The organism is Brevundimonas sp. (assembly GCF_003248455.1).
Classification (GTDB): Bacteria; Pseudomonadota; Alphaproteobacteria; order Caulobacterales; family Caulobacteraceae; genus Brevundimonas.
Genome location: NZ_QFNM01000027.1, coordinates 1 through 40,982, shown reverse-complemented (window position 1 = coordinate 40,982; position 40,982 = coordinate 1). Strand labels below are relative to the sequence as shown.

The following is a 40,982-nucleotide window of genomic DNA, read 5'->3' as shown; positions in this document are numbered from 1 at the left end:
GACGAACCGTTCGAGATCGGCTTCAACGCCCGCTATCTGCTGGACGTCGCCGGCCAGATCACCGGCGAAAACGCCGCCTTCCGCTTCGCCGACCCGGCCAGCCCGACCCTGGTCCTCGATCCGGGCGATCCGGGCGTGCAGTACGTGCTGATGCCGCTGCGTGTCTGACAGCCATGAGCATGGCGGAACGGTGATCAGAAAAGCGAGGTGGAGGATTTGGACTCCCCTCGCGATCTCATTCTTGGGCCTTGGCGCCTACATCGGTATTTTCGCTTGGCTTTCCAGCCTTGAAGGCCGCGAAGAGCTCCTGCGCGCCTTGACGGGTTCCATTTCCGACGCGGTCATAGCCGCTGCGCCCGGTTTGGTATTGCTCGCCTTATGCGGCGAAGCGATACGATCCCTATTCTGGGGAGATTATATCGTCCCCAATGAGCGCGGCCTCCACTTTCGGATCAACGGCCGGAAGCATTTGCTTCTTTGGAAACGGGTGAGCAAGTTCCGTGTCGAAACACCCGTGATGGGGCAAGAAGGCGTAGTCGGATGGGACTACAGCGGCGATGTCCATACCGAAAGACGCGTAAAGAGTTCAGCCGCGACGACGATGGACGGCGATTTCGGCCGAGGCTGGCAAGGTGGGCCGGACGCCCTTTGCATCGCGCTAGAGGCTTGGAGATCTCGCTATTCCCGCACCTTCGTCTTCCCAGAAGAGGGAGGCGTGCCCCCTTCCAACATTCGTCAAGACGGACCAGACCTTCCGTCATCTTTGATAGTGCTTGCAGACACACGAAAGGCGGTTGGCCCTCTGATAGGGATTTGGTGCTGCTTCTTCGCGCTGTTCGCCTTTCCAATCTGGATCACGGCGCTAGCGAGTCCGAGCGGGCAGGCGCTGACGGTGTGGACGAGTGTGGCAGGCAACTGGTCGTTCTGGCTGGTCGCTCTATTGTATGCCGCAATGGCGCTCTGGTTGGGCTATGTGGGCTATCTTCTGACGCGACGCTCTATTCTAAAGCCGACCATTGTGTTGGTCCCATCAGGCTTCACTATCAGTGATGAAGCGGGGGTCCGATTCATCCGTTGGAAAGATGTCGAGGCCTTCGGAATCGCTCAAGACTCGAACAACAATCGCGAGCATGTCGGCTGGCGCTATCGACCCAGCGTGGCCGATGTCGAAAGTTGGCAAAAGCCATCGCTCGACATGGATGCGTCGCTAGGCATGGGATGGCAAGGTTCCGTGCGCGACCTTCGCGATACGTTTGACGAATGGCTTCGTCGGTACGGCGCCGGCTGAGCGGACAGATTTGATACAGTCTCTAATCCTCACGGACTTCCGCTCCTATGCGAGCACGCGGCTGGAGATGACCTCCGGGCCGGTGCTGCTGCATGGCCCGAACGGGGCGGGAAAGACCAATCTCTTGGAGGCCATCAGCCTCTTGACCCCCGGCAAGGGGCTGCGCGGCGCCACCGCAGCCGAAATGGGCCGGCGCGAGCCCGGCGAGGCAGTGGGCCGCGCCTGGGCCGTCATGGTCGAACTGGACGACGAGACGCGGCTGGGCACGGGCGTCCAGACGGCGGGGGCGGCGCGGCGCATCGTGCGGATCGACGGCGAGACGGCGCCGCCGGGGCGGCTGCTGGATTATCTGCGTCCCGTCTGGGTGACGCCCGAACAGGACCGGCTGTTTTCCGACGCCCGGGCCGAGCGGCTGAAATTCTTCGACCGGCTGGTCTTCGCCGCCGATCCCGATCACGCCGCCAGCGTCTCCATCTATGAAAAGGCCCTGCGCGAACGGCTGCGTCTCCTGAACGATGCGCAGGACGGGCGCGAGGCGGACCCCGTATGGCTCGACGCGCTGGAGCTTCGCCTGGGCGAGGCGGGCGCCCGCGCCGCCCTCGCCCGCGTCGCCGCCCTGCACGCCCTCCAGGCCGCCATCGACGCCCGCAGAGATCGCCCCTTCCCCCAGGCCGATCTGGGTCTGGACGGCGCCGCCGAACAGATGGCCGAAGCGGGCGCCGAGGAAGACGAGATCGCCGCCGCCATCCGCGAGGGTCTGTCCAAGGCCCGCGCCCGCGACGGCGCCGCCGGCCGCTCCCTGTTCGGACCGCACCGCACCGACCTGACGGCCGTGCACCGCGAGAAACGGCGACCCGCCGCCGAGGGCTCGTCGGGCGAGCAGAAGGCCCTGGTCCTGAACCTGATCCTGGCCCAGATCGCCCGCCTGTCGCACCAGGCCGCGCCGCCCGTCCTGTTGCTGGACGAGGCTCCCGCCCACCTGGACGAAACCCGGCGCGCGGCCTTGTTCGACGAGATCGCGGCCCTGAACCTGCAGGCCTTCATGACGGGCACCGAGCGCGACCTGTTCGCCGGTCTGAAAGGCCGCGCCCAGTTCGTCCGCGTCGCGGGCGGAACCTTGGAAAGCGACTAGGTTTCGACGCGGAAATCCTCGCTTTTTCGTCGAAATTTCCTATATGTTGGCGGCTTCGACGCGGTGCGATCCCGTGGTCGATTCGAGCGCCCAGCGCGGCCTCTTCTCCCCGTCCCGGTCGGGACTTCTGAGCCAACGATTTCATGACCGATCCGATTGCCGACCAGCCCGAATACGGCGCCGATTCCATCAAGGTTCTCAAGGGCCTGGACGCCGTGCGCAAACGCCCCGGCATGTACATAGGCGACACCGACGACGGTTCCGGCCTGCACCACATGGTCTATGAGGTGGTGGACAACGCCATCGACGAGGCCCTGGCCGGCCATGCCGACCTGGTCCAGGTCATCCTGAACGCCGACGGCTCTGTCACCGTGACCGACAATGGGCGCGGCATTCCCACCGGCATCCACGAGGGCGAAGGCGTCTCGGCGGCCGAGGTGATCATGACCCAGTTGCACGCGGGCGGTAAGTTCGACCAGAACTCCTACAAGGTCTCCGGCGGCCTGCACGGCGTGGGCGTGTCCGTGGTCAACGCCCTGTCCGACTGGCTGCAGCTGAAGATCTATCGCGACGGCAAGGCGCACCAGATGCGCTTCGAGCGCGGCGACACGGTCAAGTCTCTGGAAGTCACCGGCGACGCCCCGATCCGCGAGACCGGCGACAAGGCGGGCCAGCCGCTGAGCGGCACGGAAGTCACCTTCTTCCCCTCGCTGACGACCTTCAGCCACATCGACTTCGACTTCAAGACGCTGGAACACCGCCTGCGGGAACTGGCCTTCCTGAACTCGGGCGTGGTCATCCGGCTGGCCGACCTGCGCGGGGCCGAGCCGGTCGATGTCACCCTGCATTACGAGGGCGGGGTCGAGGCCTTCGTGCGTCACCTGGACAAGTCCAAACAGCCGCTCCTGAAAGACGTCATCGTCATTCGCGGCAAGAAGGAGGGGATCGAGCTGGATCTCGCCCTGTGGTGGAACGACAGCTACCACGAGACCATGCTGTGCTTCACCAACAACATCCCTCAAAGGGATGGCGGCACCCACCTGTCGGCCTTCCGCGCCAGCCTGACCCGCGTCATGGGCGGCTATATCGAAAGCTCGGGCGCCGGCAAGAAGGAGAAGGTTTCGGTGTCTGGCGAGGACGCCCGCGAAGGCCTGACCTGCGTCCTGTCGGTCAAGGTGCCGGATCCCAAATTCAGCTCGCAGACCAAGGACAAACTGGTCTCGTCCGAAGTGCGTCCGGCCGTCGAGGCCCTGTGCTCCGAAGGCCTGTCGACCTGGTTCGAGGAACACCCGGTCGAGGCCAAACAGGTCGTGGCCAAGATCATCGAGGCGGCCTCGGCCCGTGAGGCCGCGCGCAAGGCCCGCGACCTGACCCGCCGCAAGTCCGCGCTGGAGATCTCGAGCCTGCCGGGCAAGCTGGCCGACTGCCAGGAACGCGATCCCGCCAAATCCGAACTGTTCATCGTCGAGGGCGACTCGGCCGGCGGCTCGGCCAAACAGGCGCGCAACCGCGAGAACCAGGCCGTCCTGCCCCTGCGCGGCAAGATCCTGAACGTCGAGCGCGCCCGCTTCGACCGGATGCTGTCGTCGGACCTGATCGGCACCCTGATCCTGGCGCTGGGCACCGGCATCGGCCGCGACGACTTCAACGCCGACAAGCTGCGCTATCACAAGATCATCCTGATGGCGGACGCCGACGTCGACGGCGCCCACATCCGCACCCTGCTCTTGACCTTCTTCTATCGCCAGATGCCGGAGCTGATTGAGCGCGGGCACGTCTATATCGCCCAGCCGCCCCTCTATAAGGTCTCCAAGGGCAAGCAGAGCCGCTACCTCAAGGATCAGGCCGAGATGGACGCCTATCTGATCGAGGAAGGCTCGTCCGAGGCGGAGCTGGACCTGTCCACCGGCGAGCGGCGCATGGCCCTGGACCTTCAGGCGCTGGTGCGCGAGGCCAAGGCGTTCAAGGCGGGCGTGGATCGCCTCAGCCAGCGCGCCCCGGCCTTCGCCATCGAACAATCGGCCCTGGCCGGCCTGTTCGCCGACGACGCTGACCTGGCGGCCGGCTCGATCGCGGCGGCTGCGCGTCTGAACCTCTATGCCGAGGAAGGCGACGGCGAATGGGCCGGCGCGCCGGGCGAACAGGGCGCCGTGGTCTTCACCCGCACCCGCCGCGCGGTGCAGGAGACCATCGTCCTGGAAGAGACCCTGATCCGCTCGCTGGACGCCCGTCGCCTGGCCGAACGCGCCGCCGCCTTCGACGGCGTCTTCGCCGCCCCGGCCGTCTATCGCCGCAAGGACAAGTCCACCGACATCCGCGGGCCGCTGGACCTGCTGAACGCCGTGCTGGACGCCGGCAAGAAGGGGCTGGCCATCCAGCGTTACAAGGGTCTGGGCGAGATGAACCCGGAACAGCTGTGGGAGACGACGCTGGACGTCAACGCCCGCACCCTGCTGCAGGTCTCGGTCGAGCACGAGGAGGACGCCAACGACCTGTTCGCCAAGCTCATGGGCGACGTGGTCGAACCCCGCCGCGAGTTCATCCAGGACAACGCCCTGGACGCCGCCGTCGACGTCTGAACCCCGAAAGGGCGCGGCCTATTGGCCGCGTCCGGCCGCGATGAAGGCCTGGATGGTGGGGAAGCGGGCGGCCTGAGGGCGCAGGTCTTCGCAGGCGAAGGACTTGATGGCGCCATAGACGCCGCCGGCCGGCGTCGCCTCCCATGGCGTGTCCTCCGAATAGCGTTCGGTCTCCGCACCGTCGGCGCCATAGGCGACGGTCGCGCCCGAGCGGGACTGGCCGTCCGAACAGCGCACCATCACCTCTTCGGTTTCGTGGCTGAGGTCCGCCGCGTCGCCGCGCGCATGGACCCGCGCCATCCTGGTGGTCACGACGCCGTCCACAGGCGTCAGGGCGTCGATATCGAGCAGATAGACGGTGGCGTCGCTGCGCGAGAAGGCCGCCCAACTTTCCGCCCTCGCCGCCGACGCCAGCCCCAGCGCCGCACAAGCGGCCGCCGACACGACAGCCGCGATCTTCTTGGTCCTGATCATCCTCTTCCCTCCCCAGGCAAGGCGATCATTTCATACCTGGACGCGGCGAATTTCAATCGCCGTCACGCAGGTTTCCAGCGGGCGTATCAGGGCCGGTCGCGCGACGGCAGGGCGGCGATGTCTTCCGCCGTCAGCTTGCGGGCGACGCGGACACGGCATGGCTCGGGCCCGATCGCGGGGCTGCGCAGGCGCGCCTGGTCGCCGACGCACAGCCGGCTGGTCCCGGCCATGGGCTCCAGGGCGATGGACAGGGCGCTGGGCAGATCGCGGCAGACGGTCGCGTCGATCTTGAACACCTCCGTCGCGGATGTGCGGACATAGAGAGTCTGCTCGTTCGGGGCGCTGAAGTTTCGAACCAGATTGGGCTGGAAACAGGGATTGGCGGTCGTTTGGGCGATGGCGGGCGTCGGATCGGCCCCGGCGGGGGCGCACGCGGCCAGAGCCAGGGCCGGGGCCACAACCACGGCCGAAAAAAGGACAAGACGCAGCATGGTGTTCTCCTGACGACAGCCCCGCCTCAACCCTCTCGCCGGGGCGCGTCGGGCGCAAGCGAATTCGCCAGGACGGCGGAGCGCCGTGGCGAGACGCGGCCGGCCAGATCGCGCGGCAGGGGCGAGGGTCGGTTCAGGATCAGGGCCGCCAGATGCTCGCCCAACAGGGGCGCGACGCAAAAGCCGCGCGACCCCAGGCCGCCCAGGATATAAAGGCCGTCGTCCAGCGCCCCAGCCAGGGGCAGCCGGTCGGGCGTCGTGGCGCGGATGGCGGCCCGGCTGTGCTTCACCTTCGCCGAAGCGACGCGATCGGCCAACGCCGGCAGGCGCGCGCGCAGGGTTTCGAGGTTGCGCACGCTGTCGGCGGGCCGGGGCGTCACATCCACTTGGCCCCGATCATGGGTCGCGCCATACAGCAGGCCCGCGCCGGTGGGGGCGACATAGCCGCCCCACGCCACGGCCCGCACCGCCCCTCCGTCCTCGACCCAGTCAGCCTGGCCGCGCACCGGCGACAGGCGCGGCGCGGCGGCGTGTTTCGCCAGCAGTTCGGCGGCGCCCCAGCCGGCGGCCACGACCACTGCATCGACCTCGGCCAGGACGGCGCCGGCCTGATCCAACAACCGCCAACCGCCTTCCGCACGCGCCAGAACCACGACCTGCGGCGAGTGGACCTCGGCGCCCGCCAGCCAGTCGGTCAGTATGGCGGCGGGGCGGACGGCGCAGGCGTCGACCATCCTCAACCCGTCCTCCCCGACCGGCTCGCCGGCCAGGGCGTCGGCGGCCTCGACCGTCTGCACCGCCATGGCGCCGGCGGGCCAGATCGGCTGGGCGGCGATTTTTTCGAAGCGCGCCCGGTCGCGCGGCGCCTGGGGCAGTTGCAGCACCCCCTCGCCCACGACGGCGCCCGGCGTTCGGGCGTAGAGGGCGCGGGCGCGCGCCAGCGCCTGAGCGTGAAGCGCGGCGACGCCCATATCGCCGGCGTCCAGGCGCGGCGTGACCAGACCGGCGGGAAAGCCCGAGCCTCCGGCGCCCGGCCGGTCCGCTTCGAACACCGTCGCCCGGACACCTTGCGCCTTCAGGGCGCGAACGACGGACGCGCCGGCGACGCCCGCGCCGACCACGGCGACGCGGGGAAGGACCTCGGGTTCGGGGGCGCTGGACAGGCGGGCTTCCAGCCGCTCGCGCTTGCGGCCGTGGCCGGGGCGCTTGTCCACGACGAAGCCGCGCTCGGCCAGGGCGCGCCGCACCGCCCCCGCAACGGTGAAGGTGGCCAGCCGCGCGCCGGGCGCCGAGCGGGCGGCGATCCGGTCCATCACCTCCGGCGACCACATTCCGGGGTTCAGGGCCGGGGAAAACCCGTCCAGGAACCAGGCGTCGGCGGCGCCCGACCACTGTTCCAACGCCCGGGCCGCATCGCCGACGGCCAAGTCGACGACCGCCTTGAACCCCGGCAGGTCGATCCGGTGAAAACCAGGCGTCGGCGCCGGCCAGGCCTGGAGCAGCCCCGAGGCGGCGTCGGCCAGTTCCGGCCAGTTCGCCAGGGCGCGCCCGGCTTCCGCCGCCGTCATAGGAAAACCCTCGACGGAGAAGACGTGCAGCCGTCCGTCCGCCGGACCGGTGCGTCGCCACAGGTCCAGCAGCGCCGCGATGTTCAGTCCGGTGCCGAAGCCTAGTTCCGCCACGGTGAAGGCGGCGCGTCCTCGCCAGGCGTCCGGCAGGCCGCAGCCGTCCAGAAACACCGCCCGCGTCTCGGCCAGGCCGTCGTCGCGCGAGAAATAGACGTCGCCGAACCGACCCGATCGCGGCTCTCCGTCTTCGGTCCAGGTCAGTTGGGGCGAAACGTCGTGGGGGCTCATCCGCAGGGCCTTAGCATCTTCGCCGTCCGGACGAAAAAGGCCGTGCTTAACCCTGGGTGTCGGTCTTCCCTTCCGGCGTCAGCGGCGTCCCAGCTTCTGGCGACAGATGCCGATAGGACAGTCCGAAGCAAGGCCCGCCGACGCGGGAAGCGAAGACGGCCACGGGTCGGATCAGTGACCCGACGGCGCGGGGGTAGGCTGCGGCGTGGTCGGCGTCGCGCCCTCGACCGGCGGAGTGGGAGCCGGGGCGGCGGCGGCGTCGTTCTGGATGGCCTGGTTGGCGGCGGCCTCGGCGTCGCGGGCGGCCTGATCGACCGTCAAGGCCGCTTCCTCGGCGCTGCCGGCGGCCTCGACCGCGTCGCTGGCGGGCGCCTCGGCCTTGTCTTCCGGCGCCTTGCTGCAGGCCGCGACGGCCACGAAGGCGGCTGAGGCGACGACGAGGGCGGACATACGCATGAGGGGTCTCCGAATAGGTTCGCGAGGCGGCGCGCCTCTGGCCCGCCGGACGATAGGACCGCGCCCCCGACGGGGGCAAGCCGGGATCGGCGCTGCGTCGATCCGGCTCAGTCGGCGGTGATGTTGTTCAGCGCCTCTTCCATCTCGCCGAACGAGGGCTGGGCGGTGGAGGGAATGTCGCCCCGGCCGATTTCGACCGAAATCTGGGCCGCGTTGCCGTGCAGGTGAGCCACCAGCACCGACTGGATGATCTTATAATAGGCGGCTTCCTCGTCGATGATCGCCTTCAGGCGCGCGGCGAACGGGCCGACCAGCCCATAGGCCAGGAAGACGCCCAGGAAGGTGCCGACCAGGGCGCCGCCGATCATGCCGCCCAGAATCTCGGGCGGCTCGGTGATGGAGCCCATCGTCTTCACGATGCCCAGAACGGCGGCGACGATGCCCAGGGCCGGCAGGCCGTCGGCCAGGTTCTGCAGGGCGTGGGCGGGCTCGAGATGCTCGTGATGGTGCTTTTCCAGCTGCTTTTCCATCGCATCCTCGACCTGGTGCGGATCCTCCAGGTTCATCGTCATCATCCGCAAGGTGTCGCAGATGAAGTCGACGGCGAAATGGTCCTTCAGCACCTTGGGGTATTTCTGGAAAATCGGGGAGTCCTTGGGCTTTTCGATATGGCTTTCCAGCGCCACCACGCCCTTGGACTTCATCGTCTTGGTTAGTTGGAACAGCAGGCTGAGCAGGTCCTTATAGTCCTGCTTCTTCCATTTCGGCCCCGCGAACGCCTTGCCGAAGCCCGCCAGAGACGACTTGATGACCGGCAGGGAGTTGGAAATCAGAAAGGCCGCGACGCCGGCGCCGCCGATGGCCATCAACTCATGCGGCAGGGCATGGGCGATGACCCCGAACTTTCCGCCCGCCAGGATATAGCTGCCGAACACCATGCCGAAGAGCATGACGATGCCGATGATCTGGAACATTGGGGCGGACGATCCTGACGCGAGAGGTCGGGATCATCCCCATTAATCATTAAGACCGCGTTTCGCGAACAGCTTCGGGCGACCGAAAACCAGTGATCAGAGACGCCCCTCGCCCTTCAGGATCGCCGTGCGCGCCGCCGCCGTCAGCTTCTGATAGCCGGACTTGCCGCCACGCACATAAAGCGCCGCTCCGGTCTTTTCGGGATCGAAGCCGTCGGCGACCAGATCGGCCTTTCGGTATTTGAAGGTGCCGGTCGTTTCCGCCGCCTTGATCAACCGCAGGAAGACGGGCTGGGCGTAGGCGGGCAGCTTGGCCTCGACATGGTCGGAGAAGGCCTGGGCGTCGAACTTGCCCTCGACCACCAGGGCGGCCATCCCCGCCTTGCCGTCCTGGGCCGGAACCGGCACGCCATAGACGATGGCCTCGGTCACGCCCGGCGCATCCATCAGCACCTGTTCCACCTCGGAGGTCGAGACGTTCTCGCCCTTCCAGCGGAAGGTGTCGCCCATCCGGTCCACGAAGTAGAAATAGCCCTCGGCGTCCTGTTTCATCAGGTCGCCGGTGCGGAACCAGCGGTCGCCCTTCTTGAAGACGTCGGTCAGGATTTTCTTCTGGGACGCGGCCTTGTCGGCATAGCCCGAGAAGTCGTGGCGGATGTCGTTGCCGATCTCGCCGATGGCCTCGCCCACCTCGCCGATGCGCGCCAGACGGCAGAGGCCGTCAGGGCCGCGAATGGGCTGTTCGGTCTCGAGGTCGAACTGAACCAGGCGAATGTTGATCTGCTTCTTCAGATAGCTGGGCACCCGGCCGATGGCGCCCTGCTTGCCGTCGAAGTTGAACAGGGAGACGTTGCCTTCGGTCGAGCCGTAGAATTCCAGAATTTCGGGGATACGGAATCGAGACTGGAAATCGGGCCAGACGTCGGCGCGCAGGCCGTTGCCGAAGGCCAGCCGCAGCTTGTGCTTGGTCTCGTCCTCGACCGAGGGGCTGTTCACCAGATACCGGCAAAGTTCGCCGATATAGACGAACATGGTGGCCCCCGACGACCGCACGTCGGGCCAGAAGCTGGTGGCCGAGAATTTCTTGCGGATGACCAGCCGCGCCCCGTTCAGCAGGGCCGCCCCCACGCCGACCAGGCCGCCGGTCGAGTGGTAGAGCGGCAGGACGTTGAAGATCCGATCCTCGGGCGTCGAGCGCGTGGCCCCGGCGAAGGCGCGCATATAGGTGCGGGCGCGCGAATGGGGGATGCGCGCGGCCTTGGGCAGGCCCGTCGTGCCGGAGGTGTAGATATAGAGCGCCGTATCCCGGTTGGTCATGCCCTCGCGCGCCGTCTTGGACGGGCGCACCGAGGAGCCGCCACGCACCGGCTTGTCCAAACCGCGCCGGTCGCTGGTCTCCAGATCGTCCGGCAATCCCAGCACCCAGAGGGCCAGGTTGTGGTCGACCATAGGCCGCGCCTCCTCGATCTGGCGCCAGCAATCCTCGTCGGCGACGACGTTGAAGGCGTTGGAGATGGCCAGACAGTGCGCCAGGCCCTGGCCGTTCAGATTGGTGTTGATCAGGGCCGTGGCGATGCCGACCTTGGAAAAGCCGATCCAGGCCGCCAGATATTCGATCCGGTTCGTCATCATCAGGGCGATGGTGTCGCTGCGGCGCAGGCCCCGGTTCTTGGCCCAGTGGCCGAAGCGGTTGGCCATGGCGTCCAGGTCGCGATAGGTCAGGGTGCGCTGACCGTCGTCGATGGCGATGTTGTCGGGGAATTTGTCGACCGCCTCCTCGAAGTCGTCGCAAACCAGGACATCGCTATCCAGCTGGATCGGCTTGATGCGCTTGAGCAGGCGGAACAGGCCGCGCGCGAACCGGACATCCCGACGGATATTCGCTACAAACCCCATACGCGCCGCAACTCCCATTATTCGTTATCCGCCCTATCCGGTGATGGACGATGGCGGGGCGTGCGGTCAACAGCCCGGTCCGCAAGGGCGCTGCGAACCCAGCCGATTGCCGCCAGCCGTGATCCATTTGTGCGGTTGACGCCGGGGAAATCCAGAGGCGCGCCGTGCTTTTTATCGCCGCAATTGGTCGATGCCCGATGCGGCGAGGCGCGCTCCCCCTGTCTCCGCCCAGCGAAAATGCGCGGATGTTCCGCTAGCGGTTCGGGCGCGACGGCTGAAATTCTCACAGCCGGCGACAGTATCCATCGCTTGTCCCGTGCGGCGCCTTGGCGTTGTCAGATGGCGTTCGACGGAGACGCCCGGTGACGACCGCCACCCTGACCAGAAACCGCATCGCCCTGCCCGCCCCCACGCGCCTGACGCATCTTCAGCGGCTGGAGGCCGAAAGCATCCACATCCTGCGCGAGGTGGCGGCCGAGGCCGAGCGCCCGGTCATGCTGTATTCGGTCGGCAAGGATTCGGCCGTGATGGTGCATCTGGCCAGGAAGGCCTTCTATCCGTCCCGGCCGCCCTTCCCGCTGCTGCACGTCGATACGACGTGGAAGTTCCGCGCCATGTACGCGATGCGCGAACGGGCGGCGGCCGATCTGGGCGTCGAACTTCTGGTGCATCGGAACCCCGAGGCCGTGGCGCGTGGGATCAACCCGTTCGACCACGGCTCGGCCCTGCATACCGACCTGTGGAAGACCGAGGGGCTGAAACAGGCCCTGTCCCTGCACGGCTTCGACGCGGCCTTCGGCGGCGCCCGGCGCGACGAGGAGAAGTCGCGGGCGAAGGAGCGGATATTCTCCTTCCGCACCGCCCAGCATCGCTGGGACCCGAAGAACCAGCGCCCCGAGCTCTGGCGGCTCTACAACACCCGCAAGCGACCGGACGAGAGCATCCGCGTCTTCCCCATCTCCAACTGGACCGAGTTGGACGTCTGGCAATACATCCATTTGGAGAACATCCCCATCGTGCCGCTCTATCTGGCCGCCAAGCGCCCCGTGGTCGAACGCGACGGCGCCCTGATCATGGTGGACGACGAGCGGTTCCGGCTGCGTCCCGGCGAGACGCCCCAGATGAAGTCCGTCCGCTTCCGCACCCTGGGCTGCTACCCCCTGACCGGGGCGGTCGAGAGCACGGCTTCGACCCTGCCCGAAGTGATCCAGGAAATGCTGTTGACCACCACCTCCGAGCGCCAGGGCCGGGTGATCGACCACGACCAGTCCGCCTCGATGGAGAGGAAGAAGCAGGACGGTTATTTCTAATGTCTGCCCCGACCTACGAAGCTTCCGACCTGATCGCCCGCGACATCGACGCCTATCTGGACGCTCACCGGCGCAAGAGCCTGCTGCGCTTCATCACCTGCGGCAGCGTGGACGACGGCAAGTCGACCCTGATCGGCCGGCTGCTCTACGATTCCAAGATGATCTTCGAGGATCAGATGGCGGCGCTGGAGGCGGACAGCCGCCGCGTCGGCACCCAGGGCGGCGACATCGACTTCGCCCTGCTGGTCGACGGCCTGGCCGCCGAGCGGGAACAGGGCATCACCATCGACGTGGCCTATCGCTTCTTCTCGACCGACCGGCGCAAATTCATCGTCGCCGACACGCCGGGGCACGAGCAGTACACCCGCAACATGGTGACGGGCGCCTCGACCGCCGACGCCGCCGTCATCCTGATCGACGCCCGGCGCGGCGTGCTGCCCCAGACGCGGCGGCACGCCTATCTGGTCAGCCTGCTGGGCATCCGCCACGTGATCCTGGCGGTCAACAAGATGGACCTGATGGGCTGGTCGCAGGCGGCGTTCGACGTCATCGTCGCCGATTTTCGCGCCTTCGCCGGCCAGATCGGCCTGGCGCGGTTCGACGCCATCCCCCTGTCGGCCCTGCGCGGCGACAACATCACCGAGGCCAGCCCCCGCTCGCCCTGGTACGCCGGCCCGTCGCTGATGGGCCTGCTGGAAACGCTGGAGGTCGGCGACGATCTCCAGGCCGACCCGTTCCGCCTGCCGGTGCAATGGGTCAACCGGCCCGATCTCGACTTCCGCGGCTTTGCCGGCCAGATCTCCGCCGGAACCGTGCGGCCGGGCGATCCGGTGCGCGTCCTGCCGTCCGGAAAGACCTCGACGGTGGCCCGCATCGTCACCGCCGACGGCGACCTGGCCCAGGCCGTCGCCGGCCAGTCGATCACCCTGACCCTGGCCGACGAGATCGACGTCTCGCGCGGCGATGTCCTGGCCTCGGCCGACGCCCCGCCCGAAGCGGCCGACCAGTTCGAGGCGACGATGGTCTGGATGGACGACGAGCCCCTGCTGCCCGGCCGGCCCTATCTGCTGAAACTGGGGGCGAAGCTGGTCGGGGCGACCATCACCGAGCCCAAGCACAAGGTGAACGTCAACACCCTGGAACAGCAGCCGGCCAAGCGATTGGAGCTGAACGAGATCGGGGTCTGCAACCTGTCGCTGGACGTCCCCGTCGCCTTCGCCCCATACAGTCAGAACAAGGATCTGGGCGGCTTCATCCTGATCGACCGGATCTCGAACCGGACGGTGGGCGCGGGCCTGCTGAACTTCGCCCTGCGCCGCGCCCACAACATCCACTGGCAGGCCCTGTCGGTGGACAAGGCCGCGCGCGCCGCGATCAAGAACCAGCGCGGGCGGGTCGTCTGGCTGACGGGCCTGTCCGGCGCCGGCAAGTCGACCATCGCCGACCTGGTCGAGAAGCGCCTGCACGCCGACGGCCGCCACACCTATCTGCTGGACGGCGACAATGTCCGCCACGGCCTGAACCGCGACCTGGGCTTTACGGAAGAGGACCGGGTCGAGAACATCCGCCGCGTGGCCGAGGTGTCGAAACTGATGGTCGACGCCGGCCTGATCGTCCTGGTCAGCTTCATCTCGCCCTTCCGCGCCGAACGCCGGATGGCCCGCGACCTGTTGGACGAGGGCGAGTTCGTCGAGGTCCACGTCGACACCCCTCTGGCGGTCGCCGAGGCCCGCGACGTCAAGGGGCTGTATAGGAAGGCCCGCGCCGGCGAACTGAAGAATTTCACCGGCGTCGACAGCCCCTACGAGCCGCCGGAAAGCCCCGAGATCGTGGTCGACACCACCACCATGTCGGCGGAACAGGCGGCCGAGCGGATCGTCGCCTGGCTGAACGGCCGTTTCTGGAACGAGGACTTCAGCATCTGACGCAGGCCGTCGCAGTCTTCGCGCGGGAACCTTGGCTGTTTGCGGCGGGCTTCGGACCGATGTCCCTTCCGATCCAACGGGGCCTGTCCGCCGGATCGCCCCGCCTCACCGGACCTGGAGCGGGCAGCGGGAATCGAACCCGCACGAAAAGCTTGGGAAGCTTTCAGGCTACCACTACATCATGCCCGCGATGGCCTGGACGGGGTCTAGCTCATGGCCGATCCGGGCTCAAGGCCGGCGTGGCCGCCGCAGCGTTCTCGCGCGCATAGCGCTGGGCGATCAGAGTGCAGGCGAACAGCTGAATCTGGTGGAACAGCATGATCGGCAGGACGATCAGCGGCACGGCGTGACCGGCGAACAGGATGCCGGCCATCGGTATGCCGGTCGCCATGCTTTTCTTGGAACCGCAGAACAGGACGACGATCCGGTCCGGTTTTTCGAATCGCAACAGCCGCCCGGCCGCCAGCGTCAGGCTCAGCACCACGGCCAGAAGGGCGATGTTCAGCCCGATCACCTTGCCCAGGTCGGCCGGCGCGACTTGGGACCAGACGCCGGCGACCACGCCCTCGCTGAAGGCCGCATAGACGATCAGCAGGATCGAGCCGCGATCCACCAGGCCGGTCAGCCTGGCGCGGCGGCCCAGCCAATCCTTGAGCAGCGGACGGCACATCTGTCCCACGGCGAAGGGCGCCAGGATCTGCAGGCCGATGTCCAGGATGGATTGCAGATGAATCCCGCCCCCTGCGCCCCCGATCATCAGGCCGACCAAAAGCGGCGTGACGATCACGCCCAAAAGGTTCGACAGGCTGGCGCTGGTCAGGGCGCCCGCCACATTGCCGCCGGCGATGGAGGTGAAGGCGATGGACGACTGCACCGTGGACGGCAGCAGGCATAGATACAGCATTCCGGTCAGCAGGTCCGGCTGCAGCGATCCGCGCATCAGGAAGACCAGGCCCAGCCCCAATAGCGGAAACAGGACGAAAGTGCTGAGCAGGACCGCGCCCTGGAGTCGCCAGTGCATCAGGCCCGCACCGACGGCCGCCGGCGACATCCGCGCGCCATACAGGAAGAACAGCAGGGCGATGGCCGCCGTGACCACCCCCTCCATCACTTCGGCCGCCTGTCCGCGCGCCGGCAGGATCGCCGCCAGCGCCACCATGCCGACCAGGGCCAGAAGATAGCGGTCGATCGGCAGGCGGCTCAAAAAACGAAGCATGGAGGACTCAAGACTGCGGCGGCGAACCCCACGATAGGGCGCGCCGCCGCCGCTTGGGAACCCGGCTCGGGATCAGGCTCCGGCCCGGTTCCTGACCAGATCGTCCACCACCGACGGATCGGCCAGGGTCGAGGTGTCGCCCAGCGAGCCGATTTCGTTTTCGGCGATCTTGCGCAGGATGCGGCGCATGATCTTGCCCGAGCGGGTCTTGGGCAGGCCCGGCGCCCACTGGATCACGTCGGGCGCGGCGATGGGGCCGATTTCCTGGCGCACATGGGCGATCAGTTCGCGCCGCAGGTCCTCGGTGATCTCAACGCCCTTCCTGAGGGTGACATAGGCGTAGATGCCCTGGCCCTTGATGTCGTGGGGATAGCCGACGACCGCCGCTTCGGAGACGATGTCGTGCAGCACCAGGGCGCTTTCGATCTCGGCGGTGCCCATGCGGTGGCCCGAGACGTTGATGACGTCGTCCACCCTCCCGGTGATCCAGTAATAGCCGTCCTCGTCCCGACGGCAGCCGTCGCCGGTGAAGTAGCGGCCCGGATAGGTCGAGAAATAGGTGTCGAAAAACCGCTGGTCGTCGCCATAGACGGTCCGCATCTGGCCCGGCCAGCTGTCGGTGATGCACAGATTGCCCGACACGGCGCCCTCCAGAGGCTGGCCCTCGGCGTCCACGATCTGAAGCTCGACGCCCGGCAGGGGCAGGGTCGCGGATCCGGGCTTCAGGTCGGTGGCGCCAGGCAGCGGCGTGATCAGATGGCCGCCCGTCTCGGTCTGCCACCAAGTATCCACGATGGGGCAGCGGCCGTCGCCGACCACCTCGTGATACCAGCGCCAGGCTTCGGGGTTGATCGGCTCGCCCACCGTGCCCAGCAGGCGCAGCGAGGCGCGCGAGGCCGCCTTCACGGGGCCGTCCCCCTCGCGCATCAGGGCGCGCAGCGCCGTCGGCGCGGTGTAGAAGATTTCCACCTTGTGCTTGTCCACCACCTGCCAGAACCGGCCGGCGTCGGGATAGTTGGGCACGCCCTCGAACATCAGGCTGGTCGCCGCGTTCGCCAGCGGCCCATAGACCATATAGGAATGGCCCGTGACCCAGCCGACGTCGGCGGTGCACCAGAACACCTCGCCGGGTCGATAGTCGAAGACGATCTCGTGGGTCCAGGCGGCCCAGAACAGATAGCCGCCCGTGGTGTGCAGCACGCCCTTGGGCTTTCCGGTCGAACCGGAGGTGTAGAGGATGAACAGCGGGTCCTCGGCGTTCATCGGCTCGGGCGGACAGTCCGCGCTGACCTTGGCCGCCTCCAGACCATAGTCGAAGTCGCGGCCCTCGGTCATCGGCACGTCGCGGCCGGTGCGGCGTACGACCAGGACGGCATCCACCTTCACCTTCTTCAGCGCCTCGTCGACATTGGCCTTCAGCGGCACATGCTTGCCGCCGCGCAGGCCCTCGTCGGCGGTGATGATCAGGTTGGAGCCGCAGTCCTCGATCCGGCCGCACAAGCTGTCGGGCGAAAAGCCGCCGAACACCACCGAATGCACCGCCCCGATGCGCGCGCAGGCCAGCATGGCGTAGGCGGCCTCGGGGATCATGGGCAGATACAGGGTGATCCGGTCGCCCTTCTTGGCCCCGTGCGCCTTCAGCACATTGGCCATGCGGCAGACTTCGGCATGCAGCTCGCCATAGGTGATGCGGCGGCTGTCGCCCGGGTCGTCGCCTTCCCAGATGATCGCCGTCTCGTCCTTCCTGTGGGGCAGGTGACGGTCGATGCAGTTGGCCGAGACGTTCAGGACGCCGTCCTCGAACCAGCGGATGCGGAAATCCTCCTTCTTGAAGGAGACGTCCTTGATCCTGGTCGGGGGCGTGATCCAGTCCAGACGCCTGGCCTGTTCGGCCCAGAAGGCGTCCGGGGTCTCGCGTGCGGCGATCCGCGCGGCCCCATAGGCCTCCCGGTTCATATGGGCCTTGGCGGCCCAGTCGGCGGGGACGGGATAGAGGTCGAGATCAGGCACGAAAGGCGTCTCCGGCGGAAATCAGAATCCGTATTTGGCGAACAGGATCAGGCGGGTCAGGTCGCCGCTGGCGCCGGTCTCGATCTCGCGGTCCGCAAACATCAGTTCGGCGCCCACGTCGAACGCCGTGACGGGCGACCAGATCAGATTGGCGTGGATGCTTTGCGCCGAACGGTTCGCGCTCAGGCCTGTGAAGCGGGTGTCGTTGTCCACGTTCTGGCCCGACCAGATCAGGCTGGAGCGCCAGCCGGGCGCCCAGACGTGGCGATAGGCGGCGAAGCCGGCGACCACGCCGATGGCGTCCAGTTCGCCCGAGGCGTCCAGCACGGCGTCGTTGGAGAAATTCAGACCGACATAGCGGCCGATCCCCTCGCCCCCCGTCACCATCAGGCGCAGGTCGTCCTTGGACCCGACCTTGATCTTGGTCGAAGCCGACAGGCCCCAGCCGGTCGCGGTGGAATCGATATTGCTCGCCGGATTCTGATATTTCAGCTGGCGCAGCAGGCCGGCGAACTGGACATCGCCCCATGGCCTGGACACGGCGTAGCGGGCGGTGAAGTCCGGCAGGCTGTTGTCGTCGGCGACCACGCGCGTTCCGCCGCCGAACGGGGTCACGGTTGTCTCGGGATTCTCGACCGAGACCGAGAAGGGACCGCGCGTATAGCGGACCTGAACCTGACGGGCGAACACAGTGCCTTCGGCCGCGCCGATGAAGTCGGCCGATTCCGGCAGGACGGCGGTGTTCTGGAAGTTGGTCCACTCCTGACCGATCAGCCAGTTGTCGATGGTGATGAAGGCGCGGCGCAGAGCCGGATTGGCCGGGCTGGTGGTGCGCTGGTCGCCGGCGCCGGGCAGGGTCTGGAAGTCCATCTCCATCCGGGTGCCGATCTTGTGGCCCCCGACTATGCCGTCGGTGGTCAGCCAGAACCGGGTCTGGCGGGCGTTGAAGTCGGTCGCCGTATCCTCGTCGGCGCCGCCGATCGGGATCGAGCCGGGGATGTGGAATTCACGAAGCGAGTCGCCATTGGCCGGATCCCCGCCGGAATAGCGGGTGGCGTAGGCGTCGACCTTGACGAAACCGCCGAACTTGACCGTGTGATCGCCGATGCGGAAGCCTTCGCTCAGCGAGGCGGGGGCGGCGGTCTGCTGCACCGGGGCGGGGGCCGGGTTCGCCGGGCGGGTCTCCAGGCGAATGATGTCCTGGGCCTGGGCGGCCTGCTGGGTGCGGGCGGCGACGACCTCGCCCTTCAGGGCGTTCAGCTCGGCCTCCAGCTGAGCGATCCGAGCCTCCAGCGCCGCCTGGCTGGACTGGGCGGAGGCGATGTCGGGCGCGCACAGCAGGGCGGCCGAGGCGGCGCCGGCCGAAAGGACCGCCGATAGACGTGACTTGATCATGATGAAAATCCTCCCGCGCCCGTCTTATCGCGTGCGTCCCTATGAAAACCTTTCCGCCTGGGGGTCCGGCTGACCATTGGCCATTCGTCTAATTTCGACCAAAGTCGAACCGCGGCATGATAGGGCTGATGTGGCCGCCTAGACGCCGCGCGGGAAATCCCAAGGGAAGGACGCCTATGGATCGCATCGTCGTCGCCGACGACCATCCGCTGTTCCGCGCCGCCCTGCGTTCGGCGGTCGACAAGGCCGCGCCGGGGGCCGAGGTGATCGAATGCGCCAGCCTGGGCGAGGCGCGGGCCGCCTTGCAGGCGGGGCCGACGGACCTGCTGCTGCTGGACCTCAAGCTGTCGGACAGCGAGGGGATGGCGGGCCTTGCCACGGTGCGGGCCGAGCATCCGGCGGCCCCGGTGGCGGTCGTGTCGGCCAGCGAGGATGCGCCGGTGGTGCGAAACGCCCTGGGTCTGGGCGCGGCCGGCTTCATCCCCAAGTCCACCGCCCTGCCGCAGATGGTTGAGGCCATCGCCGCCATCCTGGCCGGCGATACCTGGGCGCCGGACGTGCCCGAGGCCGAGGACGACGACCTGGCCGAACGCGTGGCCAGCCTGACCCCTTCGCAGCTGCGCATCCTGGAGGGGCTGAAAGCCGGGCGGCTGAACAAGCAGATCGCCTTCGACCTGGGGGTGTCCGAGGCCACCATCAAGGCGCACCTGACCAGCGTCTTCCGCAAGCTGGGCGTCCACAACCGGACCCAGGCGGTGATCCTGGCCAAGCAGATAGACCCGGCGGGATAGACCCAGTCCTTGTCGTCATACCAGGGCGTCCGAAGGGTGACGCTACACGGAGGGCGATGAACGCAGATCCAACCTAACTGGACAGAAACGCTTTCAGGGCCGCCGGCCGGATCGGCTTTGGCAACAGGACTGCGCCGACCGCCGCGGCCTGTTCGTTCAGGCCGTCGCGGGTGTCGGCCGTGACCAGGGCGATGCGGCGAACCCCCAGCGGCCGCAGCCAGTCGATCACGGCGAAGCCCTCCGGCCCGTCGCCCAGGTGAAGATCGACTACGGCGGCGTCGAACGGCCCCTTGGCCGCCCTGGCCGCTTCGACGCTGGACGTCAGGGTAGGACGCGCGCCCCAGCGTGTCAGAAGCGCGTTCAACGCATCCAGGATCACCGGCTCATTGTCCACGCACAACACCCGAAGACCCGCCAGCGGCAAACGCACGTCGCGCAACGGCGCGGCTTCGGTCGTCACGTCCGGGGCGCAGCGGGGCAGGACGATGCGGAAGGTGGTGCCGTGTCCGACTTCCGACTCCAGCGACAATGGATGGTCCAGCAGGCTGGAAAGGCGTTTGACGATGGCCAGGCCCAGCCCCGCGCCGGGTTCGTCCACCGCCGCGCCAGGCAGGCGCACGAACTCGTCGAAGACGGTCTTCTGCTGGGCCCTGGGAATGCCGCGCCCTGTGTCGCAGACGAACACACGCGCCGTCTCGCCTTGCCTGAGCACGCCTACCAGGACCCGGCCCCGGTCGGTGTAGCGGATGGCGTTGCCCACCAGATTCTGCAGCATGGAGCGCAGCAGGTCGCGGTCCGACATCACCCATAGCCGGGTCGGCAGGACGCTCAGGCGCAGGCCCTTGGCCTCGGCCACGGGGGCGAACTCGCGCCGCAGATCGTCGAACAGGGCTCCCAGCGACAGCCGCGCCACATTCGTCCGCACCCCGCCGGCCTCCAGCTTCGACAGGTTCAGCAGGGCGGTCAGCAGGCGGTGGGCGCTGTCGATGGCGCGGTCGGCATTGACGGCCAGGGTGCGGCTCGTCGGCTCGGACAGCGCCGGCTCCTCCTTCAGCGCCGCGATGAACAGGCGCGCGGCGTGCAGGGGCTGCAACAGATCGTGGCTGGCGGCGGCCAGAAAGCGGGTCTTGGACGCCGTGGCGTCCTCGGCCAGCCGCCGGGCCTCGTCCAACCGCGCGGTGCGGTCGGCGACGCGGGCCTCCAGCCGCTCGTTGGCCTCTTCCAGCTGGCGCGCGGCGCGGCGCAGGGCGGTGATGTCGGTATAGCTGGTGGCGTAGCCGCCGCCGGGGATGGGCGCGCCGGACGAGCGCAGCACCCGACCGTCGGGCTGCTCGCGTTCATGGTCGTGGGGGATGCGCCGGCTCAGAGCCTCCAGCCGTCGCTCGACCCAGGCTTCGATGTCGTCGGGGCTCTCGCCGCGCTCGGCGTTCAGCCGATAGATGGTGGCGATGGGCAGGCCGACGTGGACGAAGCCGACCGGCAGGTCGAACATGGCGACATAGCGCCGGTTCCAGGCGGTGACGCGCAGGTCTTCGTCCACCACGATCACGCCCTGGTCGATGTTGTCCAGCGTGGTCTGCAACAGGTCGCGGTTGAACTGGACCGCCTGGGACGCCTCGTCCAGCATCCGCACCACGTCCTCGGGCGCGCGGCCGACCCCGGCCAGGGCGGCGGCGATGACCCGCCGCGCCGAGGCCGCGCCGATGGCCCCCGCCAGCATCCGCTCCGCCGCCCGCGCCAGGGCCGCATCGGCCGGATCGGCGTCGCGCAGCCGGACGGCCGTCTCGCGCCCCCAGGCGGAAAAGGCTCGCTCGGCCCGCTCGTCGCCGATGAAGCGGGCGACCAGGGCTCGCAGGTCGCCGACCGAGGCTCCAGACGGCGCGGGCCGGGCCTCCATCCAGTCCGGCCCCAGCCGATCCACGAAGGCGCGCGCCTGGACCCGGTCGATCAGCCGGGGCCGCGCGAACCGCGACACCCCGACATAGGCCGCCAGGTTCAGCCCCAGGCTGACGAAGACCCCAAGGGCCAGCGGATCCTTGATCCCCAGCATGACGTGGATGTGCCACGCCGCGCCGGGGGCCAGTTGCGGCAGGGCCAGCATGACGATCCACACCAGGACGCCCACCGCCATGCCCGCCAGGGCGCCCTGGGCGTGCCCGCCCCTCCACAGGACGGCGCCGAACAGGGCGGGCGCCAGTTGGGACATGGCGGCGAAGGACACCAGCCCCATGGCCGCCAGACCGCGTGACTGGTCCGTCGCCTGATAATACAGCCAGGCCAGCAGCAGGACGGCCACGATGGCCCCGCGCCGCACCTGCAGGATGACGCCCGCCATGTCCGAGGCGTCGCCGCGCACCCGCCAGCGGTCGCGCGCCAGAAACGGCAGGATCAGGCTGTTGGACACCATGGCCGACAGGGCCACCGCCTCCACGATCACCATGGCCGTCGCGGCCGAGAAGCCGCCAACGAAGACGATGGCGGTCAGCAGCGGCTCGCCGCGCTGGAACGGCAGGGCCAGCACCAGCAGGTCGGGGTTCACGGTCGGCGCGAACAGGGCGCCCGCCGCCACCAGCGGCAGGACCGCCAGACTGGTCAGCAGCAGATAGAGGGGAAATATCCAGCGGGCGCGCCTCACGTCCGACGGCTGGGCGCCCTCCACGAAGGCGACATGGAATTGGCGCGGCAGGCAGAAGATGGCCAGCGTCGACAAGACAGTGATGGCGGTGAAGCGCGGGGTGACGTCCGGCAAGGCGCCCAGCGCCCCCAGCCCCTCGACGACGCGCGGCGGCGATCCCTGGTTCACCAGCAGCGCCAGGGCGAAGACGGCGACGAACAGAAGTGCGCCCAGCTTGACCATCGATTCCAGGCCGATGGCCTGGATCAGGCCGCGATTATGCTCGGTCAGATCGGGCCGGCGCGCGCCGAACAGGATGGCGAAGAAGGCCAGGACCCCGGCCAGGACCAGCACCGTCAGCCGTTCCGACCCCGCGACCGGCGTGCCCGCCGTCAGCAGCTCGCCCGCCATCGACAGGGATTTCAGCTGCAAGGCGATATAGGGCAGCGAGCCCAGGATGGCGACGACGGTGACGGCCGCGCCCAGGGTCTGGCTCTTGCCGTAGCGGGAGGCGACGAAATCGGCCATGGAGCCGACGTTCTCGCGCCGGGCCGCCGCCGCGATGCGCCGCCACAGCGGAAACAGCAGGGTCAGGCCGATGATCGGCCCGATATAGATGGGCAGATACTCCCACCCGTCGCGCGCGGCCGTGCCCACCGCCCCGTAATAGGTCCAGGAGGTGCAATAGATGGCCAGCGACAGCGCGTAGATCGACGAGCCCAGCCCCTTGCCGCGCGCCCTGGCCGCCGGTCGTTCCTGATGCCAGGCGACGGCGAACAGCACCGCCATATAGGCGGCGACCAGGCCGAGGATCGTCAGGCTGAACATGACAGGCATCTGAACCGGCGTCGGGGTTTTCACAAGCGAAAGGCGGGCCGTCTCGCGACGGCCCGCCTCACCGTTGCGCCTGAAAGCAGGATCAGGCGTTCAGATCGACGTCCTTGCCTTCCTTGACCAGCAGGAAGCCCAGGACGACCGTCCCCAGGGCCACCACGATCGGGTACCAGAGGCCGGAGTAGATATTGCCCGTCGCCGCCACGATGGCGAAGGCGGTGGTCGGCAGGAAGCCGCCGAACCAGCCGTTGCCGATGTGATAAGGCAGGGACATGGAGGTGTAGCGGATGTTGGTCGGGAACATCTCGACCAGGGCCGCCGCGATCGGTCCGTAGACCATGGTCACATAGAAGCCGAGGATGAACAGGATCAGCACCACCATCGGCTTGTTGACCAGGGCGCTGTCGGCCTTGGCCGGATAGCCGGCCGCGGTCAGGGCCTCGCCCAGGCCGGCGTCCCAGGTCTTCTTCTGTGCGGCGAAGTCGGCCGGGGCCATGGCGTCGCCTCGGAAGCTGGGGATGACGACCTGATCGCCGATGCGGACCTGGGCCACCGTCCCGGCGGGCGCCGCCTGGTTGGTGTAGGTCACGCCCGCCTTGGCCAGGTAGGATTTGGCGACGTCGCAGGAGTGGTTGAACACCGTCTTGCCCACGGGGTCGAACTGCAGATTGCAGTCGGCCGGATCGGCGTAGACCACGACCGGCGCGGAGGCGGCGGCGGCGGCCAGGCGCGGGTTGGCGGCCTGGGTCAGGGCGTTGAACAGCGGGAAATAGGTCAGGGCCGCGATCAGGCAGCCGGCCAGGATGATCGGCTTGCGCCCCACCTTGTCGGACAGCCAGCCCCAGAAGATGAAGAAGGGCGAGGCGGCCAGAAGCGCGATGGTCAGCAGGACATAGACCAGGGTGGCGTCGACCTTCATGACCCGCTCCAGGAAGAACAGGGCGTAGAACTGGCCGGTGTACCAGATGACGGCCTGGCCTGCGGTCAGCCCCAGCAGGGCGATCAGCACCAGCTTCAGGTTCGGCCATTTGCCGAAGCTGTCCTTCAGCGGGGTCTTGGAGCCCTTGCCCTCGGCCTTCATCCGCTTGAACGACGGGCTTTCGGCCAGCTTCAGGCGGATCCACAGGGATACGCCCAGCAGCAGGATCGAAACCAGGAACGGAATGCGCCAGCCCCAGGCGGCGAAGGCTTCCTCGCCCACGGTGTAGCGGACGCTGAGGATCACCAGCAGGCTCAGCACCAGGCCGGCGGTCGCGGTGATCTGGATGAAGGAGGTGTAATAGCCGCGCTTCTTCCGCGGCGCATGCTCGGCGACATAGGTGGCGGCGCCGCCGTATTCGCCGCCCAGGGCCAGGCCCTGGATCAGGCGCATCAGAACCAGGATGATCGGCGCCGCGATGCCGATGACCGCATAGGGCGGCAGAAGACCGACCACGAAGGTCGACAGCCCCATCAGGAGCATCGTCACCAGGAAGGTGTTCTTGCGTCCCCACAGGTCGCCCAGCCGCCCGAAGACCACGGCGCCGAAGGGCCGGACCGCGAACCCGGCGGCGAACGCCATCAAGGCGAAGATATAGCCGGTCGTCTCGTTGACGCCCGAGAAGAACTGGACGGTGATGATGGCCGCCAGCGAGCCGTAAAGATAGAAGTCGTACCACTCGATGACGGTGCCGACCGAAGAGGCGAGGATGACCAGCCGATCGCTGCGATCGACCTTGCGCTCCCCGTCCCCGGACGCAATTGAAGCGTCGGTTGCCATGATCCATTTCCTCCCAAGTCGCCGTTATCGGCCGTTCTGCACATCCTTCGGGATGTGTGGACCCCGACATTGACCGAGAGGGCGGCGGCTGGAGAGAGCGACTTTGGTCGAGGATCGATGGTCGCCCAAGGCGACGCGGCCAGGCGAAAACGATCAGCCGTCGATGGAGACGACCGGCCCCAGTTGGGGCTGCGGCTGGCCACGACGCGCGCTGCGTCGCTTCAGCCAGGCGCGGATGCGGGTCTGGATCGGATTGTCGACGGCGAAATGGAAGGCGAAAGCGAAGGCGACCGCCGCCAGGACGCCCAGGACCCACAACCCCCATTGCGCGCCGACGGGCAGGGCGAACTTGGCTGCAAGCGCGTTGACGACGCCGAACCAGGCGATGCGGACCACCTCGTTGGTGATGAACATGGAGAAGGACGCCATGGCGGCCGTCTCCACCAGCTTTGAAGGCTTCTTCACCGGCGCGGCGCCGGCCGCCAGGATGATGACGGAGATCAGGGCAAGGGCGATCAGGGCGTGCTTGTCGTGAAGCTCGAGCGCGAAGAAGCCGACAGCGGCCAGCACGCCCGCCCAGCCCGCCAGCCGCGGCGCGATCCAGACCTTCTGCGCGAACCAGGCCAGGCACATTCCCAGGAAGAACAGCGGCAGGGCGCGGATGATGCCGTAGCGCATCGGCATTTGATAGACGGGATAGCCCAGGAACGACCAGCACAGCTGGTTGGCGATCAGATAGACGCCGACGCCGACGGCCAGGGCCGACCATGGCCCCAGCCGCATCAGGCCGCGAATGATCCAGGGAAAGGCCAGATAGCAGCCGATCAGGGCCGAGATCGACCAGGTCGGGGCGTTCCAGCCCAGGCCGCCGTGCACGCCATAGGACTGCAGCAACAGCAGTTGCGCGGGCAGTTGGTCCCAGGCGAACCATTCGGGATTGCGCGGCGGCGCGCCGGCGGCGGTCGCCAGCAGCACCAGCCCGACCAGCGACAGACCCATGATCAGGTGGGCGGGGACCACGCGCAGGAATCGCTTCAGGAAGAAGTCGCCCGGCGGCATCCGCCCCTTGTCCACAGCCGCGCCATAGACGCGCATCAGCACATAGCCGCTGTCGATCAGGAAGAAGTTGGTCAGCAGGAAGCCGCCGCGCTCGAAGATCGGATTGACCAGATGCGCCAGGGGCGCAGGGCCGGCCGCCTGGAAATGGTGCAGGATGATCAGGAAGGCGACGATGAACCGCAGCGCGTCCAGCCAGCCGCCGCGCGCGATCCGAACTGTCTCATTGCGGGTCGAAAACAGGGACCAGGGCATCGCAAACGCCTCCTCCTCGCCGCTCGGCCGCAAAAGCCGGGCCAAGAGGGCGGCGTTCGAGCGACTTAGCTGCGAACGAGGCGCAGGAATTCCTCTCGGGTCCGGGGGTCGTCGCGCACCACGCCGATCAGGTGGCTGGTCGACAGGCTGGCGCCCGGCGCATTGACCCCGCGCAGGGTCATGCAGCTGTGCTCGGCCTCGATGACCACGCCGACGCCGTGGGGGCGCAGGACGGTCTGGATGGCTTCGGCGATCTCGGAGGTCATCTTCTCCTGGATCTGAAGACGCCGCGCGAAGCCGCGCACCACACGCGCCAGCTTGGAGATGCCCACGACCCGGTCGGTCGGCAGATAGGCGACGTGCGCCTTGCCCACCACGGGCAGCATATGATGTTCGCAGAAGCTGACGAAACGGATGTCCTTCAGCACCACCAGCTGGTCGTAACCGCCCGTCTCCTCGAAGGTCTTCTCGAGATAGGACAGGGGATCGACCTCATAGCCTTGGAACAGCTCGCGGTAGCTCCGGGCCACGCGGGCGGGCGTCTCCAGCAGCCCCTCCCGGTCGGGATCGTCGCCGGCCCATTCGATCAGGGTGCGAACGGCGGCCTCGGCTTCGGCCTGGGTGATCTTGGAGGAGCGGGCGTCTGTCATGGCGGCCTACATAGCGGGGCGGATGCGCGAAGGGGAGGCCCCCGTCGCCGAAGAGGATGTTAGCGGCCCGTTAACCATCCTCCCGGCATTTTCTGCCCAGTATCTGTTGGAGCACAGGCCGATGAACGGCGCGGAAGTTCTGGACGTCGGGCGCGACGCCATCTGGCTGACGATCCAGCTGTGCCTGCCGGTCCTGCTGGTCGGGCTGGTGGTCGGCGTGGTGATCGGCCTGTTCCAGGCCCTGACGCAGATTCAGGAACAGACCCTGATCTATGCGCCCAAGATCATCGCCATTTTCGTCAGCCTGATCCTGTTCCTGCCGCTGATGGGGGCCTTGCTGGGCGGCTTCATGCGTCAGATCGCGGCCCGCATCGCGGGAATGTAGGTGGAGGCTTACGCCACCGCCGATCAGGTCTGGGCCGGGGGGCTGATCTTCGCCCGGATCGCGGCGATCCTGATGCTGATCCCCGGCTTCGGCGAGGCCTATGTGCCGCCGCGCGTACGGCTGTCGCTGGCCCTGGTCGTCAGCCTGGCGCTATGGCCGGTGGTGCGCGGCGCCCTGCCGGGCCTGCCCGACAGCCTGGGCCTGATGGTCGGGTGGATCATCCGCGAGGTGGTCGTCGGGCTGATGATCGGCCTGTTGCTGCGGATGTTCATGACCGCCTTGTCGACGGCGGGCGAGATCGTCTCGCTGCAGACCACGCTCAGCTTCGCCCAGACCGCCAATCCGATGCAGGCCCAGCCGGGCACGACGATCGCCGCCTTCCTGACCCTGCTGGGGGTGACGCTGCTGTTCGCCACCGACACCCATCACCTGTTCATCGCCGGCATGGTGGGCTCCTATCAGCTGATCGCCCCGGCCAGGCCGCTGATGATGGCGGACTTCACCCAGATGGCGGTCCGCACCCTGGGCGACAGTTTCATGCTGGGGGTTCAGCTGGCGGCGCCGGTCCTGGTGTTCGCCCTGGTCTTCAACCTCGCCTCGGGCCTGGTGGCGCGGGTCATGCCGGCCTTTCAGGTCTATTTCGCCGCCGCCCCGCTCAGCGTGATCCTGGGCCTGTCGATCTTCGCGCTCAGCCTGGGTGCGCTGGGCACGGTCTTCATCGACCGCTACCGTCGTCTGGCGGAGTATTTCGTGTTCGGAGGCCCCGGTGGCTGAAGGCGCCGATCCCGAATCGAAAACCGAAGAGGCGACCCCGCGAAAGCTTGAGGACGCCCGAAAGAAGGGCGACGTCGCCAAGTCGCCCGACATCGCCCAGGTCCTGTCCCTGGCCGGGGCGGCGGCGGTGATCTTGACGACCGGGGGCTGGTTCGCCTCCTCCATCGCCGAACAGATGCTGCCCTTCATCGCCGCCCCGCATCAGATGCTGGGCACGCTGAACTCGGGCGCGGGCAATCAGATCATGGTGCGCGCGGTTTGGGCGGCGGCGCCGTTCCTGGGCGCGGTCATGCTGGCCACCATTATCGGCGGGGCCGGCGGCAATCTGGCGCAGTCGGGCCTGATCTTCACCGCCGAGAAGCTGAAGCCCAAATGGTCTTCGGTCAGCCCGTTGCAGGGGTTCAAACGCATCTTCGGTCCCGACGGCCTGGCCCAGTTCGTCAAGACGCTGCTGAAGCTGGCGGCCGTCTGCGTGGTCTGCTGGATGGTGTTGAAGCCCCATGCGCGAGAATTCGAGAACCTGGTCGCGGTCAGTCCCCTGGCCATACTGCCGCTGGCGCGCGACATGGCCATCTCGCTGTTCGTGGCCGCCATCATCCTGTTGGGCGCCACGGCCGGCGCGGACTTCCTCTGGCAGAAGATGCGCTTCGCCAAGCGGATGCGGATGACCAAGGAAGAGCTGAAGGAAGACTTCAAACAGTCCGAGGGCGATCCCCACGTCAAGGCCAAGCTGAAGCAGATCCGCATGCAGCGCAGTCGCCAGCGGATGATGGCCAATGTGCCCAAGGCCACCGTCATCGTCACCAACCCCACCCACTATTCGGTCGCCCTGCGCTACGAACCCGATCAGGGCGACGGCGCGCCGATCTGCGTGGCCAAGGGCGTCGACGCCCTGGCCCTGCGCATCCGCGAGGTCGCGACCGAGCACGGCGTGCCCATCGTCGAGAACGTGCCCCTGGCTCGCGCCCTCTACGCCACGGTCGAGGTGGACGAGGTCATTCCGCGCGAACATTTCGACGCCGCCGCCAAGATCATCGGGTTCGTCTTCCAGTCCCGGGCGCGTCGATGAGGGCGCGCCGGTAAGGGTGCGTCAGGATTTGAGCGTATGATCGAACCGTTGATTCGCGAGGCTGTATGACGTCCACCCGGCGCCCATCGTTCGATCTTTTGTCGGCCGTGATGGCGTTCGGCGTCGTGACGGCGATCGCGGCCCTGGCCTATCCGGCGTTCCGCGGCAATCCGACCTCGGCGCCGGGGCTTGTGCTGATCCTGACCGTCGGGGCGATCGCCTTGATCGGCCTGTTCGGTTTTCGGCGGGCGACCAACGTCAGGCCCAGCAGCGACGCCGCCATCGAGGTGCTGGACGCCATGGCCGAGCCGGCTGCCCTGGTGTGGGATTCGGGTCAGATCCTGGCCTTCAACGCCGCCTGGGCCGAGGCGAACGGCGCGACCAACGCCCTGCCCCGCGGCAAGTCGGCCCAGGCCCTTTACATGGCCTTCGCCCAGGCGCGAAAGGGCGAGCCTGGCCGCGCCATCGTCATGATCGGCCAGCGCGAGGTCGAGGTGGTCATCGGCCGGGCCGGCGAGGGGCGGTTCCTGATGCGCGCGGCCCCCGACGCCGTCCTGCCCATCGCCGCCGCCCCCCTCCCCGCCCTGGTCCATTCCTCGGCGGCGGCCGCGACCGGAGAGGCGCGCGCCATGGCCGCCGGCGCGCCGTTCGGCTCGGCCGTCATCGCCGGCGACGACCTGTTCGCCGGCCGCGCGCAAGAGGCCAATCCGGCGCTGGCGGTGCTGACCGGCCCGGCCGCCGCCCGCGACGCCGCCTTCGGCGACCTGTTCGACCCGTCCGGCGTGGCCGAGGCGCGGGCCAAGCTGGCGGCCGGATCGTCCGGCCCCATCGAACTGGTCGCACGCGCCTATCCCGACAAGATGCTGCATCTCTATGTGGCGCCCGAGGGCGAGCGCCGCCGCATCTGGCTGTTCGACGTCTCGGCCCAGAAGTCGATGGAGCTTCAGCTCAACCAGGCCCAGAAGATGCAGGCCGTGGGCCAGCTGGCCGGAGGCGTGGCGCACGACTTCAACAACCTGCTGACGGCGATCCAGCTTCAGCTGTCGGGCCTTCTGGAACGGCACCCGGTGGGCGATCCGTCCTACGAGGGGCTGAACGAAATCCGCCAGACGGCCATCCGCGCCGCAGACCTGGTGCGCAAGCTGTTGGCCTTCTCGCGCAAGTCCACGGTGCGACGCGAACGGCTGGACCTGGGCGAACTGGTCGGCGAGTTCGCCATCCTGCTGCGCCGCCTGCTGCGCGAGGACGTGCGGCTGGAGACCGATTACGGCCGCGACCTGCCGGTCGTCCTGGCCGACAAGAGCCAGTTGGAGACGGCGGTGATGAACCTGGCCGTCAACGCCCGCGACGCCATGCGCGGGGTGGTCGAGCCGGGGGCGGGCGTCGTGACCATCGCGACCCGGCGCCTGACCGCCGAGGAAGCGCGCGCCCTGGGCTGGGCCGAAGCCCCCACCAGCGAAGTCGCCTTGATCGAGGTGTCCGACACCGGCCCCGGCGTGCCGCCAGAACTGCTGGACAAGATTTTCGAGCCCTTCTTCACCACCAAGGCGGTCAACGAGGGCACAGGGATGGGGCTGGCCACCGTCTATGGCATCGCCCAGCAGGCCGGCGGGCATGTCGCGGTCAGCAATGTGGAAGGCGCCGGGGCGGCGTTTCGTCTTTTCCTGCCGGCTGCAGGCGAGGCCGAGCTTGCCGAGGTTCAGCCGATCGAGGTCAAGGCCAAGGCGCCGCGCGACCTGTCGGGCGCGGGCCGCATCCTGTTCGTCGAGGACGAGGACGCCGTGCGCGGCATCGCCGCCCGCCTGCTGCGCCAGCGCGGCTACGAGGTGATCGAGGCGGCGGACGGCGAGGAGGCCCTGCTGCTGGCCGAAGAACACGCCGGCCAGATCGACATGATGATCTCCGACGTCATCATGCCCGGCCTGGACGGACCGTCGCTGCTCAAGAAGGCCCGGCCCTATCTGGGCGACGCGCCGGTCATGTTCATCTCGGGGTACGCCGAGAGCGACTTCTCGGACTTGCTTCAGGACGAGACGGGCGTGTCCTTCCTGCCCAAGCCCCTGGATATCAAGACCCTGGCGGAGCGGGTGAAGCAGGAATTGCACGCGGCCTGACCGGCCCATGCGGCGGGCGGTTCAGGCGGCGCGACGAAGCGCGGACGGCGCCTTCACATACAGGCCCCGCCGGCCGTTGACGGGGCGGAAGGCCACCGTCTCGCCTTCCAGCCGTTCATCGGCCCCCAGGAACAGACAGCCGTCGTCGACCAGGCGTCGCTCCAGCCCGTCCAGCAATCGCGCGCGCCGCGTCGGCTCCATGTCGGTCAGCACGTTGCGGCAGAAGATGACGTCGAACCGTGCGCCGTCGACGGGTTCGTCCAGCAGATTGGCGCGGCCGAAGCGCACGGCGTCGGCCAGTTCCGGCTTGACGATCCACTGGTCTTCCATCGGCTCGAACCAGCGCAGCATGGCCTTGGCCGTCAGCCCGCGCTGGATTTCGAAGCCGGTGTAGAGGCCCGAGCGCGCCTTCTCGATGGCGCGCTGCGAAAGGTCGGTGGCGATCAGATCGGCCGAGGTCCCGGTCTCCAGGACGGCCATGGCGATGGACCAGGCCTCCTGGCCGGTCGAGCAGCCAGCCGACCAGATCCTGACCCGGCCGTCGGGACGGGCCCGCGCCAGGGCCGGCAGAAGCTCGTTCTCCAGGATGCGGAACGGCGTCCGGTCGCGCCGAAACCAGGTCTCGGCGTTCAGCAAAGCCTCGATCACCGCCCAGGCCAAGGAGGCGACCGGATGGGCCCACAGATTCGCCAGCAGCGCCTCGACATTGGCGTAGCCCTCCCGGCGCGCCACCGGCCCCAGCCGATGTTCGGCCAGGTGGATGCGATCCCGCGACAGCCGATAGCCGGCGCGGGTGGCGAGCAGGGATTGCAGCCTGTCGAAATCGTCCGGCGTCATGCGGCGATCGCTCCGACCTCCGTCAGCTTGGATTGCAGGATTTCGCCATCGAAAGGCTTCATCACATAGTCGTCGGCGCCCGCGGCCAGAGCCTCGGCGATCCTTTCGGGCCGGGTCTCTATGGTGCAAAACAGCACCTTGGGCCGGTCGCCTCCGGGGGCGGTGCGCAGCCGGCGCAGGAAGGTGATCCCGTCCATAACCGGCATGTTCCAGTCGACCAGGACGACGTCGGGCATGGCGCCGACGCAATAGGCCAGGGCCTCGGCGCCGTCGGCGGCCTCGTCGACCTCGTAACCCAGCCCCTCGACGATCCGGCGCGCGACCTTGCGGATGATGCGGCTGTCGTCGACGATCAGGCAGGTTCGAAAATTCATGGCCCTCTTCTCGACATGGCGCCGGCTTTCGCCTTTGGATGCTTGGGCCGACTATATCCCTGATGCCAGTTAACGAGTCGTTTGGAAATGGACTCAGGCGGGCATGCGGACCGCCAGGGCGACCTTTCCGTCGTCAACCTCGACGTGCAGCGCGCCTCCGGCCTCGGTCACGGTCAACCATAGCCAATAGGGCTGGATCCACTGACCGGCCAGCCCCTCGGTCAGGCGCTCGCCCGCTAGGCCGACCACGGCCTCGGGCTTCAGCCGCGCGCGCGCGCCCTCGGCCAATGCTTCCAGATGGAGCCAGCCGGCCTCGGTCCGCGACCGGATGACGGCCGAGCCGCCCATCGGCAGGGCCCCGACGGCCAGATAGGCCAGGTTGGTCAGGGCGCGGGCCTGTGGCTTGGAGAACTCCCCATCCAGAATACGCCAGTCCAGGCTGGCGCGCCCGCCCTGGGTCATGCCGACCACCAGGCTTTCCAACTCGCGCGCCGTGAACCGTTCGCTGGTGGTCGCCGCGCCGAAGGCGACGCGGGCGTAATGGACCAGGGCGACCATCTTCCTGGCGCTCTGTTCGATCAGGGCCAGGGCGTCCTCGCGCATGTCCTGGGCGGCCGGATCCTGCATCAGGTCCAGGCCCGAGACGATGGCGCCCGACGGACTGATGAAGTCATGGCACAGCTTGGCAGCGACATAGGTGGCCAGTTCGGTCCCATCGACGGGAAGGTCGATCGAGGCGGCGTCTGCGTCGTGGGTCGATTTCATGGCGGCTGGAGCACTCAGGTCACAGTTCGTATCGCGCGGGACGTTGCCGTGATTTGCCGGTTCATGGAACCGCCCGGATGGTCTATCGACCCGCCAATGACGACCGCCTCCCCCTCCGTTGCCGCCGCCGCCGACCTCGAGCGCGACCTGAAGTCCGGCGCGCTCTCCCTGGCCATCGCCGAGATCGCGGAGGAGGCCGCACGGCTGATCCTGCCCTATTGGCGCACGGGGGCGGCGGTGGAGACCAAGGCCGACGACAGCCCCGTCACCCAGGCGGATCGTGCGGCCGAGGCCTTGATCTTGGACCGGCTGGAGACGCTTTATCCCGGCGTGCAGACGGTGGCGGAAGAGGCTGTTTCGGTTCACGGCGCGCCGGCCGCCGCCGAGGACTGGTTCTGGCTGATCGACCCGCTGGACGGCACGCGCGGCTTCGTGCGCGGGGGCGAGGCCTTCACCGTCAACATCGCCCTGATCCATGCCGGTCGTCCGACGGCGGGCGTGGTGACGGCGCCGGCCACATCGACCACCTGGCGCACCGACAGGCCCGAGGGCGGCGCCTATCGTCGCCAATTCGGCGCGCTTCAGGCCGGAGAGGCCCATGCGGGCGAGGAATGGCGCCCCATCCGCGTGCGCGACCGCCCGCAGGAGGGAATGGCCCTGCTGAGCCACAGCGTCACGGACGAGGAGGCGGCGCGCCTGGCCGCCCGCCACGGCTGCACGCGTTGGCAAGGCACGGACTCCTCGCTGAAATTCTGTCTGATCGCCGAGGGGCGTTTCGACGCCTATCCCCGCACCGGCCCGACCTCGGAATGGGATACGGCGGCGGGCCAGGCGGTGCTGGAGGCGGCGGGCGGCCGCGTCCTGGCCGACGACGGCCAAAGCCTGGCCTACGGCAAGCCCGGCTTCGTGAACGGCGCCTTCGTGGCCATGGGCGGCTGAAAGAAGCGGCTAGGCCCCGGCGCCGGCCAGCAGGCGTTCGGCCCGGTCGGCCAGGACATCCACGCCCCGCTCGCGCGCCGTCGCGGCCGCCTCGCCCAGGATCAGGCCCAGGTCCGCGACGGGCGCGGCCGTCAGGCGGCGGCGCGCCAGCAGGATTTCCGCCATGCCGATCTGGTCGGCGGACCAGTCCAGCGGCGCGGCCTCGCCCATCCGCGCGCGCAGCCGGGTCTCCAGCGTCATCAGGGCCGTCAGGTCGCCGACCGCCTCGGCCAAGGCGATCTCTCGCGTGATGCGCCGCTCGCGCGCGACGGCGCCCAGCACCAGTTCGCCGCCCTGGGTCAGAGCCTCGGCCTGGGCCAGCAGCATCAGCGGCTGCGCCTCCTCGCCGGCGCGCAGAATCTGGATGGCCACCCAATCCAGCGGGCTGTGATCGGGGGTGAACTGATCGGCCGCGGCGTCGAACAGCGTCCGCGCCTGGCTCAGCGCCGCCTGGTGTCCCGCAATGGCCGCGAGCGCCGAAAGCCCGGCCCCGCACAGCGCCAGCGCCCGGGCGCGGGTCAGGGGCCTGTGGTCCGGCGAGGCGGTCTCGACCAGGGCGCCCAGGCTGCGTCCCGCCTGGTCCAGCAGGCGCACGTCGCGCCGCACCACGCCGGTCTCCAGGGCCAGGCCTGCGGCGTCCATGCGCAGATCCAGGTCGTCGGCCGCGTCGCTCTGGACCGCCGCATCCATCAGCCCGCCCGCCTCGGCCAGACAGTCGACATCGCCCGCTAAACGGGCCGTGCGCGCCTTCAGCCGGGCGTGGATCGCGGCCAGGCCCGAGGCGATTCGACGCCCGCGCGGCTGACGGACGCCGGCCAAGAGAGCCAGGGCGCGATCCAGCCGGTCCGGGCCGCCGCACAGGTCGAACCGCAACATCGCCGCAGCCGCCTGGTCGATCGCCGCCAGGGCCGCCTGATCCTCGTTCGCCGCCGACCGCGCCAGGCTCTCGGCGCAGCGGTCCGCCCGTTCCAGGCTTTCGGCCGCGCCGGTCCGCCGGGCGTGTTCGCGCCACAGGGCGGCGGCGCGGTGTTCGGTCTCGAACGGGCGGTTGCAGGACACGCGGCCCGCGTCGATGGATTCGCGCAGAGCCTCGGCCCGAAGCAGCTCAGGGCCGATCAGTTCGACCCAGCCCAGGTCTTCGCTCTCTCGCGCCTGGGCGAAGAGTTTTCGAAGATCGCGGCCGAATTCGAACATGCGCTGGACCTCTGTAATCCCGCTTCGAGACGCAGAGTGCGTCGCTTGCGGCGTCCAATGCAAACGCAGCGCCGGGAAAGCGGTTCGAACGCGCTTATCCCCAGGACTTGACCCGGACCTCAGCCCAGGTTCGGCGTCTTCTGCTGACAGCGCTGCAGGGCGGCCCTGGCCTGGGCGGCGTCGCCGTTCAACTGCCGCACGGCGGCGATGCGGGCGCGGGTCTGTTCGGCCTCTGCGGCGGAGGCGCTCTTGCCGGCGGCCGTGGCGGCCTGCATCGCCGCCAGCGACCAATAGAGCGCCGCGTCATACAGCCGCCGGCCTTGCGCGCTCTCGCCGCCCTCCAGTTCGGACGCCGCCTGGGTCAGGCCGGCGCAGCGCACAGCCTCCTCATACGAGACCAGCCCCGCGGACGGCGCGGCCTGCAGCATCAGCACGGCGCTGGATAGGGCGAACAGCAACGACATCGGTCCTCCGGCGCGATCGCGCCCGACGTCGGACCATGGCCCAGGCGCGCGGCCGAATAAAGTCCGAAGCGGCGCCGTTCGCCGCCACCTGCGCGTGATCCCTCCGCGTGAAGGCCGAAACGCCACGCGGACTTCACCAAGGCTTCGCCGTTCGGCCACCAAATCGTGACGCTGCTGTCGTCGGCTCCCCCTAGGGCGCGGTCGTCGGATCGACATGGGGGGAACTGTCATGACCATCAGGATTTCGTCTCGCGCCTATGGGCCGCTGCTGCTCGCCACCACCGCCCTGGCCACCGCCGCCTTCGCCGCCTCGGCCCGCGCCCAGGCGGCGGATCAGGCCGCCGAGGTCGACGAGATCGTGGTCACGGGCCAGCGCGAAGCCCAACGCGCCGCCATCGCCGTCAAACGCGCCGAATTCGAGGTGATGGACGCCGTATCCGCCGACGACATCGGCAAACTGCCCGACCACAACACCGCCGCCGCCCTGCGCCGCATTCCGGGCGTTTCGGTCATGGAGGACCAGGGCGAGCCGCGCTGGCCGATCCTGCGCGGCCTGGCTTCGACCTACAACCGCACCACCATCGACGGCGCCTTCGTCGGTTCGGTGGACGAGAGCGCCCGCACGGTGCCGATGGACATCGTGCCCTCGGTCATGGCCGGCCGGGTCGAGGTCATCAAGACGGTGACGCCCGAGAACGACGCGAACGCCATCGGCGGCGTCATCAACATCGCCACCCGCAGCGCCTTCGACGCCGCAAAGCCCTTCTTCAACGGCATGGCCTCTTACGGCGTTTATGAACAGCATGGCGACGTGCGCAACGACGACCCGTCCTATCGCCTGTCCTTCGCCGCCGGTCGCCGCTTCGGGGCCGCCGGCCAGTGGGGCGTGGTCGTGGGGGCCTCTCACGAGCAGCTCGACTACGACATTCCCCAGGTCGAATCCGCCGCCCCCTCGGTCCGCGAATACACCACCGCCGGCGCGCCGGTGAATTCGGGCGCCGCGAACGGCAACGGCATCCAGGTGCCGACCCAGTTGCGCCTGTTCTGGTACAACAACACCAAGCAGCGCTCGGGCGTGAACGGAAAGCTGGAATGGCGCCCGAACACGGACTTCCGCTGGGAGGCCTCGGCGCTCTACGCCCGCATGGAGGACGACGAGGAACGCACAGAGTTCCGCACCGAGCCGAACGGCAACGTGACCAATCAGACCCCCGCCTCGGGGACCTTCGCCACGGGCCGCAACATCGTCGGCCTGAACCAGCCGATCACGCGGCGCGAAATCGGCCTGGGCCGCACCGCCTTCCGCTGGGACGCCACGCCGCAATGGCGGCTGGACGGCGACCTGGTCTATTCGCAGGCGGGGCTGGAGACGCCGAACACCTCGATGGAGTTCCGCACCGCCGCCAACGCCAACTTCGGCTTCAGCTACGACACGTCGGATTTCTTCCCGGTCTTCACCCCGGCCAATCCGGCGGCCTTCAGCAATCCGGCCCTGTTCAACCTGCAGCAGCGCCGCGTGTCGCTGGTCGAGACCGACGAGGACACCACCCAGGCCCGCTTCAACGTCGCCTTCGACGACGGCGGCGATACGCGCAATCTGAAGGCCAAGTTCGGCGCCGTGCTGCGCTCCAGCGACCGCAGCTACAGCTCCAGCCGCACGGACTATACGGCCAAGAGCGGCTTCCTCTATACGCTGGACCAAGTCGATCGTCCGGGTCCGGACAAACTGATCCAGGGCAAGTATCGTTTGACGCCGCGCATCGACGTGGCGACGGCCGAGGCCTTCTACGAGGCCAACACCGCCAACTTCAACGTCGCGACCGCCCTGCCGACCGGCGACTACGACGTGACCGAAGACGTGTTCGCCGGCTACGCCCAGGCCAGCTACCGGATCGGCGATCTGACGCTGCTGGGCGGGTTGCGCTACGAAAAGACCGACGTCAGCTCGGACGCGGTGCGAGCGACGGGCTCGACCCTGACGCCGGTGTCGAACGGCGGCGACTACGACAACTGGCTGCCCAGCCTGCACCTGCGCTGGGACGTTCGCGACGACGTGGTGGTGCGCGCCGCCTGGACCAACACCATAGGCCGCCCCGACTTCGGCTCGCTGGCGGCCAGCGAGAACGTGACCTTCGACGGCTCCCAGGCGACGCTGTCGCGCGGCAATCCCGGCCTGAAACCGCGCGAGAGCGAAGGATTCGACCTGTCCTTCGAATACTATCCGGCCGACGGGCTGATGTCGGTCGCCCTGTTCAGCAAGAGCATCGACAACGAGATCTTCACCCTAAGTTCGGTCCAGAACCTGGACGTGGGCCGGGGCGTGGAGGCGGTCATCGTCTCGACCCCGACCAATGCCGAAACCGCCAAGATCCGGGGCGTCGAAGTGGCCTTCCAGCAGGCCCTGACCATGCTGCCGGCGCCGTTCGACGGTCTCGGCGTCAGCGCCAACGCCACCTTCCTGGACACAGAGTTCACCTTCCTGACGACGGCCGGAAAACGTCACACCGGCCTGTTCCAGCAGCCGTCAACCACCACCAATGAATCGCTCTGGTATCAGCGCGGTCCGCTGGAGGCGCGGGTGTCGCACAACTACATCGGCGGCTTCCTGGAGACGATCAACGACACCATCCCGAACGCCGACCAATACTGGAAAGGGCGTCACGTCTATGACGCCTCGGTCAGCTGGCGCTTCGCCAACGGCGTCACCGTCTTCGTCGAGGGTCAGAACCTGTCGGACTCGGGCCGTCGCGAAGTGACCGGACCCGGCCGGGCCTATCTGCAGGAATCGGCCAACTACGGCCGGACCTTCTGGGTCGGCCTGTCCGCCAGCTTCTGATCCGGCTCCGAACGGCCGCTTCCTATCGAGGCGGCCGTTTCGTCTTCGAAAGTTTCGCATGTCCGTCGTCCTCCTGTCCGCCCTGATGCTGTCGACCGCCCAGGCCGCGCCCGCAGCGCCGGACCATGCCGCGCCCCCGCCCATCGCCCTGGCCGGTCAGGCCCAAACCGTCCGACGCTACGCCGCCGACGCGCGCCAGGGCGTGGCGGTCGGGCCGGACGCCGTCTACGCCGTGTCCAACTGGTCCATCGTCCGCTACGACAAGACCAGCGGCGAAAAACAGGCCGAGTGGACCGGCGATCGCGCGCGGTTCACGCACATCAATTCGTGCAATCTGATCGCGGACGAACTGGTCTGCGCCAGCTCCAACTTTCCGGCCACGCCCCACGTCAGCACGGTCGAGACGTTCGACCCGGTCGATCTGCATCACAGGCGCAGCATCGCCCTGGGCATGGGAACCGGGTCGATCACCTGGATCGACCGTCACGACGGATCGTGGTGGGCCATGTTCGCCAACTACGACGGCCGGGGCGGAGAGGCGCCGCGCGACCATCGCCATACCACCCTGGTCCGTTTCGACGATCAGTGGCGACGGCTGGAGGCCTGGGCCCTGCCGCCCTCGATCCTGGAGCGGATCGCCCCGATGAGCGTTTCGGGCGGTGGCTGGGGACCGGACGGCCGCCTCTATCTGACCGGCCACGACCTGCCGGAGCTTTATGTCGTGGCCCTGCCGATGGGCGGCGGCGTTCTGGATCACGTCGAGACCCTGGGTGTCGAGGCCGAAGGCCAGGCCGTGGACTGGGACGAAAGCCAGCCGGGCATGCTGTACGGCATAACCCGCCGCACCCGCGAAATCTTGGCCATGAAGGTTCCGCAGAAGCTGCCCTGACGGTCAGCCGCGTTCCTTGGTCTTGGTGAAGGCCACCTTGGGGAAGCGTTCGCCGACATAGCCGGTCTCCCAGCTCGACTTGGCCAGGAAGACCGGCGCCTGGTCGATGTCGCGGGCCATCTGCGGGCGGTATTTGCCCATGAAATCCTCCAGATCGGCCTCGCCGCCGCCGGGCGCGGGCGCGATCCAGCGCGCCTCGGCATAGGGGCTGGGTTCGAACACCACGTCCAGCCCGTATTCCTCGCCCAAGCGGTCGGCCATGACCTCGAACTGAAGCTGGCCTACGGCGCCGACGATGAAATCCGCGCCGATCTCGGGCCGGAACAGCTGGGTCACGCCTTCCTCGGCCAGACCCTCCAGCGCCTTCTTCAGATGCTTGGCTTTCAGCGGATCCTTGACCCGAACCCGTTGAAGGATTTCCGGCGCGAAATTGGGCAGGCCGGCGAAGCGGACCACGCCGCTTTCGGACAGGCTGTCGCCGACGCGCAGCACGCCGTGGTTGGGAATGCCGATCACGTCGCCGGCGAAGGCGTCGTCGGCCAGTTCCCGGTCCGAGGCGAAGAACATGATCGGCGCATTGACCGACAGCGACTTGCCCGTGTTCTGCACCTTCAGCTTCATGCCGCGCTTGAAGGCGCCGGACGCCATGCGGAACATGGCGATGCGGTCGCGGTGGTTGGGGTCCATGTTCGCCTGGACCTTGAAGACGAAGCCGGTGACTTCGTTCGATCCGGGTTCGACCTCGGTCTCGACGGGGGCAGGGGCGTTGCGGGTCTCGGGCGGGGCTTCTTTCCTGGCCTTCATCACCTTGGGCGCGGGGGCCCAGTCGCCGATGGCCTTCAACAGTTCGTCGATGCCGAAATGGCGCAGGGCCGAACCCCACAGCACGGGCGTCATGTGGCCTTCGAGAAAGGCCTGGCGGTCGAAGGCCGGATAGCCGCCCTCGACCAGTTCGACGGCCTCGGTCAGAGCGTCCTGCTCGCCGGCCTCGAAATATTGCGCCGCCTGGTCCAGGGGAAGGGCGGCGGGGTGTTCGGGATCCTCGGCGGCGCCGGCGGCCTTGCGGGTATAGGGCTGGAACCGGCCGGTGCCGACTTCGACCATGCCGCGCAGGCGATTGCCGCTCTCGGCCGGCCACCAGATCGGCGCCGGGTCCAGTTGCAGGCGCGAGGCGATGTCGTCCAGCAGGGCCATCGGGTCCTGGGCCTCGCGATCCAGCTTGTTGATGAAGGTGATGATCGGGATGTCGCGCAGGCGGCAGACCTCGAACAGCTTCAGCGTCTGCGGCTCGATCCCCTTGGCGGCGTCCAGCACCATGATGGCGCAGTCGGCGGCGGTCAGG

32 protein-coding genes, 1 tRNA gene and 1 pseudogene are annotated in these 40,982 nt (G+C 68.2%); 14 read left to right on the top strand and 20 right to left on the bottom strand.

Annotated elements, in window-relative coordinates:
- The 4 genes and pseudogenes from DI624_RS11450 to gyrB form a co-directional block, all read left to right on the top strand.
- A pseudogene (locus DI624_RS11450) lies at nucleotides 1-168 on the top strand (DNA polymerase III subunit beta); the annotation flags it as partial.
- A gap of 73 nt (nucleotides 169-241) precedes the next feature.
- Entirely contained in the window at nucleotides 242-1,288 is a 1,047-nt protein-coding gene (locus DI624_RS11445; RefSeq protein WP_291538546.1) for a hypothetical protein, read from the top strand.
- 10 nt (nucleotides 1,289-1,298) lie between these two features.
- Nucleotides 1,299-2,420, top strand: a complete 1,122-nt coding sequence (gene recF, locus DI624_RS11440) for a DNA replication/repair protein RecF (RefSeq protein ID WP_291538545.1) — start codon at nucleotides 1,299-1,301, stop codon at nucleotides 2,418-2,420.
- 143 nt (nucleotides 2,421-2,563) lie between these two features.
- Entirely contained in the window at nucleotides 2,564-4,999 is a 2,436-nt protein-coding gene (gyrB, locus tag DI624_RS11435) for a DNA topoisomerase (ATP-hydrolyzing) subunit B (protein ID WP_291538543.1), read from the top strand.
- An 18-nt stretch (nucleotides 5,000-5,017) separates the two neighbouring features.
- On the opposite strand, the gene DI624_RS11430 is transcribed toward gyrB, so the two are convergent.
- The 6 genes from DI624_RS11430 to DI624_RS11405 all read right to left on the bottom strand — a co-directional run bounded on the left by DI624_RS11430 (nucleotide 5,018) and on the right by DI624_RS11405 (nucleotide 11,146).
- Entirely contained in the window at nucleotides 5,018-5,473 is a 456-nt protein-coding gene (locus DI624_RS11430) for a hypothetical protein (protein ID WP_291538540.1), read from the bottom strand.
- Between the two features lie 86 nt (nucleotides 5,474-5,559).
- Nucleotides 5,560-5,964: a DUF6491 family protein gene (locus tag DI624_RS11425; RefSeq protein ID WP_291538538.1), complete on the bottom strand. Its 405-nt coding sequence runs from the start codon at nucleotides 5,962-5,964 to the stop codon at nucleotides 5,560-5,562.
- A 26-nt stretch (nucleotides 5,965-5,990) separates the two neighbouring features.
- Nucleotides 5,991-7,820 carry an FAD-dependent 5-carboxymethylaminomethyl-2-thiouridine(34) oxidoreductase MnmC gene (gene mnmC / locus DI624_RS11420; protein WP_291538536.1) on the bottom strand — a complete coding sequence of 610 codons (1,830 nt, stop codon included), beginning with the start codon at nucleotides 7,818-7,820 and terminating at the stop codon, nucleotides 5,991-5,993.
- A 171-nt stretch (nucleotides 7,821-7,991) separates the two neighbouring features.
- Complete coding sequence (locus DI624_RS11415) at nucleotides 7,992-8,276, bottom strand: hypothetical protein (RefSeq protein ID WP_291538534.1); 285 nt, start codon at nucleotides 8,274-8,276, stop codon at nucleotides 7,992-7,994.
- 107 nt (nucleotides 8,277-8,383) lie between these two features.
- Entirely contained in the window at nucleotides 8,384-9,250 is an 867-nt protein-coding gene (gene motA / locus DI624_RS11410) for a flagellar motor stator protein MotA (RefSeq protein ID WP_291538532.1), read from the bottom strand.
- A gap of 96 nt (nucleotides 9,251-9,346) precedes the next feature.
- Nucleotides 9,347-11,146 carry a long-chain-acyl-CoA synthetase gene (locus DI624_RS11405; protein ID WP_291538530.1) on the bottom strand — a complete coding sequence of 600 codons (1,800 nt, stop codon included), beginning with the start codon at nucleotides 11,144-11,146 and terminating at the stop codon, nucleotides 9,347-9,349.
- 362 nt (nucleotides 11,147-11,508) lie between these two features.
- Between DI624_RS11405 and cysD the strand changes: the two genes are divergently transcribed.
- Nucleotides 11,509-12,456, top strand: a complete 948-nt coding sequence (gene cysD / locus DI624_RS11400) for a sulfate adenylyltransferase subunit CysD (protein WP_291538529.1) — start codon at nucleotides 11,509-11,511, stop codon at nucleotides 12,454-12,456.
- Entirely contained in the window at nucleotides 12,456-14,381 is a 1,926-nt protein-coding gene (cysN, locus tag DI624_RS11395) for a sulfate adenylyltransferase subunit CysN (protein WP_291538527.1), read from the top strand. Before cysD ends, cysN begins: the two co-directional genes overlap by 1 nt.
- 115 nt (nucleotides 14,382-14,496) lie before the next feature.
- Here the strand turns inward: cysN and DI624_RS11390 are convergent.
- The 4 genes from DI624_RS11390 to DI624_RS11375 all read right to left on the bottom strand — a co-directional run bounded on the left by DI624_RS11390 (nucleotide 14,497) and on the right by DI624_RS11375 (nucleotide 19,002).
- Nucleotides 14,497-14,570: transfer RNA gene (locus DI624_RS11390), tRNA-Gly, on the bottom strand.
- Nucleotides 14,571-14,592: 22 nt separating this feature from the next.
- On the bottom strand, nucleotides 14,593-15,597 hold the full coding sequence (locus DI624_RS11385; RefSeq protein WP_291538525.1) for a bile acid:sodium symporter family protein: 1,005 nt from the start codon (nucleotides 15,595-15,597) through the stop codon (nucleotides 14,593-14,595).
- Between the two features lie 72 nt (nucleotides 15,598-15,669).
- On the bottom strand, nucleotides 15,670-17,607 hold the full coding sequence (gene acs, locus DI624_RS11380; RefSeq protein WP_291538522.1) for an acetate--CoA ligase: 1,938 nt from the start codon (nucleotides 17,605-17,607) through the stop codon (nucleotides 15,670-15,672).
- 21 nt (nucleotides 17,608-17,628) lie between these two features.
- Nucleotides 17,629-19,002, bottom strand: a complete 1,374-nt coding sequence (locus DI624_RS11375) for a DcaP family trimeric outer membrane transporter (RefSeq protein WP_291538520.1) — start codon at nucleotides 19,000-19,002, stop codon at nucleotides 17,629-17,631.
- Between the two features lie 176 nt (nucleotides 19,003-19,178).
- Here DI624_RS11375 and DI624_RS11370 point away from each other — a divergent pair, with 176 nt between their 5' ends.
- A complete protein-coding gene (locus tag DI624_RS11370) occupies nucleotides 19,179-19,793 on the top strand; it encodes a response regulator (protein ID WP_291538518.1) in 615 nt (204 codons plus the stop codon).
- A 73-nt stretch (nucleotides 19,794-19,866) separates the two neighbouring features.
- Here DI624_RS11370 and DI624_RS11365 read toward each other — a convergent pair whose 3' ends face one another.
- The 4 genes from DI624_RS11365 to folE form a co-directional block, all read right to left on the bottom strand.
- Nucleotides 19,867-23,235: a PAS-domain containing protein gene (locus DI624_RS11365; protein WP_291538515.1), complete on the bottom strand. Its 3,369-nt coding sequence runs from the start codon at nucleotides 23,233-23,235 to the stop codon at nucleotides 19,867-19,869.
- A gap of 91 nt (nucleotides 23,236-23,326) precedes the next feature.
- Nucleotides 23,327-25,000, bottom strand: coding sequence for an MFS transporter (locus DI624_RS11360; RefSeq protein WP_291538512.1), 1,674 nt, complete (start codon nucleotides 24,998-25,000; stop codon nucleotides 23,327-23,329).
- 153 nt (nucleotides 25,001-25,153) lie between these two features.
- A complete protein-coding gene (locus tag DI624_RS11355) occupies nucleotides 25,154-26,311 on the bottom strand; it encodes an acyltransferase (protein ID WP_291538508.1) in 1,158 nt (385 codons plus the stop codon).
- 65 nt (nucleotides 26,312-26,376) lie between these two features.
- A complete protein-coding gene (gene folE, locus DI624_RS11350) occupies nucleotides 26,377-26,961 on the bottom strand; it encodes a GTP cyclohydrolase I FolE (protein WP_291538506.1) in 585 nt (194 codons plus the stop codon).
- A 121-nt stretch (nucleotides 26,962-27,082) separates the two neighbouring features.
- Between folE and fliQ the strand changes: the two genes are divergently transcribed.
- The 4 genes from fliQ to cckA all read left to right on the top strand — a co-directional run bounded on the left by fliQ (nucleotide 27,083) and on the right by cckA (nucleotide 31,303).
- A complete protein-coding gene (gene fliQ, locus DI624_RS11345) occupies nucleotides 27,083-27,346 on the top strand; it encodes a flagellar biosynthesis protein FliQ (RefSeq protein WP_017505641.1) in 264 nt (87 codons plus the stop codon).
- Nucleotides 27,347-28,120, top strand: coding sequence for a flagellar biosynthetic protein FliR (gene fliR, locus DI624_RS11340; protein ID WP_291538503.1), 774 nt, complete (start codon nucleotides 27,347-27,349; stop codon nucleotides 28,118-28,120).
- Nucleotides 28,113-29,189 carry a flagellar biosynthesis protein FlhB gene (gene flhB, locus DI624_RS11335; RefSeq protein ID WP_291538501.1) on the top strand — a complete coding sequence of 359 codons (1,077 nt, stop codon included), beginning with the start codon at nucleotides 28,113-28,115 and terminating at the stop codon, nucleotides 29,187-29,189. The genes fliR and flhB overlap by 8 nt, the downstream gene beginning before the upstream one ends.
- 65 nt (nucleotides 29,190-29,254) lie before the next feature.
- Complete coding sequence (gene cckA / locus DI624_RS11330) at nucleotides 29,255-31,303, top strand: cell cycle histidine kinase CckA (protein ID WP_291538499.1); 2,049 nt, start codon at nucleotides 29,255-29,257, stop codon at nucleotides 31,301-31,303.
- 21 nt (nucleotides 31,304-31,324) lie between these two features.
- Here the strand turns inward: cckA and DI624_RS11325 are convergent, their stop codons facing one another.
- The 3 genes from DI624_RS11325 to chpT all read right to left on the bottom strand — a co-directional run bounded on the left by DI624_RS11325 (nucleotide 31,325) and on the right by chpT (nucleotide 33,279).
- A complete protein-coding gene (locus tag DI624_RS11325) occupies nucleotides 31,325-32,140 on the bottom strand; it encodes a protein-glutamate O-methyltransferase CheR (protein WP_291538497.1) in 816 nt (271 codons plus the stop codon).
- Nucleotides 32,137-32,514, bottom strand: coding sequence for a response regulator (locus tag DI624_RS11320; protein WP_291538495.1), 378 nt, complete (start codon nucleotides 32,512-32,514; stop codon nucleotides 32,137-32,139). Before DI624_RS11320 ends, DI624_RS11325 begins: the two co-directional genes overlap by 4 nt.
- 93 nt (nucleotides 32,515-32,607) lie before the next feature.
- The gene (gene chpT / locus DI624_RS11315; RefSeq protein ID WP_291538492.1) at nucleotides 32,608-33,279 is read right to left on the bottom strand and encodes a histidine phosphotransferase ChpT; all 672 of its coding nucleotides are present in this window, start codon (nucleotides 33,277-33,279) and stop codon (nucleotides 32,608-32,610) included.
- A 96-nt stretch (nucleotides 33,280-33,375) separates the two neighbouring features.
- On the opposite strand from chpT, the gene cysQ reads away from it, so the two are divergent.
- Nucleotides 33,376-34,218, top strand: a complete 843-nt coding sequence (gene cysQ, locus DI624_RS11310; protein ID WP_291538491.1) for a 3'(2'),5'-bisphosphate nucleotidase CysQ — start codon at nucleotides 33,376-33,378, stop codon at nucleotides 34,216-34,218.
- Between the two features lie 9 nt (nucleotides 34,219-34,227).
- On the opposite strand, the gene DI624_RS11305 is transcribed toward cysQ, so the two are convergent.
- Together DI624_RS11305 and DI624_RS11300 are read right to left on the bottom strand one after the other, a co-directional pair.
- On the bottom strand, nucleotides 34,228-35,451 hold the full coding sequence (locus DI624_RS11305) for a hypothetical protein (protein ID WP_291538489.1): 1,224 nt from the start codon (nucleotides 35,449-35,451) through the stop codon (nucleotides 34,228-34,230).
- Nucleotides 35,452-35,570: 119 nt separating this feature from the next.
- Nucleotides 35,571-35,915 (bottom strand): hypothetical protein, encoded by a 345-nt coding sequence (locus DI624_RS11300; RefSeq protein ID WP_291538487.1) that lies wholly within the window; start codon nucleotides 35,913-35,915, stop codon nucleotides 35,571-35,573.
- Nucleotides 35,916-36,144: 229 nt separating this feature from the next.
- Between DI624_RS11300 and DI624_RS11295 the strand changes: the two genes are divergently transcribed.
- Together DI624_RS11295 and DI624_RS11290 are read left to right on the top strand one after the other, a co-directional pair.
- A complete protein-coding gene (locus tag DI624_RS11295) occupies nucleotides 36,145-38,751 on the top strand; it encodes a TonB-dependent receptor (RefSeq protein WP_291538484.1) in 2,607 nt (868 codons plus the stop codon).
- Between the two features lie 58 nt (nucleotides 38,752-38,809).
- Entirely contained in the window at nucleotides 38,810-39,640 is an 831-nt protein-coding gene (locus DI624_RS11290; RefSeq protein ID WP_314187370.1) for a hypothetical protein, read from the top strand.
- A 3-nt stretch (nucleotides 39,641-39,643) separates the two neighbouring features.
- On the opposite strand, the gene DI624_RS11285 is transcribed toward DI624_RS11290, so the two are convergent.
- On the bottom strand, nucleotides 39,644-40,982 hold a 1,339-nt coding region (locus DI624_RS11285; protein WP_291538481.1), incomplete at its 5' end, for a peptide chain release factor 3.

Excerpts from the sequence above, each read along its gene's own strand:
- gyrB (WP_291538543.1), top strand. The coding sequence starts at position 2,564 with ATGACCGATCCGATTGCCGACCAGCCCGAATACGGCGCCGATTCCATC.
- DI624_RS11430 (WP_291538540.1), bottom strand. The coding sequence starts at position 5,473 with ATGATCAGGACCAAGAAGATCGCGGCTGTCGTGTCGGCGGCCGCTTGT.
- DI624_RS11425 (WP_291538538.1), bottom strand. The coding sequence starts at position 5,964 with ATGCTGCGTCTTGTCCTTTTTTCGGCCGTGGTTGTGGCCCCGGCCCTG.
- mnmC (WP_291538536.1), bottom strand. The coding sequence starts at position 7,820 with ATGAGCCCCCACGACGTTTCGCCCCAACTGACCTGGACCGAAGACGGA.
- DI624_RS11415 (WP_291538534.1), bottom strand. The coding sequence starts at position 8,276 with ATGCGTATGTCCGCCCTCGTCGTCGCCTCAGCCGCCTTCGTGGCCGTC.
- motA (WP_291538532.1), bottom strand. The coding sequence starts at position 9,250 with ATGTTCCAGATCATCGGCATCGTCATGCTCTTCGGCATGGTGTTCGGC.
- DI624_RS11405 (WP_291538530.1), bottom strand. The coding sequence starts at position 11,146 with ATGGGGTTTGTAGCGAATATCCGTCGGGATGTCCGGTTCGCGCGCGGC.
- cysN (WP_291538527.1), top strand. The coding sequence starts at position 12,456 with ATGTCTGCCCCGACCTACGAAGCTTCCGACCTGATCGCCCGCGACATC.
- DI624_RS11385 (WP_291538525.1), bottom strand. The coding sequence starts at position 15,597 with ATGCTTCGTTTTTTGAGCCGCCTGCCGATCGACCGCTATCTTCTGGCC.
- DI624_RS11375 (WP_291538520.1), bottom strand. The coding sequence starts at position 19,002 with ATGATCAAGTCACGTCTATCGGCGGTCCTTTCGGCCGGCGCCGCCTCG.
- DI624_RS11370 (WP_291538518.1), top strand. The coding sequence starts at position 19,179 with ATGGATCGCATCGTCGTCGCCGACGACCATCCGCTGTTCCGCGCCGCC.
- DI624_RS11365 (WP_291538515.1), bottom strand. The coding sequence starts at position 23,235 with ATGTTCAGCCTGACGATCCTCGGCCTGGTCGCCGCCTATATGGCGGTG.
- DI624_RS11360 (WP_291538512.1), bottom strand. The coding sequence starts at position 25,000 with ATGGCAACCGACGCTTCAATTGCGTCCGGGGACGGGGAGCGCAAGGTC.
- DI624_RS11355 (WP_291538508.1), bottom strand. The coding sequence starts at position 26,311 with ATGCCCTGGTCCCTGTTTTCGACCCGCAATGAGACAGTTCGGATCGCG.
- folE (WP_291538506.1), bottom strand. The coding sequence starts at position 26,961 with ATGACAGACGCCCGCTCCTCCAAGATCACCCAGGCCGAAGCCGAGGCC.
- fliQ (WP_017505641.1), top strand. The coding sequence starts at position 27,083 with ATGAACGGCGCGGAAGTTCTGGACGTCGGGCGCGACGCCATCTGGCTG.
- cckA (WP_291538499.1), top strand. The coding sequence starts at position 29,255 with ATGACGTCCACCCGGCGCCCATCGTTCGATCTTTTGTCGGCCGTGATG.
- DI624_RS11325 (WP_291538497.1), bottom strand. The coding sequence starts at position 32,140 with ATGACGCCGGACGATTTCGACAGGCTGCAATCCCTGCTCGCCACCCGC.
- DI624_RS11320 (WP_291538495.1), bottom strand. The coding sequence starts at position 32,514 with ATGAATTTTCGAACCTGCCTGATCGTCGACGACAGCCGCATCATCCGC.
- chpT (WP_291538492.1), bottom strand. The coding sequence starts at position 33,279 with ATGAAATCGACCCACGACGCAGACGCCGCCTCGATCGACCTTCCCGTC.
- cysQ (WP_291538491.1), top strand. The coding sequence starts at position 33,376 with ATGACGACCGCCTCCCCCTCCGTTGCCGCCGCCGCCGACCTCGAGCGC.
- DI624_RS11305 (WP_291538489.1), bottom strand. The coding sequence starts at position 35,451 with ATGTTCGAATTCGGCCGCGATCTTCGAAAACTCTTCGCCCAGGCGCGA.
- DI624_RS11300 (WP_291538487.1), bottom strand. The coding sequence starts at position 35,915 with ATGTCGTTGCTGTTCGCCCTATCCAGCGCCGTGCTGATGCTGCAGGCC.
- DI624_RS11295 (WP_291538484.1), top strand. The coding sequence starts at position 36,145 with ATGACCATCAGGATTTCGTCTCGCGCCTATGGGCCGCTGCTGCTCGCC.
- DI624_RS11290 (WP_314187370.1), top strand. The coding sequence starts at position 38,810 with ATGTCCGTCGTCCTCCTGTCCGCCCTGATGCTGTCGACCGCCCAGGCC.